Consider the following 41193-nt stretch of genomic DNA (forward strand, 5'->3'; position numbering starts at 1 on the left):
ATGGCTTCCGACCACGATCACGGTCTGCTTCCGCTGCGACGGGAGTTCGGCCAGGGATGGCATGGTTTCGACCGCAACCAGGTGGTGCAGTACCTCGATCACCTCGAGGTGCAGATACACCGGCTCATGACCGAGCGGGACACGGCGCTGGCGAGAGCCAACCAGGTCGCGCACGAGCTGGAAGGTGCGCACAAGGAGATCGCCGCGCTGCGGGATCGCGTGGAGGAGCTGAAGAAGCCGCCGGAGCGGATCGAGGACCTCGACGAGCGCATGCAACGCACCGTCGAGATCGCCGAGACCCAGGCGGCGGAGATCCTCGCCCGCGCCGAAACCGCCGCGGAGAAGAACTGGGCCGACAGCCGCGAGGTGTCGAAGAAGCTGCACGAGCGTTACATGAAGCTGTTGGCGACGCTCGACAGCCACGCCGAGGAGCTGAAGCGGGAGCACGAGGAGGCCCTGGCCGCCACCAAGGCCGAGGTGCAGCGGATGACCACGGAGGCGGCTCGGCGGCGTGAACAACTCGACGCCGAGGCCGAGCGCAAGCGCCGCAGGATCGAAAGCGACTTCCAGGCGCGGATGTCGGCGGAGAAGAGCGCGCTGGAAAAACACATCGCCGATCAGAAGACCGCCAGCAAGAACGCGGCCGAGCGGCGGGTCGCCGAGGCGTCGGCGGAGGCCAAGCGTTTGGTGGACGAAGCCACGGCCAAGGCGAAGAAACTCGTGGACGAAGCCACCGCCGAAGCCGACCGTCGCACCACGGAGGCCAACAACATCGTCGAGCGCCTCACGAAGATCCGCGAACAGGCCCGCGCCCGGCTCGCCGAGGCCGACAAGGTGTTGCGCCACGGCGAATCGGCATTGCAGCCCACACCGGACGAGGAAGCCACGCTCACCGAGGCGCCCAGCCGGTCGTGACGCGTCGGGGCAGGGCGCACGAGCACGCGTCCTGCCCCGGTCACGCCGGACTCACGTCACTTTTCGCGCCTTCTCCAGGTTCGCCGCGAGCCTGTCGATGGTCTTGGCCTGGGCGACGTAGTCCATGGAGCTGAACTCCCACGGGTACAGCTGCTTCGCCTTCGCGGCGGGAAGCTGCGCGAAGGTGGGCTGTTCGAGCATGGCGTCGCCGTCCATCGCGCGCAGCGAGTAGAGCACCACGTCGGTGCGGTGATCGGTGATGTTCTCCCAGCTCACCGAATGCCAGTAGTACTCGGAACCACCAGGGTCCGGGTAGGACATTCCCAGCTCGGTGTAGCTGCGCAGGGCGGGATCGTCCTCTGCCTTCGCGATGTGCACGCCTTCACCGGGGTAGGCGGCCACCGCCATCACCGTGAGTTCGGACGACACGGCGGCGCGCAGCCGTTCGCGAGCGGCCTCGTAGTCCTGCTTCGGCTTCGCGAGGTCCTGGTCGGTGACGCCGAGGGACTTGGCGAACTCGACGGTGCGGTCGACGACCTCGGTGGCGGACCCGGCCATGGCGATGGCCACGATGGGGGCGATCCGACCGACCAACTCCTGCTGTTCGAGGTCGTTGAAGCCGTACAGCGGCTTCTTCGGGTCGAGTGTGCCCGCGCTGTCCACAGGGTAGGCGTGCGTGACGATCACGTCCGGTTCCTGTGCCATGAGGGCTTCGATGTCGATCTGACCGTAGGTGGTGCCGACCTCGGTGACCTTCGAGGTGTCCTTGCCCTCGAAGTTGACATCGTCGGCGAGGGCGGTGTAGCCGAACGTGGCCACCGGCTCGATACCGTAGTTCCACAGCGAGGCGACGGCGTCGTTGAGCCCCGCGACGCGTGTGGGTCGTCGGTCGAGGTTGACGGTGTTGCCGGTATCGTCGGTGAACGACCAAGCTCCCGAGCCGCTTCCCGGATCGTTCGATTCGCCGCCGCACGCGGCGAGCAGGCTGGTCGCGCCGAGCGCGAGGCTGCCGCCGAGGAAGGCGCGGCGAGACAGTGGTCTGGCCATACCGGTTAGGTTAGCCGCGCCTAAGTTAGCCCGGAAGTGTGATATCGCCGGATCGATTTCCCCTGTGCTCGATTTGTCGATGCACCGTCGTCGCCCTCGTCATACGGTGCACAACAGCAGGAAGGGGACCTCATCGTGGCTGACCGGACCGTGGAGATGGCAGTCGACGCCGAGCCGGAGCTCGTACCGGTCGTGCGCAACGTCGCGGCCGATCTCGCCATCCGGATGGACCTTCAGATCGACACCATCGCCGATTTGAGACTCGCCGTGGACGAAGCCTGTGGACTGTTGCTAGCCCGTGCGGCGAAACCGACCACATTACGGACGCGCTTCACGCTTGGCGAGAACACCATCACCGCACGCACACAGATCGCTTGCCGGGAAGGCACCACGTTGCCGCAAAGCGGGTTCAACTGGCATGTGCTCACCGCGCTCGTGAAGTCAGTGCGCAGCTTCCACGCCCACGGCGCCGCCGGCGAGGACCTCGCCGTCATCGAACTGACCGTGAGCGACCGCTGACGCGTCCGGTCGACGGCAGGGACCCACCGGACGATGTGTCGGGCTCAGCCCGGCCAATGGCACATGAGCAGGCACACGTCGTCGTCGTGGTCGCTGTCGTCCAACATCTCCTTCAGGATGTACTCGGCCCTCTCGTCGAGGGCTTCGGCCTCACACGACAGGAAAGCCTCCACCAGCCGCGCCATACCCGCGTCCAGGTCACTGGTCCGCCGCTCGATCAACCCGTCGGTGAACAACGTGACCAACGACCCCGGCGACAGTTCGCGTTCGTGCTCGGGGAACTCCAGGTCCGGCGGAAGGTAGATGCCAAGCATCGGCGCGTGTTCTTCCTCCAGGTACTTCACCACGCCCTGTGATTCCTGCAACAGGGGCGGGGGATGGCCTGCACTCGCCCAGCGCAACAGTCCCGTCGCCGGGTCCACCTCGGCCACCACGGCCGTGGCGAACAACGGCGTGTCCAGTCCACGCAGCAGGTCGTGCACTAGGCGGAGCGAGGTCGCGGGGCTGTGGCCTTCCAGGGCGTAGGCGCGCAGGGCGTTCTGCAATTTCCCCATCACGACCGCGGCGTCGACACCGTGTCCGGTGACATCGCCCACCGTCAGTACCACCGTGCCGTCGCGCCGGGTCACCGAGTCGTACCAGTCACCGCCGACGTGGACTCCGCTGGTGGCCGATCGATAGCGGGCGACGAGGACGAGATCCTGCAGAGGGGCCAGTGTCGGCAGCATCGCCCGCTGCAGACGCTCGGCCAACTCGTGTTCCCGCTCGTACTCGTTGGCGTTACGCAGGCCCACGGCGGCACGGTCGGCGATGCCCTTCGCCAACGCCACGTCGTCGTCGGTGAACTCCGCGGATTCCCGGTGCAGATCGAACACCCCGAGCACATACGGCCCAGCCGTCAACGGCACGCTCAGGCGGCTCGCACCGTCCCGCACCGTCTCCCGCGTCCGCACGGCACTCCGGGTCGCTCGATCCGGCTGGATATCGGGCTCGTCCACGCAGCTCAGGCCGTAGTCGGTCAATGTCCACACGCGCATGGTGTCCGCGAAACCGTGCGCCTGAACCAGCGCGACGACCTCCTCCAACAGCTGCATGGGGTCCAACGAGGTCACCGACGCCCGCGACACTTCGTCGAGAAAGGACGTTCGCTGCCGCTGCCGGTCGATTTCGGCGTGGAGAGCCAGAAGTCCCGCATTAGTCTGATCCAACTCGGACTGATACCAGCGCAGTTCCCGATCCCGCTCGCCCACCAGATCGACCAGTGCACGCAACGCCGCGCCCAGAGGACTTTCCGCAGAACCGTCCGAAGTGTCCTGCTCTAGTCCGTTCGCCACTCGACGCCACACGTCCTCGGGTAGCTCTCGCCCGCGTAACGCCCTGCGCAACGCGGCGCGCAACTCCTCGGTCATGTGGTTCTCCCCCCGGAGACCACGACGACGCATGCGTCGTCCCGTCTCCTGCCGTATGCTCCGAGCAGCCATCCCGCGGCCGTGGCCGGATCGTGGTCGAGCACGTCGAGATTCTCCGCCGCGCTCCACCGCTCCGAGATACCGTCCGTGTGCATGACCAACCACCCGCGGCCATCCCACGGACGTGCCACCGAGGACACTCTCTTACCGCTTCGCTGCCTTCTCCCCACGATGCCGGGCGTGGACACCAACGCCTCGTAACTGCCGTCACCGGCGATCAACCGGACGGTGGAGTTGCCCACGCCACAGAACAACATCGTCGAACGCTGGACGTGGAACTGCGCCACAGCCACAGTCGCCCCACGTCTGGTGACCATGCCGGCATCCATCGACGCGAGCAGGTCAGCGGGGGACGCGGCCGGATCGGCCAGCACGTTCTCCATCACCGCCGCGCTGGCGTCCGCCGCATCGGGGCCGTGGCCGAGACCGTCGCTCAACACCACGGTGCTCACGCCCTCAGCGCGGGCGACGACCCAGTTGTCACCGCACAGAGTCTCGCCCGGCGCCGCGGCCAGAGCGGCACCGACGTTCACCTCGGCACTCGACGGCTCGACGGACTCGTCGTGCACCCAGCGCGCCAACACCGTCGTACCCTCGCCGTAGCGTGAATATATGTCGAACTCGCCGGCCATCCGCTGGACACCGCCGAGCCCGAGACCCAACGTTCCCGTGGTGGAGTACCCGTCCCGCAGACTGTCCTGCACCCGCGCGATACCCGGCCCGCGATCGGTGGCCAGGACATCGAGACCGCCCGTGCGCGGTACCACGACGAGCTGCCCACCCGTGGCGTACTTCATCAGGTTCGTGGCCAGCTCGGACGTCGCGAGCATGACCCGCTCCACAACCGAAGGGGGAAAACCCACTTGCCGTGCCGCCTGGCCGGCCATCTGGCGCGCCTGCATCACATGGGCCGGCCCCGTCACCGCAAGCGCCGTGCCGTTCATCCCGATGCCGACCTCGTCCGGAACGTGACGGTCACCGTCGTCCCCTCCCCCAGCTTCGTATCCAGCTCGAAAGTATCCGCCAGACGTCGCGCACCACTGAGCCCGAGGCCGAGCCCTCCGGCACTGCTGTACCCGTCGGCCAGGGCCTTTTCCACATCGGCGATACCGGGTCCCTCGTCCCGGAACACCAGCCGCAGCGCCGTGTGCTTCGCCGCACGTTCCAGTTCCACCGTGGCCACGCCGCCACCGCCGTGCTGCAACGTATTGCGGGCGAGCTCACTCGCCGCCGTTACCAGCTTGGTCTGCTCGACCAGGGAGAACCCCACGGAGACGGCCACCTCCCGCGCAGCTTGCCGGACATGCACGATGTCTACCTCTTCCCGGATGGGTACCTCGTGCACGATCGAAACACTCGTCATCGCGGCCCCGAGCTGCCCAGCAGAGACAGGCCCGCTGCCACGCTCAATGCGGTTTCGAGTCCGGTCAGGGTCAAACCGAGTTCGACGAGGGTGATGGCCACTTCCGGACGCATACCGACGACCACGGTCCGTGCAGCCAACAACGCACACGCCTCCGCGATGTCGTGCAGCGTCCTGGCGAGGAACGAATCGACGAGCTCCAGCCCGGAGACATCGATGAGGACACCGCGTGCGCCCGTGTCGGTCACCCGGGTGGTCAAGTCCTCCTGCAGTGTCAGCGCCTGGCGGTCACTCAGCTGGCCCTGCAGAGTGACGAGTAAAACGTCGCCGAGACCGACGATCGAGGTCGTGGTCATGACGTGTCACCTCGACTCGTCAGTCCGGACCACCGAGTATCCGATCCTGCGCAAAGAGTACGCGAAAGCATCGGCGAGCGAGGACCTGGTCGCGACCTCGCCGAGGTCGATGCCCAACTGCACCATCGTCTGCGCGATCTGCGGCCGAATACCGCTGATGATGCACTCGGCCCCCATCAACCGTGCCGCCATCGCCGTCTTGAGCAGGTGCTGCGCCACCAGCGTGTCGACGGCGGTGACCCCCGTGATGTCGAGGATCGCCACCTTGGCCTGTTGTTTCGCAATCTCCTCCAGCAGGCTTTCCGTGGCGGCTTGACTGCGCATGCTGTCGAGCGTGCCGATGAGCGGAATGGCGAGGATGCCATCCCACATCTTGACCACCGGCGTGGACAGCTCGGCCAGTTGCTCCTGCTGGGCGAGGATCGTGTCGGCGCCCGCGGAGAGCTCCATCTCCAACAACACGTTACGTAGCGTACTGAGCGCCGTGGACAGGACCATGGCCCCGTAGTGCGCGACCTCACGGGAGACGTCCTGCTCCGCCCACAGCCGCAGCAACGGCTCCTTCAGAGCACTCACGTCGGGCAGATTGCTACCCGACGGGCCGCCCGCCGACCGCGCCGCCAACGTGCCGAGCACGGTCCGGGCCGTCGAGAACCCCTCCGCCAACGAGTCCTCCTCGGCGCTGTCCCGGACGACCTCCTGCAACCCGGCGAGCAGCGCGGCAGCCTCTTCCCTCGCGGCATCCTGGTTGCGCGAAGCGAAAACGGGAGTCTCCGCCCACGCACGCTCGATCTCGTCCTGGTGGGTCTCCAAGAACTCGACGAGGCGGGCCCGATCGGGGGAGGTGGTGTCATCGGTCATGTGTTGACTCCCAAGCAAACACGGGTGAGAACTTTTCACACTGATGAATTCGGTGCTCCCTGGCAAACTTAAGGCGCAGCAGGACAAACCTCCAGACGAAGTACTGCTCGGTAGGGGTGTAGGTGACGGCAGGAACGGTAGAACGATGACGGAAGGCGACACTTCGCCCACCGCGGAATTCTCGAATCAGTCCGAAAACTCAGGACACTCGACAGTACATGCGAAACTAGTGAACGACGAGGGATTCGTCACGCTGTGCGGGGAGCTCGATCACAACGTCGTCCCACAACTCGATGACGCCCTCGCACGACTGTTGTCCGAGGGGGTCGACCGCTTGGTGGTGGACTTCGCACGGCTGTCGTTCTTCGACTCCGCCTGCATCGGTGCGCTCGTCCGAGCTCACGCGAGTGCAACGGAACGCGGGGGAACGGTGAAACTCGTCAACGTCGACCAGTACGCCTACCGGGTGCTTCAGATCGCGGGTTTACTACCGCTGTTCGAGGTCGAACAGATCGAACGGGAAGTGTAGATGGCGGAGCGGGCCGACGTCCCGTGCGCGACTCCCCTGGTGGATACGCAGCTCAGTGTGGACAGGAGCATGCCGGCACGATCCCGTCGTGTGGCCGAGGACGCACTCGGTGAGATCGACCCCACCACCCGATACAACTTCCTACTCATGATCTCGGAATTGGTGGCCAACGCCGTACTGCACTCACGCAGCCCGAAACGGCTACGTGTGCTGAGGATCGGCAACCGGCTCCGCGCGGAGGTCTACGACGGCAGCCCGGAACTTCCCGTGGTCCTGACACCGTCGCCGTACCGGGTGCACGGACGCGGGATGTTGCTCATCGACGCGTTCGCCAGCGACTGGGGCGTCAACAGCACACCGACCGGCAAGGTCGTGTGGGCGGAGATCTCCACCTCGACGGAATCCGCCGAGACCGCGAAGGCTGGGGGAAGAGCGAGGACCGGGCAGACTCGGGGGACTGGGGAAGCCGAGGAAAAAGGCGGGGAAACAGCGGAGACCGCGCTGTCTGAGGTAACAGCGGAGAGCGCGAAGACCGGGACCGCCGTGGAGAACACCGGTACCGAATCGGCCGAAGCCATCCGCGACCACGGGCGCACCTGAGCCCACGGGCACAGCTTCGGGCCGTGTCCGCAGCGCCCGTCGCCGTGTCCGCACTTCTCGTAGTGATGTTCGCATCCCGCGACGACAATCCGCCGACATCCCGTCGACATCTCGCGTGACGTCATGCGCTGACATCACGCGACAACGTCCTGGGAGGACGACATCACTACGCAACCTGCGGACACGGCTACGCGACCTGCGGACACGGCGCCACAGCCTGCGGACACGGCCCGAGGGCGGGGACTTCCCTAGTCGGTGACGGTCACTTGGCCGGCTGTGTCGCTTGAGTCTCCGTCACCTCCTGGAGGCTCACGCTCTTCTCGGCCGCTTCCTTCGCGGTCTCGGGTAACGTCAGGAACCGCGTGAGCACGGCGGCGACGACGTACAGCGCCGCGAAGATGATGACCACTCCGGCCGCGCCCGCGGGCCCCAGGAACAGGCTCACGATCGCGGGCCCCACGAACGTCGCCGCACCGGCACCGAAGTTCAACAGCGCCATCGCGCCACCCTTGTTCTCGGGCGCGAGGGACGGCAGCAACGCCGAGATCGGCACGAAGCCCGCCAACGTCGCGCCGTAGAGCGCGCCCACGAGCAGCGCGACCCAGTAGTAGTCCGCGCCGAGGTACACCGGCACGAAGTACAGCAGCAGGATCGACACGGCACAGCCGATGGCACCGAACCAGAAGATCGTCGTCTGCCAGCCGATCTTGTCGCTGAGCACCCCGAAGATGAGGTTGAAGAAGATGTTGGTCCCGTAGATGACGGATACCAACAGCAACCAGCGGCTCTCCCCGAAGCCGATCTGATGGCTGAAGATCGTCGGGAAGAACACCAACATGCCGAACTCGGGCGCAGTGTTGATGACCCGCACGATCATGCCGACCCCGACCCGCGGTTTCTTCCACGCGATGGACAGGCTCGACATCAGGCTCTGCACGGGCTTGACCTCGGGAGGAGCGAGCCGTTGGTAGCCGGTGCGCTCTCGCACGCCGAGCAGGCACACCAAGCCACCGAGGGCGAGAACGCCCACGGACAACCACAGGGTTCCGTACTGGCCGAGGATCGGGTTGGTGAAGCTGGCGACCAGCGAACCCAGGGTGGGCAGCCCACCGGTGAACGCGAAGTAGAACCAGCCGACGGCCGCGCCCAGCCTCGCCACGGGTGCCACGGCCGTGATCCACACGAGGAAACCGAAGGCGAACATGGGGTAGCCGAACCCGCGAAGGCCGTAGAACACCAGCATCAGCGCGTAGTTCTCCCCAGCCACGGCGACGGCGAGGAAGAGCACGTCGAAGACGAGCCAGACGGCGAGGCCGATGAACATGACCCGGCGCGGCCCCCACAGTTCGGACAACGCGCCTGACAGCCAGGACGCCAGCATCACCGCGACGCCGTACACGGTGATGACGTAGGACGCACGGACCTCGGTTCCCGCGCCGTTGTCGGCGATGAACGGTGCGATGAAGCCGGACTCGATGCCGTCGCCGATCATGAACAACAGCAGGCCGACGTAACCGAGGAACAGGGGCGCGGGAATGCCCCAACGGTCCAACAGTCGAATCAGAGAGCCACCGGACCTGCCTGACCGTGGTGTCGTCGTTGAAACCATGAATGCCTCCGTACTCCAGACGAAAGCATCATGATGTGCGTTAAGTTAACACGCAAGATGTTAATAAAGTTCAGGCGGCACTGAACCGTTTCAGCCCCCGCGGCTCGCTCCGGCAGGTCCGCCCCACCTCCCACTCACAGCGGAGCGACGTCCACGGGAATGCGCTCCCGCAACTCCTTGACCAGGCCCTCCTCCACCCCGGAATCCACGATCAACCGGTCGTAGTCGGTGATGGGCGCCAGCCTGTGCAGCGCCGACCGCGGCATCTTGCTGGAGTCCATGAGCAACACCTTCGTCTCCGCCGAAGCCAGCATCGCCCGCTTCACCAGCACGATCTCGGGCTCCTGGTGGAACGTCATGTCCGTGTTCATGGCCGAGGTGGAGAGGAAAGCCATGTCGACTGTGATGCTGTCCACCGCCTCCAGACAGGGCATGCCCAGAAACGAGTCGTGGGTACGGGAGTAGTCCCCGCCGATGCAGATGAGCCGCAAGTCGTCGACGTCTTTGAGCACTTCGACGGCACGCAGGTAGTTGGTCGCCACCGTCAGCGGCACGAATTCGGACAACAGCTTGGCCAGTGACAACGCGGTCGTCGAGTCGTCCAGCAGGATCGACATGCCGGGCTCGACGAGCGTCGCCGCCTGCCGTGCGATGGCGGCCTTGGCCTCGACGTGCGCCCCGAGCCGGTATTCGGCGTTGCTCTCGAACACGGTGGAGGGCAACGCGGATACGCCACCACGGAATTTGCGCAGGACCCCGCGTCGAGCGAGCTCGTCTATGTCGCGATGGACGGTCATGTGACTGACGCCGGTCAGCTCCACCAGATCAGCCACCGTCGCCGTGCCGCGGTCGATGACGAAGTCCGTGATGCGTTGCTGGCGAACCTGGCGACTACGAGTGGTGCCGGATGTATCACTGCTCATGGTGGAAGTCTGTCACCCCGAAAGACAGGACGGCCACGGAGTTGACGTGGTCCGACGGCGATGGGCCCGCAGGTCGCACAACCCGGACGAGCCGGATGCCCGGCACGGGTTCACAGCCGCCTTGGAGAAGTTCACGGCCGTATCGAGCACAGTGTCGCCAACCTAAGCGCCGACTTTACGCTGAGCACCGCCTCGGGTAGTTACATTTCCCGCCCTGCGGTGTTAACTTAACATTGGTTTCGTGAAAGGGGCTCTGATTCGATGACACTCGCCGCGGTTGTGTTCGATATGGACGGTGTCCTGGTGGACAGCGAACACCTGTGGGAAGAGAACTGGATCGCCTACGCGGCGAGGTACGGCGTCGAATGGACCTCCGAGGACACCTCGACGGTCCAGGGCATGAGCGCCCCCGAGTGGGCCGCCTACCTCGCGAAGCGCAGTGGCACCCCGGAAACCGCAGAGCAGGTCGAACGCGCCGTGGTGGACGGCATGATCGCGGCCATCGCGGACGGCAGGGCACCGCTGCTGCCGGGGGCCGACAAGATGGTCACCGACGTCAGCGCGAAGGCCCCCATCGCGTTGGCGTCTTCGGCGCCGCGCAAGGTGATCGACGCCGTCCTGGCCACCTACGGCCTGACCGACGAGTTCACCGCCACGGTATCCAGCGCGGAGGTACCTCGCGGCAAGCCAAGTCCCGACGTGTACTTGGAGGCGGCTTCCCGACTCGGCCGCAAGGGCGACGAGTGCCTGGGGGTCGAGGACTCCAGCAACGGGATCCGCGCGGCCGCGGCGGCCGGCCTCACGGTCATCGCGCTACCGAATCGTTTCTATCCCCCGAAACCCGACGCACTCGAACTCGCCGCAGTCGTGGTCGACAGCAACGACGCCGCACGGCGCGCGCTGCTCGACCACCTCGCCGACAACGTTGCCGGGAGGACCGCATGAGTACGACCGCACCACGACCGCCACGCACCCTGGGTCGGGCCGAGACGTTCAAACGTGACTGGCTGGACGGCTTCGTCGGCGCCTACGGCCGCACGGTGCGCAAAGTGTCCGACGCCTACGGAGTCATCGCACGACACGCGCCCGAACGGGGCAAGGTCGCCGTGCTCATCGGCGGGGGCTGCGGGCACTACCCGGCGTTCGCCGGTCTCGTCGGTCGCGGCCTGGCCACGGGTGCCGTCGTGGGCGACGTGTTCACCAGTCCCAGCGCAGAACAGGTGTATCGCACCGCGCGTGCCGCCGAGGGTGGTGCCGGAGTGTTGTTCTCCTACGGCAACTACCAGGGCGATGTGCTCCACTTCGGACTCGCCGCGCGGAGGTTGGCGGCCGAGGGGATCGAGTCGCGCACGGTGTTGGTGACCGACGACGTGGCCAGCGGGCCCGCGGACACGCCCGAACGCCGTCGGGGCGTCGCCGGTGACTTCATGGTGTTCAAGGTCGCGGGCGCGGCGGCCGAACGGGGCGACGACCTCGACACCGTGGCCACGCTCGCGGAACGCGCCAACGCCAACACGCGGACGTTCGGTGTCGCGTTCGACGGCTGCACGTTGCCCGGCGCGAGCGAGCCACTATTCACCGTGAACCCGCACGAGATGGAACTCGGCCTGGGGATCCACGGCGAGCCGGGGGTGCGAACGGTGCAGAGGCTCGACGCCGTCGGTGTCGCCGACGAGCTCGTGAACGGCCTGCTGCCCGAGTTGCCCACGGGTGGGGACGGCCGGGTCGCGGTGCTGCTCAACGGCCTCGGAAACACCAAGTACGAGGACATGTTCGTGCTCTACAAGCGGGTGCACGAGCGGTTGGCCGCCGAAGGACTCAACCCGCTGCACACCGAAGTGGGCGAGTTCGTCACGTCGCTGGACATGGCGGGCGTGTCGTTGACGGTGCTCGCGCTGGACGACGATCTCGCACCGCTGTACGCCGCACCGTGTGACACCCCGGCTTACCGCAGCTCCGGAGCGATGCTGGAACAGGTCGCCCCGGTATCCACAGTGGACGAGTCGCTGACGCGTCCGGACGATGCCCAGACGGTGGGCGTCGTCGACCGCCTGCTCACCGCGGGCATGGTGCGGATCGAACGGAACGAGGACGAGCTGGGCAGGCTCGACGCCGTGGCCGCCGACGGTGACCACGGGTTGGGCATGACCCGCGGCATCCGCGCGGCCGTCGCCGCCGCACGTCAGGCCGAGTCCGACGGCGAGAACGTCTCGGGCGCGCTGCTCGCGGCCGGCACCGCGTTCGCCGACGCGGCCGGCGGCGCCTCAGGCGCGCTGTACGGCGTGCTGTTGGCCGAAACCGGCGCGGGACTCGGCGCCGTCGCCGAGACGGGCGAGATCACCACCGCGACCGTGGCCGACGCCGTCGACCGCGCGACAACGGCCTTCGTCGAACTCGGCGGGGCACGGCCCGGCGACAAGACGATGCTCGACGCACTCGAACCGTTCTGCGCCGCGCTCCGTGAGGAAGCGAATACCAGCACGGACCTGGCGCAGGCGTGGAAGACGGCGGCGAAGCGCGCGACCCAGGCCGCGGCCGACACGGCCGACCTCGCGCCAACCAAGGGCAGGGCGGCTCGGCTCGCCCAGCGCAGCAAGGGTTACGCCGACCCCGGTGCCACGTCGTTCGCACTGCTGGTGTCGGCGATCGGGGACGAGTTGGAGAAGGAGAACCGATGCGCGTCGTAGTGGCGGCGGACAACGCCGGTGTCGAACTGAAGAACGCCGTGCGCGACCAACTGCGTGCCGACGAACGGGTGACCGAGGTGATCGACCTGGGCGCCGAGAGCGCGGACGACGACACGGCCTACCCGCACTTCGGGCTCACCGCCGCCGAGAAGATCGCGAACGGTGAGGCCGACCGGGGCATCCTCATCTGCGGAACGGGTATCGGCATGGCGATCTCGGCCAACAAGGTGGCCGGGATCCGGGCCACGGTCGCGCACGACTCCTACTCGGCGGAGCGTTCGATCAAGTCCAACAACTGCCAGATCATCACGTTCGGTGCGCGGGTCATCGGCCCCGAGTTGGCGAAGAAGATCACCGGCGAATGGATCGGCTACACCTTCGATCCCACGTCGGCCAGCGCGGCCAAGGTCGCGCGTATCACCGATTACGAGACCCAGGCCGCCTGCTGAAGGCACGTTCAAGGGAGGACGAGAGGTGCGAATTCTCAGCGCCGGTGACGAGTTCGTCGGCAACGACCTGTTGATGGCGGCGATACGGGCCGAGCTGGCCGGCACGGGGATCGAAGCGGACTTCCGGGAACTGTCACTGCCATGGCCCGTCGAGCCGTTCGGCCCGGTCGCGGAGGTCAACGAGGCCAGCGGCACCGAGGACCAGGTGCTCGAGGCGCTCGACGGCGCGGAGATCGCCGTCACCCAGATGGCGCCGTTCACGAGGAGGGTCTTCGCGCAGGCCCCGCAGTTGAAGCTCGTGTCGGTGTGCCGGGGTGGGCCCGTGAACGTCGACCTCGCCGCCGCCACCGAGGCCGGCGTGGCCGTCACGTTCACGCCGGGACGTAATGCCGCTGCCGCCGCCGAGTTCGCCGTGGGCCTGCTGCTGGCGGCCATGCGCCGCATCTCCACGTCGTCGGCCGAACTGCTGGCGGGCACGTGGCGGGGCGACTACTACACCTACGCCAAGGCGGGAACGGAGCTCGAAGGCACCACCGTGGGCCTCGTCGGTTACGGGGCCATCGGTGCCCGCGTGGCGAAGGTTCTGGTCGCCTTCGGGGCGAAGGTCCTGGTCTCCGACCCGTATGCCGACCGTGCCGTCGTCGAGGAGGTCGGTGCCGAACTCGTGGAGCTCGACGACCTGTTGCGGCGCAGCATGGCCGTCAGTCTGCACGCCCGGCTCACCGAGGAGACCCGCAACCTCATCAGCGCCGAGAAGCTCGCTCTGCTGCCGCACGGGGCGGTGCTGGTCAACTCGGCCCGCGGCGGTCTCCTCGACTACGCGCCGCTGCCGGACATGCTGCGCTCCGGTCGTCTCGGTGCCGTCGCACTCGACGTCTACGACGTGGAGCCGCCGCCCGCCGACTGGGCGCTGCGTGACGCGCCGAACGTCATCGCCACCCCGCACCTGGGGGGTGCCAGCAAGCAGACGGCCGACCGCGCAGCGAAGATCGTCGCCGCCGACGTCGGTCGCTACGTTCGTGGTGAGCCGCTCGCCCACGTGGCGAACCCGGATGTGTTGACGAGGTAACCATGCTGCGGATCATCGGCGTCGACATCGGCACTTCACTGACGAAGGCCGTGGTCTTCGACCAGGCCGGGATGTCCGTCGCGCAGGCGTCCGCACCCTCTCAGGTGCGGTATCTGCCCGGCGGAGCGGTGGAGCAGGACTTCGAGCAGGTTCTCGGGACAGTGGCGTCCGTGGTGCGGGAAGTGACCGCACAGCTCGACGGCCCTGTGGACGCTCTGGCTCTGACGGGCCAGGGCGACGGGGTGTGGTTGCGCGACGCCGACGGGTTCTGTGTCCGACCCGCGATCTCGTGGCTGGACGGCAGGGCGAACGCACTGCTGACCGAATGGCAGCGGACGGGAGTCACCCGCGAGGTGTTCCGCCGCACGGGTTCGGGCATGTTCCCGGGCTGCGCCGGGCCGATCTTGGCCTACCTCGACGAGCACGAACCGTGGTCGCTCGACCGTGCGGTGGTCGCGGGGTACTGCGTGGACGCGGTGTTGCAGCGGCTGACCGACGAGATCACCGTGGACGTCTCGAACGCGTCGCTGCCGTTTCTGGACCCGCGGACCCGCTCCTATGACGAGGAGGCCATCGCCGCGTGCGGGCTGACCCATCGGCGGTCGCTGCTCGCCGAACCGGCCAAGTCACATGATGTGTTCCGGCTGAATCGCGCCAGTGCGGAGCTGCTGGGGCTTCCGGAGGGGCTGCCCGTGACCGGTGGTCCGTTCGACCTGCCCGCGTGCGCGATCGGCGCCGGGGTCCGCGAGCCCGGTGACGGCATCCTCACCGCGGGCACCACGCTGGCGTGTCAGGTGCTCACCGACAGTCCCCGGTTCGACCCGGAAGGCGAACCGGCAGGTATGTTGCTGTGCACGCCGCAGGAGGACAGGTATCTGCGGGGCATGCCCGCGATGGTGGGCACGGCGGGGATCGACTGGGCCTGCCGCATGCTCGGCATCGAGGTCGAAAGCCTCGACGAGTTGTTGGCGGCCAGTGCGCCCGGCGCGAACGGGGTGCGTGCGCTGCCGTTTCTGTCAAGCTCGGGAGAACGGGCACCGTTCGTCGACGCCGCCGCCCGCGCACAGTTCACCGGCCTTTGCCTGGAGAACACACGCGCCGACCTGGTGCGGGCACTGTGCGAATCGATCGCGTACGCGGCCCGCCACTGCTTCGAGGCCGCCGGCCTCACCGGCACGTTGTACGCCAACGGCGGCGGTGTGCGGTCGGCGGAGTGGACCCAGATCTTCGCCGACGTGCTCGGCAGACCCATCGTCATCCCCGCCGAACCCGGCATCGGCGCCCGGGGAGCCGTCCTCACGGCCGCGGAGGCTCTGTCGGAGCCGTTCGACGTGGACGTCTGGGCCGCCAACTCCCGTACCGTGCAGATCCGACCGCAGGTCGCCGAGGTGTACGAGCACGGCTACGCCGCCTACCTCGACTCGCTCTCCTCGGCACGTCGACAGTGGAGCCGATAGATGCTGCTCGCCGAACATCGCGAAGCCGTGTGCGCCTACGCCCGCAGAATGGTCACCGACGGACTCGTCGTCGGTACCTCCGGGAACATCTCGGCGCGGGACGGGGACCTCGTGGCCGTCACACCGACCGGCGTGGACTACGAGTCGCTGCGCCCCGAGAACATCCCCGTGCTGCGGCTCGATGGCACTCCGGTGGAGGGCGACCTGAAACCAACCAGCGAGATGCCGATGCACCTGGCGATCTACCGTGACGCCAAGGACCCGGACGGCGCCGACATCAACGCCGTGGTGCACACCCACTCCACCCACGCCGTCGCTGTGTCCACAGTGGTCGAAGAGGTCCCGCCGGTGCATTACATGGTCGCAGCCATCGGCCCGAGCGTGCGGGTGGCGCCGTACGCCACGTACGGCACCCAGGAACTGGCCGACGTCATGCTCACCGCGTTGGACGGCCGCCGCGGTTGCCTGCTCGGCAACCACGGCACCGTCACCTACGGAGCCGACCTGGCAGCGGCGTACTCCCGTGCCCAGCAACTGGAATGGGTGTGCCAGGTGTGGCTGGCGGCTCGTTCGGTGGGCTCTCCACGCCTGCTTCCCCGCACCGAGATCGAGCACGTGGTCGAACGGTTGCGCGGCTACGGCCAGAAATAGCGGCCTCGCCGGGACATCCGGTCGACGAGATAACCGAAGGGGAACACCAGCGGCCACGACAACTCGGCCAACGTCGGGTCGACGAACACCAACGGCAGCGACGGGACGAATCCGACGATGACCGAGACCCCGCCCGCGAGGCTGCGTCGGACTTACTCGGGATCGGTGTCCTCGTGGGTCAACGGGCGGGCGTGGGCCCGAAACCGCGCCCGCCCCACGGCCGCGTACCACCACACCGCGGTGGAACTCACCCGGTGAGGATGATCGTGGCCGCATACAGCACCACCGCGGCCGTGGTGTCGCCGTGCTCGTCCAGCACGGCGGTGGGAAACGGCAGTAAAGTGAGGGCGATGGCGAACACGCCGTCGGACAGTGCGACGAGGCGCTCGATGCCACCCGTGTCGCCCATGCGACGTTTTTTCCGTATCCGTCGCCGTATCCGTTGCCTTCAGCTGTAGAGGATGCCTCCGTCGATCAGCACCGACTGTCCGGTCATGTAGTCGGAATCGCGGGAGGCCAGGTACGACACGAACGACGCCACGTCGTTCGGCTCCTCAACCCTGCCCAGCGCGATCATCTCGGAGAACCGCCGCAGAGCCGTGCCTCGCTCCTCGCCCGACTGTTCGGTCATCTTCTCGTCGATGAGGTCCCACATGGCCGTACCGACGATGCCGGGGCAGTAGGCGTTCACGGTGATGCCGTGCTTGGCCCACTCCTGCGCCGCCACCTGCGTCAATCCTCGAACTCCCCACTTGGTGACGGAGTAGCCGCCGAGCATCTCGAAGCCCTTGTGCGCGGCGATGGACGCGGCCCCGATGATCTTGCCGCCGGTGCCCTGTTCGATCATCTGGCGTGCCGCGGCCTGGTAGGAGTTGAACACCCCGTACAGGTTCACCCGCACGAGCCTGTCCAACTCGTCGAGCGTCGTGTCCAACAACGGGTTGACCGCCGCGATACCCGCGTTGGCGGCGAAAACGTCGAGCTTGCTGAACCGCTGTACGGTGTCCCTCACCAGGGCGTTGACCTGTTCCGGGTCGCTGACGTCCGCGGTGAGGGCGATGGACCGACCGCCGGATCGCTCGATGCCCTGCACGACACCGTCCAACTCCTCGCGCATGGAGTCCAGGTCGGCCACGGCGACGGCGAGTCCGTCCCGCGCCAACCGCTCGGCGATCTCTTTGCCGATTCCGCGAGCCGCCCCTGTCACGATGGCTGTGCGCTGGTCCGTGCTCGTCATGGGAGAGGCCTCCGAAGCGGGTCGTCGCGGTCGTGTCCCTTACTTCTCCTACCCGGTGACCGGACGTTCCACACCTGAGCGGAACACCCGCTAATCGACGCCGTTCACGCTCCGCGACCACGGAATCTAATGTGGTTTTTACTGCCTGACCAGCCGATTCGTGAATGGATGATCGTGCCGAAGCGAACGACCACTTCGGATATTCACCCTCGGTGAACGAACGCACCGAGTCAGGTCCCATTCACCCCGAGCATTCGCCGTGCACGAGCCTTTCGTACTACACGAGTAGCGTTCATCCATAAAGGATCAATCATTCCTACGGACACTTCGGCACGTGGATACCACAGACACATACCTATTGTCGACCCCCTGAAGCCGGTGATTTTTCGATTTTCCCCTGATAGCACCGGGTTCTCTGGTTTTCCCTCGACTCCCAACCCGGTACGTGCGTACTCGCGGACCGTCCGTCAAGGAACGTCATTTCGTGACAGTCCGGTGGGGGCCGAGCGCATCGCGATCGGATTCCCCTTCCCCACCAGGACGGGTGACGTTCCGCTGCGCTTTCCGCGCCGACCCGGTTCCCTGGTGGTGTGCTCCACGATGCGCACTCTTGGACACCGAGAAGATTCTCATTGCCGATCCGGCCCCACAGCCACGATCAGCGTTCAATTCCCAAGCAATGAGGCCGATGTCACGCTCATTGCTCCGTTCGAGGTAGTAAGGCGTTTTCACCTCCATCGGCATCCCCTTATTCCGGACATATCGCGCCAGACGGTAGCGGATGACTGGACCTTTGCGGAGACTGTCCGGACACAACTTGTCAGGTCGGGGAGGATTCATGGCGGCACAGAACACCACCCAAACGCCGCACGCTGACACCGCGCCCGAGCCGAAGGCCGTGCGCAAAGCCGTCGCCGGTTCGGCGATGGGGAACTGCATCGAGTGGTACGACTTCGGCGTCTTCGGCTTCATGCCGGCGATCCTCGGCCAGGCGTTCTTCAACGCTGGAAGCACGTCGGAGGGCGCGCTGGCCACCTTCGCCCTGTTGGCGGTGACCTTCGTGATCCGGCCGTTCGGCAGCTTCGTGCTCGGCCCGCTCGGCGACAAGCTCGGCAGGCAGCGAGTTCTGGCTCTGACGGTCCTGATCATGTCGGGTTCGACGTTCGCCATCGGGCTGCTGCCCACCTGGAACCAGATCGGCGTATGGGCAGCGATCCTGGTCATCCTGCTACGAGGCCTACAGGGCTTCTCCGCTGGTGGCGAGTACGGAGGCGCGGCCACCTTCATCGCCGAATACGCGCCGTCCAAACGTCGCGGCTTCTTCGGTAGCTGGCTGGAGTTCGGTACTCTCGCGGGCTTCTTCCTCGGTGCCAGCACGGTGACGTTGTGCACGATCATTCTCGGTGACGCGGCCATGCAGCAATGGGGCTGGCGGATCCCGTTCCTGATCGCGGGTCCGCTCGGCCTGGTCGGTCTCTGGCTGCGGACGAAGGTCGAGGACACTCCTTTGTTCAAGGACCTCGCCGTCGAGCACAAGGTGGCGAAGTCGCCACTCAAGGAGCTGATCACCACCAACTGGAAGTCGATCCTGCACCTGATCGGCCTGGTGATCCTGCTGAACGTCGGTGACTGGATCCTGCTCGGCTACATCGAGACGTACCTGAAGGACCAGCTCGGGCTCGAAGGCAACGTCCCACTGCTGATCATCATGGGCGTCATCCTGGCCATGATGATCGTGATCGTGCCGATCGGGGCGCTGTCCGACCGGATCGGCCGTAAGCCGCTCCTCGTCGCCTGTTGCGCCGGTTTCCTGGCCCTGCCGATCCCGGCGTTCTCGCTGATGGAGGGCAGCAAGACCGAGACCGGCGTCAACGCGCTGATGTTGGCGGGCGGGCTGGCGATGCTCGGCGGTTGTCTGGTGTTGTTCCTGGCCGTGGTGGCGTCCACGCTGCCGGCCATGTTCCCGACGCGGGTGCGTTACGGCGCCTTCTCGATCGGGTACAACGTCTCGACCGCGGCCTTCGCGGGCACCGCGCCGTACATCGTCGGCTCGCTGGTCAACGTCACCGGCAACACGATGTGGCCCGCGTTCTACTTGATGGGCGCGGCGGCGATCGCCGCCGTCCCGGTGCTGCTTTTGCCGGAGACGAACGGTCTGTCGCTGCGCGGTGTCGTGAATTCGCGTCAGCCCGTGCGGAAGCCCAGGGCGACACCGGCCCCGGTCACCGGGTGATGCCCCGGGGAACCCCACACCGCGAGGTTCGGTGTACCGAATTGACTCCCGAGTGGACACACTTGCTCCCCGTATGTCCACTCGGGAGCGGTTTCGGCTATGGGGAACCTCGCGAATTCGTCCACTCAGCGCGACTTCACACATTTCTAAGGAAGTTCGCGAAGGACCACCGAGGACACCGCCAACCAAGTCTATTAAGGACCAATGTGAACCGTGGACCGCCGAGAGCGGTCACTTCGCGGTCCGCATCGGCTTGCCACGCTCCCATGGAAATCCCACCACATGTCCGGTTGAATCAGCGGAGCTCGCATGGACACCGTGAACCAGAGCTGGTCCGCCCTCCCTTTTCCCGTCGAGGACTCAGGCCGGCTGCCCCTTGGCCCCGAGGCGTCCCCGAGCGACGGGACCGTCGTCGCCTTGGGGGTCGTCTGCGATGGCAGGACCCCGTGGGACGAGTCGAACGGCCAACTCAGTTTCGCGCTGAATGAGTACGTGGAGCTCGAGTCCGGGAAACGTGTGGTGTTGTGCAACGAACGGGGTGTCACCGTCGGTGTGCGCGGTGGCGCCTCCCCCGACTTCACAGCAAGCGAGCTGCATGAGCTCTTCTCGACGGCCCTTCTTCCGAACGAGGGTGAGGGGTCCGAGAAACCACTCCCGTACGAGTGGCTGGCTGAACTCGCGGCACGTCACAACGTCGACGTGACCCCGGAGGAACTCGAGGCCCTTCCGTACCACTTCGACTTCCGTCCCGCGGTCAACGCACTCGTCCGGCGGGACTGAGGCGACCGGCCGAGGTCAGGTGGCTCCACCGTGATCCGGGGCTCCCGCGTGGCGGAACACGATCCCGCACGTCGACGCCACGTGATCCGCTCGGAGTTCGACGGCCATCGGCTCCCGTCGCTGGGACGGGAACGGCCCTTCCCATGTCCGTGGATCTCGAACCGTGCGTCACCAATGAGATTCGCGGGGAAGGGTGTCCACTCCCAGGCGGGCCGATGGTGCCTGTTCCCCGGCCCGTCCGAACGACCCGCCCTGCCGTCCCCTGACGCGCAAGGCGACGAATCGGCATTGACGACCGGAGACTTGACCAAGTCGCCGACTCGGCTGGTCGCCGATCACCTGGCCACTCCCGGCCTTTCACCACGCAGGGCCCCTTGGTTCGGGGTACTTCGTCGCCGGGGCGGCAGCCGACTTGGAGGACATCAGAGTCGGCGGTTCATGAGGCGCATGTGGGGCTTTCGATCTTGAAGCCCCACACTCACGAACCTTCGACCAGAGCGTTTGGTGCCCCCGACGGGACTCGAACCCGCACTGAATCGATTTTAAGTCGACCGCCTCTGCCAATTGGGCTACGGGGGCATAAGAAAGCTTAAGCCCCCGCCTTCCGCTACGACTTCGACGCCCTCTCGAATTCTTCCTTCGGGTTGTTGATCTGCCCCAACGAGACGATCTCGCGGCGGAACAGGCCACTGAGTGCCCAGTCCAGCAGGATGCGCACCTTGCGGTTGAAGGTGGGCATCGCCTTGACGTGGTAGGCACGGTGGAACAGCCACGCCGGGTAGCCCTTGATCTTCAGGTTCATGGCGTCGGCCACACCCTTGTGCATACCGAGACCGGCCACCGCACCGAGGTTCTTGTGGTAGTAGTCGGCCGGCGTGCCACCGCGCAACGAGCGGATGATGTTCTTGGCCATGTGCCGCGCCTGCCGCACCGCGTGCTGGGCGTTGGGCGGGCACGTCGCCGTGGGGTCGTTCTCGGTGCGCGACAGGTCCGGCACGGCGGCCACGTCACCGGCGGTCCACACGTCGGGGTGGCCCAGCACCTGCAGAGTGGCCGTGGCCTGCAGGCGGCCGCGCTTGTCCGTGGGAAGGTCGGACTCGGCGACCACCGGGTTGGCCTTCACACCGGCGGTCCAGATGATGGTGTCGCTGTCGAACTCGGTGCCGTCGGACAGCACGACGTGGCCGTCCTCGAACGACTTCGCCGCCGTCGACAGGTACACCTCGATGCCGCGCTTCTCCAGCTGCTCGGCGGTCCAGACACCCAGCGTCTCGCGCACCTCGGGCAGAATGCGCCCCGCCGCCTCCACGAGCACCCACCGGATGTCCTCCGGCTTGATGTTGTCGTAGTAGCGGCAGGCGTCGCGAGTCATGTCCTCCAGCTCGGCGAGCGCCTCAATACCGGCGAACCCGCCGCCCACGACGGTGAACGTGAGCATCCTCCGGCGCAGCTCGGGGTCGAGCGTGCTGGACGCCTCGTCGAGCTTGGAGAGCACGTGGTTACGCAGGTAGATGGCCTCGCCGATGGTCTTGATGGCGATTCCCTGCTCGGCGAGCCCCGGGATCGGCAGCAGCCGGGCGACGGAGCCGAGCGCCACCACGAGCACGTCGTAGTTGAGCTGCTCGATGTGACCGTCCGGCGCCTCCACGGTGACGGTCTTGTTCTCGTGCTCGATCGCGGTCACCCGCGCGGTGAGAACATGGCAGCGTCGGAGCACCCTCCGCAATGGAACGACCACATGACGTGGCTCGATGGAGCCGGCAGCCGCCTCCGGAAGGAACGGCTGGTAGGTCATGTGCGGCTGCGGGTCGACAACGGTCACGGAGGCCTCGTTGGCTCGCAGCCTCTTCTGTAGCCCGAGGGCCGTGTACAAGCCGACGTATCCGCCACCGAGGATCAGGATCCGCGTCGGTTCCGACTTGACTGCCATAACTCTATGGTGGCACTGCCAAACAGTTGATGTTAGCTACCCCTCCTTGTCTGTGACCAGCGTCGCCACGCCACCCAAAACGATTCAGTTGAGGCGGCTCCTGTATCACCCCTTCGGATGGCCCTCCACCAGCCGTTCAGCCCTTGGTCAACCGCTCGTCCGCGGTCCGGGCGGGGACGCGGGCGCGAAGGAGCTCAGGCGAGGCCGGCCAGCGACGCGGCCTCGGACAGCACGGCGCGCAACATGGCAGGCGTCAACCGGCCGGTGAAGGTGTTCTGCTGCGACACGTGGTACGAGCCGAGCACGTGCAGCGGCGTGGGCCCGTCGAGCGTGACTCGCACGCCGTGCCCGAAACGGGGCCTCGGCCTCGGCACGCTCCACCCCGCCTCGGCCAATACGGGCAGCAACGCCTGCCAGCCGAACGCGCCGAGCACGACGACCGCTTTCAGCGTGGGCCGCAGCAACGCGAGCTCGTCGGCGAGCCAGTGCCTGCACGTGTCCCGCTCGGCGGGCGTCGGCTTGTTGGCGGGCGGCGCGCAGTGCACGGGTGCCGTGATGCGCGTGCCCCGCAGCGTGAGCCCGTCGTCACGGTGGGTCGATGTGGGTTGTGAGGCCAACCCCACGTCGTAAAGCGCCTGGAACAACACATCACCCGAGCGGTCGCCGGTGAACATGCGGCCCGTCCTGTTCCCGCCGTGCGCGGCGGGTGCGAGCCCCACGATCACGAGCGACGCGTCGTCCGGGCCGAAACCGGGCACCGGCCGACCCCAGTAGGTCTGATCCGCGTATGCGGCCCGTTTCGTTCGCGCCACCCGCTCCCGCCACTCCACCAGACGAGGGCAGGCGCGGCATTCGCTGACGGCGGCGTCCAACTGGGCCAACGATTCCCACGACGTACTCACTCAACCAGTGTGCCGTGACATAGGTTGGTCGTATGCCAGAGAAGAACACGGAGGCCACCGAGCAGACCGACTCCGCCGAGGGCGCCGACCTCGCCGAGAGCAAGGACGCCCAGGCACCCACCGAACCGCGAGACGACGTCGTGACCACCCGGCACACGCTGTCACTCGGCGATCGCGAACTCGTCTACACGGCGCGCACAGGCCGCATCGTGCTGCGCAAGGAAGTACTCAAGGACGGCGCCTTCGACGGGCACAAACCCAAGGCAGAGGTGTTCCTCACCTCGTACACCCTCGACGACGCCGACCCGAGCTCGCGGCCGGTGACGTTCGCGTTCAACGGCGGTCCGGGAGCGTCCAGCATCTGGCTGCACATGGGGCTGCTGGGGCCGCGCCGGGCGGTGTCGGGTGACGTCGACAACCCCGAACCGCCGCCGTACCGCCTGGTGGACAACGCGGAGACATTACTGGCCCACAGCGACCTCGTCTTCATCGACCCGGTGTCCACCGGCTACTCACGCGCCGTGGAAGGCGAAAAACCCAAGGATTACCACGGGTTCACGCCCGACGTGGAGACCGTCGGCGAGCTGATTCGGCTCTGGACGTCTCGTCACGAGCGGTGGTTGTCGCCGAAGTTCCTGGCGGGCGAGTCGTACGGCACGGTGCGTGCCTCCGCTCTCGCCGCGCACCTGCAGGACCGTCATGGTCTGTACCTCAACGGACTGCTGTTGATCTCGTCGGTGCTCGACCTGGGCACGGTGTTCTTCACCGAGGGCAACGACCTGCCGTACTCGCTGTACGTGCCGACGTACGCGGCCATCGCGCACTACCACGGAAAGCACGGCGACCGTCCACTTGAGGAAGTCGTGGCCGAGGCCGAGGAGTTCGCCTCGCGCGACCTGCCGTGGGCGCTGCAGCGCGGCGCCCGGTTGTCGGCGGAGGAACGCGCCGACGTCGTGGCGAAACTGGCGCGCCTCACCGGACTCTCCGAGTCCTATGTGGACCTTGTGAATCTGCGTATCGAGCACGTTCGGTTCTTCACCGAGCTCCTGCGCGACAAGGGCCTGACCACGGGCCGTATGGACGGCCGGTTCACCACATGGGAGCCGGACGGCGGGCGTGAGCACATGAGCGACGACGCCTCGATCTCCCGCATCATCGGCGCCTACTCGGCGGCGTTCAACCACTACGTGCGCAGTGAACTCGGTTACGCCAACGACCTGCCGTACGAGATCCTGTCGCTCGACGTCAACCGCGAATGGTCCTATTCGGACTTCGAGGGTCGGTCGGTGTCCGTGGTGAAGGACCTCAGCGCCGCGATGCGCGCCAACCCTCACCTGAAGGTGCACGTCGCCTGCGGCTACTACGACGGCGCCACACCGCACTTCGCAGCCGAGCACGTCCTCGCCCAACTGCAGATCCCGGACGAGCTGCGGGCGAACATCGAAACGGCCTACTACCCGGCCGGCCACATGATGTACGTCCACGAGCCGTCGCGCGTGCAGCAGTCACGCGATCTGGCGGAGTTCGTCGCGCGCAGCTCCAACCGCTGATCGCCCGTGTCCGCCCTCTGGATCCCCGGAGGGCGGACACGACGCGTCGGTCCGGTGTCGTGGCTCAGGCCAGCGACAGGGCGATGCCGTCGAGGATGTCGCGTTCGCTCACCACCAGCGGATCGGCGGGGCCGCCCCGCTGGGCGATCTGCTCGGCCAGCACGCGCACGATCAGTGCTCCCCCGCCGATGACGTCCACCCGCCCGGGGTGCATCACGGGGTTCGCGGCACGCGTGGCGCGGTCGGCGGCGAGCAGGTCACCGACGACCGTGTCCAGGTCGCCGCGGGAAAGCGTGGACAGGTGGATGCGCTCGGAGTCGTATTCGGGCAAGTTATGCGCGATTGCCGACAGGGTGGTGACCGTGCCCGCGAGACCGATCCACCGGCCGGCCTTCGACACGTCCACCGCCTCGAACGCGGGTTCCAGTGTGCGCACCGCGACCTGTTCGGCCTCGGCGAGCTCGTCGGCCGTGGGCGGATCCGATCGCAGGACGCGTTCGGTGAGGCGAACACACCCGATGTCCACCGAGTGCGAGGCCCACACGTCGGCTTCCCGGCCGTCCCAGGCGCCGAGCACGAGTTCGGTCGAGCCACCGCCGACGTCGACCACCAGAAACGGCCCGTCGTCGGGGTCTTGCTCACCGACCGCCCCGGAAAACGACAGCCTCGCTTCCTCCTCGCCCGTGATGACCTCGGCTTCCGTGCCGAGCAGTTCGCGTGTCATCGTGAAGAACTCGTCACGGTTGCTGGCATCACGTGTGGCCGACGTCGCCACCATGCGGAGCCGCTCCACGCCCTTGCGTCGGGCCGCGATCGCATACGCCTTCAAGGCCTCGCGCGTGCGCTCCAACGCCTCCGGCGCCAGCTTCCCGGTCGCGTCGACTCCTTGACCGAGCCGCACGATACGCATCTCGCGGTGCAGGTCCCGCAGGTCGACGCTCCCGTCGTGCCGGTGCGTGAGCTCCGCGACGAGCAGGCGGATGGAGTTGGTTCCGCAGTCGATGGCAGCTACCCGTGACATGCCGCCAACCCTAATCCTCGTCGGGGTCCGGTTCCCGCGTGGCCGAGGTACTCGACGTGGTGGTTCCCGATGTTGTGGTCTCGGTCGTGGTGCCGCCGGAGGTGGTGCCGGTCGTAGCAGTGCCCGAGGTGGTGGGCGAGGTGGTTGCCGAAGTGGCACCCGGCGTGGTGGTGTCCGGCTGTTCGTCGCCCGTTTCGTCGTCCGACTCGTCGTCGCACGGCGGTTCGGTCGGTTCGGCGGGATCATCCGACTCGCCCGGTTCGGTGGGCTCGTCCGTCGACGTTTCGTCGCCCGAGGATTCCTCCTCAGACTGTTCGTCCGTCGGTTCCGGGGACGAGGGGTCGTCCTCGGGCTCACACTCCCCCGGATCAGTCGGATCTTCACCGTCCGGCGGCGGGTCCTCGCCATCGCTCGGCGGCGGGTCCTCACCATCGGCGGGAGGTGGATCCTCACCATCCGACGGCGGCGGGTCCTCGCCGTCCGGTGGCGGTGGGTCCTCGGGAGACGGGTCGCTCGGTTCGTCCGGCTCGTCCGGCGTGGTGGGCACGGGCGAAGGAGCCTCGGACGGCGGGAGCGGCTCCGACGTCTCCTCGTGGTCCGGTTCGTTCGGCGCGTGCGCCAACACGGCCGTGGGAACGTCACTGTCGGGCAGTGTCGACACCCCACTGCGATACGCCTTGGCCCAGCGAATCACCGTGTTCACATACGACCACGAGTTGTTGTAGCGGTAGACGGCCGCGCGCAACTGCTCGGGATCGGACAGATCCACCCCGCCGGAGCACAGGTACCTACCGGCGGCGAGCGTGGCGTCGTAGAGGTTGTCGGGATCGGCGACCCCGTCGCCGTTGCCGTCGGCGGCATAGCGCTTCCACGTGGACGGGATGAACTGCATCGGCCCGACCGCACGGTCCCACCTCGTGTCACCGTCGTAGGCACCGCCGTCGGTGTCGGCGATGGCGGCGACATCGCCCGTCCCGTCGAGCACCGGCCCGAGAATGGATTCGAGCGAGTCCCCGTCGTCGTCGACGTAGCCGCCGCGCGCATGGTTCGACTCGATACGTCCGATACTGGCGAGCAACGCCCAGTCGATGTTGCAACCCGGGTATTCGGCGGCCACTCGTTCGGCGGCGCGTTTGTAGGCGTCGAGCGCGGACGAGGGGATGCCGAGCGAGCCCGTGACCGGTTCGGTGGGCACCCACAGTTCCTCGGGCGTGGGAGTCTCGGGGAGACTGCCGTTCACCGACACCGGCGCGTGCGGTTGGCCTCCCACCAGCGGGGCGGGCGCGCTCTGTTCCTGCTCCGGGATATCGAGCCACCGCACCGTCGCGTCACTGACGGCGATCATGGGCAGTACGGCCAACGAACCACTGAGGACCGCGATCGTGGTCTTGTTCCGAAACCCGGACCGTCTGGCCGCGCCTGCTCCTCGGTCAGCACGCACGCTCGTACCCTCCCGCCAACTGAGTCCGGGCTACTCGGCACAGCCTGCCGCAAACCCTCTCGACGTTTCACCCCCTTGAGCAGGAATCAAACGTCGATTACGCCGGAAGGACTAGCGTGATTCCGCACAATCACCGAACGGCCACCCTTCTTCTCGGACCAGGCGAAGGGTTTCATCACCGAAAGGATTCACGCCCTCACCGCACGCGAGCGTGTGTGCGAGGTGGACGTGCAGACACTTGACCCGGACGGGCATGCCGCCTGCGGTGACCTGGTGGCCGAGCGGCTCGATGGCGTCCCGCTGCGCGAGATACGACTCGTGCGCCTTGCGATAGGCCTCCGCGAGGTCGGCGTCCTCGGCGAGCCGATCCGTCATCTCGCGCATGATGCCGGACGCCTCCAACCGTCCCACCATGGACGTCAGCGTCGGGCACGTCAGGTAGTAGAGAGTGGGAAACGGCGTCCCGTCCTCCAACCGAGGATTGGTCTGAACTACGGACGGATGGCCGCTGGGACAGCGCGCCGCGACCGCACGAAGCGCGCGAGGTGGCCTGCCCAACTGGCGTGCGACGATCTCGCGGTCGATGTCGGTCACCGGCTCGAACTCGATGGGACTCATCCCTTCGTCACGTCTTCCCACATCATCTCGTACCACGGCTTGGGCTCCGCGGGACGATCCTCGTCACCGGAGCCGTCGAACGCCGTGTTCTTCGGGAACTGCACCATGTACGGCGTCTCGCCCGGCATCACGTACCGCAGCCGACGCCGCGCCTCGGCCTCCACCTGCGCGGGGTCGTGCAGCTCCTCGCGACGTTGTTCCAGACGGGAGACCTCGGCTTTCAACTCCGCGAGTCGCTGTTCCTGCTCGGCCACGTCCGCGCGTTGAGAAAGGTAGGTCCGCAGGGGAACGGCGATCGTGAACGCCAGCGCGCACACCACGATCGCGACCAGCGCCGCTCGTCGGGTGGTGGACAGTCCGAGCGCTTTGGCGGCGTCGGCGACCCGACCCGCCCCGAGCCGACGCAGCCGCGCGACCCGACGTTCCCGTCGCGCGCGGCGTGGGCGGCGGAGGACCGAGCTGGGCGCCTCGCCCGCCTTGCCTCCGCCGCGCCTGGTCCGGGACCTACCCCGCTCGGCCACGCTGTGCTCAGCCCTCCGGGTTGAACCTCGGGAAAGCGAGGTCACCCGCGTACCGTGCGGCGTCGGCCAGCGCCTCCTCGATCCGCAGCAGCTGGTTGTACTTCGCGACCCGTTCGCTGCGGGCCGGGGCACCCGTCTTGATCTGGCCGACACCGGTGGCTACGGCGAGATCGGCGATGGTGGTGTCCTCGGTCTCGCCCGAACGGTGGCTCATCATCGATTTGTAGCCGCACGAGGTCGCCAACGTCACGGCGTCCAGGGTCTCGGACAGCGTGCCGATCTGGTTGACCTTCACCAGCAGCGCGTTGGCGGCGCCGCGGGAGATGCCTTCCTCCAGCCGGTCGGGGTTGGTGACGAACAGGTCGTCACCGACCAGCTGCACCCGCTGACCGATCTGCGAGGTCAACCGCACCCAGCCGTCCCAGTCGTCCTCGGACAGCGGGTCCTCGAGCGACACCAGCGGGTAGGAGTCGAGCAGCTCGGTGTAGTACTCGGACATCTGCTCGGCGGTGCGCTTGTTGCCCTCAAAGGAGTAGGCGCCGTCGGAGAAGAACTCGGTGGCCGCCACATCGAGCGCCAGCGCGATGTCCTGGCCCGGCCGGTACCCGGCCTTCTCGATGGCCGTGACGATCAAATCGAGTGCTTCGCGGTTGTTGGGCAGGTTCGGCGCGAATCCGCCCTCGTCACCGAGGCCGGTGGCCAACCCCTTGCTCTTGAGCACCGACTTCAACGCGTGGTAGGTCTCCGTGCCCCAGCGCAGCGCTTCGCGGAACGACTCGGCGCCGATCGGGGCGATCATGAACTCCTGGATGTCCACATCGGTGTCGGCGTGCGCGCCACCGTTCAGGATGTTCATCATCGGCACCGGCAGCACGTGCGCGTTCGGCCCACCGAGGTAACGGAACAGCTCCAGTTCGGCGGAGTCGGCCGCCGCCTTCGCCACGGCGAGTGACACACCGAGGATCGCGTTGGCACCGAACCTGCTCTTGTCGGGCGTGCCGTCGAGGTCCAACAGCCTCTGGTCGACGACGCGCTGCTCGACGGCCTCCACACCGGCCAGGCCGGGGCCGATCTCGTCGCACACGGCGGCGACCGCGCGCTCGACACCCTTGCCGTTGTACCGCTTGGTGTCGCCGTCCCGAAGCTCCACGGCCTCGTGCTCACCCGTCGACGCGCCAGAGGGCACCGCCGCCCTCGCCAACGTGCCGTCATCGAGAGCAACCTCGACCTCGACCGTGGGGTTGCCTCGCGAGTCCAGGATCTCGCGCGCGCCTACCTGCTCGATAACCGCCACACTCAGCTCCTCATCCGGTTGTGCCACTTACATGGCCTGTCGCGGACACAACGCGCTGGGTCAGCGCGCCGACGGCATCAGCCTAACCGCAGACGACGTCACTCCCACGTCAGGCCGACGCGGCGAGTGACGGCGAATGCGCTCGCGTTCCTCACCCGAAACACCCGGCACTACTTCTGCGTCTTCTGTGTCTCGACATTCTGGGGCTCGGGCTCGACGTCGTCGGGGCGGATCTCCTGCCACCCCACGGGCAGGTCCACCACGTCGGAGACGTGCTGCCAGAACGTCCAACTGTTGCCGCCGACGTCCTGCACCGTGAACAGCCGCGCGCCGTAGGGTTGGTCCTGCGGCGTGGTGAGCTCCACCGACTCACCGACCGCTGCGCGGACCCGCTCGTACTGGGCGTCGACGTCGTCGACGTACACCACGTTGAGCTGGCCGACGGGTCCGCCGACACCCTTGGCCTCCCAATAGATCGAGTCGACGGCGGTCACCTGGATTTCCGCTTCGCCCGCCAGCAGCGTCGCCTGGAAAACCTCGCCCGCGGCGTCGACGTAACGCACCTTCTCTCGGAAGCCGAACACCCTCGTCAGCCACTCCACGGCCTCGGTGGCGTCGGTGTAGTACAGATACGGCGCGAGGCCGAGATACCTCGGGACTTCGTCGCTCATGACGTGCAAGTCCATCACATCAACCACAACCGGCACTCACTCACCCCGCCGATACCGGCCGCGATTACCGTTTCGCGGCCTCGGATCGCCGGGGGTGTCAAGCACTCGGGCACACCGTGTTCGCCGTGTTCACCGTCGGACGAACCGGGCGTGCGATCGGCTCGGCGCCGGCGCGGCGGACGACTCCTCACCGACGGCATTCAGTCGGTTATCGACGGTTTCGGCGACTTTCGACGGCCGTCGCCCTCGTCCTCGACTCTAGCCGAACCGAACGGGGAACCTCCCCGAACAGCACCGACGGCACCGACGCCATCGCGGGCCAAGCCGCTCGGGCCGCGCTCGGGATGCGGATGCGTACGACACGGAGGTTCGCCGAACACTCCCGCCACTTCCGTCACTTCGGCCACGTTCCACGCGGCCTTACCGACTCTGCCGAACTCACTCACCGACATATGTCTTTCATTCGGTGGAATCCACGCGGTGAAAGTGGCGCGCGTATATCGATTGGCCACCCTTGGTGCGGAAAAAAACAAACCCGAGGCGACTTATTTCGAAAAGGCACCGGAGTCGTTCAGCAGGTCGGCAGACCCGACGGCAACGGGTACCGTCGATAAATGATGGTTGACGAGTCACTTTCACCCCGACCGTCCGGACACACCTCCGGGCAGGGGCGGCTTGCGGCCTTCCGCAAAGCCGAGGAACTGGTGCGTCGACGACCACTCGACGCGCTCACGTTGCTCCGGCCGCTACTCGACTCCGACCCGGACAAGCCGAGCGTTCAGCTGCTCGCGGGGCGCGCGTACTTCCACTCGGCCCAGCTGAACCGCGCCGAACGTGCGTTCACCAAGGTCGTGGAACTCGACCCGTCCGATCATTACGCACGGTTCGTGCTCGGCAGGACGCTGCAACGGCTCGGCCGCCTGATCGAAGCACGGGCCCAGCTCCGCATGGCCACCGCGATGAACCCGGTGCCCGAATACCAGGACGCGCTCGGCCAGGTCACGGCCCGGGTGGCGTTGAACCGCGACGACTGACCGCGATCCGATAGTTCTCGACGCGGTATCAGTCCCGCGGCCAGAAACGACGCCAGCCGTCGGCGTCGAGTGTCGCCGGGTCGACTCCGTGGTCGCGAGCGGCGCGCTCGGCGGCGCGCACCTTCCTCGCGAATTCCTTCGCCGTCGTGCGCAACGCTCCCTCCGGGTCGACACCGGCCCGCCGGGCCGCGGCGGCGACGCGGAACAACTTCGCCCCCTCGTCGGATCCGGACGGAAACAGATCGAACGGCACACCACGACGCCCGGTGCGCTGCCCCAACTTGCCGGCGAGCGCCACCGCGGGTTGGCCCAGCGGAACACCGTCGACGATCGACTCGCGCTGCTTCTCGGCCTGCTTCAACTGTTCCCACCGCTGCTGCTGGTGCTCCGCCGTGTGCACGGTCTCGGCGTCGGCGAACACGTGCGGGTGCCGGTTCACGAGCTTGGTGACCAACTCGTCGGCGACCACGTCGATGTCGAAGGGGTCCGTGTCGTGCTCGGCGGCCACCCGCGCGTGGAACAACACCTGAAGCAGTACGTCACCGAGCTCCTCCCGCATCGCGGGCCGATCGCCCTCCTCGACGGCGTCGAGCAGCTCGTAGGTTTCCTCCACGAGGTATTGCAGCAACGACTCGTGGGTCTGCGCGGCGTCCCAGGGACACCCACCCGGCGACCGCAGCCGGTCCATCACCTCGACGGACCGCATGAGCGGCGGCACGGGAGTGTCGAGCACCGCCGCGCCGCGCTGCACGAGCGCCACCGCGCCGGGATCGTCCTCGCGGGTGGTCACGAGCACCACCCGCGAGGCGCGGAGAAGTTCGTCCGGGTGCGGTGCGTCCTTGGCTTCGAGCGCGGCCCTGGTCGCCTCGGGCAGTTCGGGAGTCGCGTAGACGGCTTCGGCCACCCTGAGCGCGGGCCACGCCGCAACGGGCAGTACTTCCGGCAGCGCCGATGACACCAGCACCACCGTGGCTGACACAGCCGGAAACGACGTCATGGCTGCACGGTACGTGACTCCCACTGGTACCCGGTCACCTCGTCATCGCTGGGGGCCGGGGCCAGTCCCGTATCGTCCCACACCCCGTAGCGGGGGTTGATCTGCACCCCGAGTTCGTCGGCGATCGGCTGCAACTGCCGCAGCCCGGCCCAGTAGAGCAGCCTGGGGTCGATCGGCTGGGCCTCCGCCTGATCATCGGCCTCCGGCCGCACCGTGCGGTCCTTGATGAGCGCGACCAGCCAGCCCACCTGCTGCTGGCTGGGCTGGATGACCACCACGGACCCCTCCTCGGCGCCGAAGACGGCACTGATCGCCAGTTCCGGGTCCTGGACCAACGCGTCGGCGAGGGTCACGGTCTGGTCGACCACCCGGTGACCCGAATCACGCAGAATGGCCTCGGCGTTCGCGGGATCGGCCGCGATACGTCGCCCGAGGTCACGAGCGACCTCGGAGTCTGTGGCCTGGACGTCGGACTGGGTGACCATCGCGCCGACGAAGTGCACCGACAACCGGTTCTGATAGTGCTGTCCGAGCTGTTCGAGCAACAGCTGGTCGCGGGCCACATCGCGGACCCGGGACGGCTCGACGGCGATGTTCCGGGCCGCCTCGTCCAGGCCCCCGCTCGCCTCGATCAACTCGTTGACCTGGGTCTCGTCGACACTCAGATTCTCGCGTTCCTCGGCGACCGCGAGCAGTTCGTGCACAACCCTGCTGCGCACGATCTCGCTGCTGACCTGGTCGATCCTGCCCTGTTGCTGAGCCTGCTGTGCCTGCGGCGCGTGGTCCAACAGCCACTTGATCTCGGCTTGGACGTCATCGAGTCGGACGACGTGGTCGCCGATGATGGCGGCGGATTGCACTTGGCTCGGCGCGGAACCGCAGGAAGCGAGCAGCAGCGCGGTCACCGCGGTCAGGATGAGACCGAACGAACGACGGAACGGGTGGCGACGGATGGTCCGAATCACAGCGCGTACTTTCTCACACACCCCACACCGTCCCGCAAGACCATGTAGTCGTGTCCGCAGGTTGCGTAGCCGTGTCCGCAGGCTGTGTAGTCGTGTCCGCAGCTCACGCGCTGACGGCGGAGGGCTCCCGCGTCAACGACCGGATGAGTGTGGTGCACCACTCCAGCAACGGCTCGTCCCGCAACACGGGCGCGCCGATGCGACCGCCCGCGGGCCCCTCGGTCGGACGAGGAACGGAGACCGTGCTGGTCACCGCCTTGAACACCGCCCTCGGGTACAGCCGCTTCAGCCGCACCAGCTGCGAATCGACCAACTTCAGCGGCGCGAAGCGGATGTTGTTGCCCTGCAACGCCACCTCGGTGACCCCCGCCTCGCGGCACACCTGCCGGAACGCGGCCACCGCGAGGAGTCGTTCGACCGGCGCGGGCAGCTTCCCGTAGCGGTCCACCAGCTCTTCCCGCACCGCGTCCAGCCCGTCGGTGTCGGGTGCCGCCGCGATCTTGCGGTACGCCTCCAGCCGTAGCCGCTCGCCCGGCACGTAGTCGTGCGGGATGTGCGCGTCCACGGGCAGGTCTACCCGCACCTCGGTGGGAGTGGACCCCTCCTCCACCTCGCCGGCGCCGGCGTGCTTGCGGAACGCCTCCACGGCTTCCCCGACGAGCCGCACATACAGATCGAAGCCGACGCCCGCGATGTGACCGGACTGCTCGGCGCCGAGGATGTTGCCCGCTCCTCGGATCTCCAGGTCCTTCATCGCCACGGCCATACCCGCGCCCAGTTCCGTGTTCTGGGCGATGGTGGCGAGCCGGTCGTGCGCGGTCTCGGTCAGCGGTTTGTCCGGCGGGTACAGGAAGTACGCGTAGCCACGCTCGCGGCCTCGGCCGACCCGACCCCGAAGCTGGTGCAGCTGCGCCAGCCCCAGCAGGTCGCCGCGCTCCACGATCAGCGTGTTGGCGTTCGAGATGTCGAGTCCCGTCTCGACGATCGTGGTGCACACCAGCACGTCGTACTCGCGTTCCCAGAAACCCTGGATGATCTGTTCGAGTCGGTGCTCGTTCATCTGGCCGTGCGCGGTGACCACCCGCGCCTCGGGCACCAGCTCCCGCAGCCGCCGCGCCGCCTTCTCGATCGACGACACCCGGTTGTGGACGTAGAACACCTGGCCGTCGCGCAGCAACTCCCGTCGGATGGCCGCCGCGACCTGCTTGTCGTCGTACGCGCCGACGTAGGTGAGCATCGGGTGCCGATCCTCCGGTGGCGTGAGGATGGTGGACATCTCCCTGATGCCCGCCATGCTCATCTCCAACGTCCTCGGGATCGGGGTCGCCGACATCGTGAGCACGTCCACGTGGGTGCGCAGCGCCTTGATGTGCTCCTTGTGCTCGACGCCGAACCGCTGTTCCTCGTCGACGATCACTAGGCCCAGGTCCTTGTACCGCACGTTCGACTGCAGCAGCCGGTGGGTGCCGATGACGATGTCCACCTCGCCGTCGGCCAGGCCGTTGGTCACCTGCTCGGCCTCGTGCGGATCGGTGAACCGCGACAGTCCCTTGATCGTGACCGGGAAGGAGCGCATGCGCTCGGAGAACGTCGCCAGGTGCTGCTGCGCCAGAATCGTGGTGGGCACCAGCACCGCGACCTGCTTGCCGTCCTGCACGGCCTTGAACGCCGCCCGCACGGCGATCTCGGTCTTGCCGTAGCCGACGTCCCCGCAGATCACCCTGTCCATCGGCACATTGCGCTCCATGTCGCGCTTGACCTCGTCGATGGCGGCGAGCTGGTCGGCGGTCTCGGTGAACGGGAACGCGTCCTCCAGTTCGCGCTGCCACGGCGTGTCCGGCCCGAACGCGTGCCCCGGCGAGGACTGGCGCGCCGCGTAGAGCTGCACGAGCTCGGCGGCGATCTCCTTGACGGCCTTGCGGGCCTTGGCCTTGGTCTTCTTCCAGTCCGAGCCGCCCATCTTGTTGAGCGTGGGCGTTTCCCCACCGACGTAGCGCGACACCTCGTCGAGCTGGTCGGTCGGCACGAACAGCCGGTCGCCGGGATGGCCGCGTTTCGACGGCGCGTACTCGATAACCAGGTACTCGCGCGTGGCGCCGCCGACCGTACGCCGCACCATCTCGACGAACCGGCCGATGCCGTGCTGGTCGTGCACCACGTAGTCGCCGGACTTCAGCGCGAGCGGGTCGACGGCGTTGCGGCGCCGCGACGGCATCTTGGTGTTTAGGTCCGCGCTCGACCGGCCCGCCGTGGCGCCGCGCCCGGTGATGTCGGCCTCGCTGAGCACGACCAGTGCGCTGCCGGGCGCCACGAAGCCGTCCGAGATGCCTCCGCAGGTCACCGTCACGACACCGGGTTTGGGCTCGTGGGCCAGCCCGTCGGTGGCCAGGGTGGCCGGGACCTCCACGCCGGTCAGCTGGTCGACGGCGCGCTTCGCCGTGCCCGCCCCGGCGACCACCACCACGGCCGCCCCACCGGAGGCGGTGTGGGCGCGCAGGTCCGTGGCCACCCGTTCCAGTTCACCCCGATAGGCGGGCGCGGCCTCGACGGCGACGTGGTGAGCGCCGCTCTCGCTGGTCAGCTGGGACAGCGTCCACCAGCACCTGTTCGTCTCCGTGGTGTGGGAGCGCACCTCGTCCAGGTCGCGGTAGGCGGAGGCGCCGAGGTCGAGCGGCGCTTCGCCCCCGGCGGCGGCGCTCATCCACGACGCCTCCAGGAACTCCTGCCCCGTGCGCAGCAGGTCCGCCGCCCTGGCTCGGCTCTTCTCGGGGTCGGTGAGCACCACGTGGGTGCCCTCCGGCATGGCGTCGGTGAGCAGCTGCAGCTCACCTTCGCAGAGCACGGGGATGAGTGCCTCCATGCCCTCGCACGGAACACCGTCGGCGAGTTTGGTGAGCATCTCCGCCAGCTGGGCGTCGTCGGCGTGGGCGCGCGCCAGCTCCGCCGCCCGTTCCTTGACGTCGGGGGTGAGAAGTATTTCCCGGCACGGGGGCGCGATCAGCTCGGTCACCTCACCGGGCAGCGACCGCTGATCGGACACGGAGAACGCGCGGATCTCGCTGACCTCGTCGCCCCAGAACTCGACCCGGTGTGGTTGCTCGGCGGTGGGGCCGAAAATGTCCAGGATGCCGCCACGCACGGCGAACTCACCGCGTTTCTCCACCATGTCGACCCGGGTGTAGGCCAGTTCGACGAGCTGGTCGAGCACGCCGTCGAAGTCGCTTTCCCGCCCCACCTCGAGTTCGACGGGACGCAGCTTGCCGAGGTCGGGCGCCATGGGCTGGATCAGGCTGCGCACGGTGGCCACCACGACCCGCAGTCCGCCGTACCCGGGCTGCGCCAGCCTGCGCAGCACCTCCAGCCGCTTGCCAACCGTGTCTGCCCTGGGCGACAACCGCTCGTGCGGCAAGGTCTCCCACGACGGGAAGTCGGCGACCAGGTCCGTGCCGAGCAGGCTGCGTAGCGCGGCGGTCAGCTCCTCGGCCTGCCTGCCGGTGGGGGTGACGGCCAGGACGGGACGGCCCGCGCCTTGATCGGCGGCGAGAGCCGCGACGACGAGCTGATGGGTGGCGGTGGCCCCGTCCAGATCCAACAGCGGAGCACCCGCGCGCTCCACCACTGCACGCAGCGCGGGATCGGACAGCAGCGTGGACAGCAAGCCGGACAGGGCCCCGGACGAACCGTTCGGTGAATCGGTCACGGACGTGTTCTTCCCCTCGACACGAGACACACCCCTGCCCGAGGCGATGAGGGCAAAAGGGCTTTCGGCCTCCCAGGGTACGTGTCGTCTCGAGCGGCGATCGAGAGTGCACCGGCGCACACTGGGGTCATGCGTGTGCCAGCACTCGGGATCGTCTGCCTCGCCTTACTCACGGTCCTCACGGCGTGTGGCGTGGATCCCGAGGGCAACGCCTCGAACACCCCGACCACCACCCGGTCGACGTCGGACGGGGTGACGATGCGGGTGGAACGCGTCGCCGACGGGCTGACACATCCGTGGGACGTCGGGGTCCTGCCCGACGGCGCGCTACTGGTGACCGAACGTCCCGGGCGGCTCACGCTCGTCGACGACGGCGAGGTGCACGGGGTCGAAGCCGACACCTCGTCCGTGCACGCCCGGGGAGAGGGCGGGTTGATGGGGCTGGTCGTCCATCCGGATTTCGCGTCCTCGCGCCTGTTCACGACATGTCAGACACACCGGCACGACGGCCGCGCTGTGGACGTGCGGCTGGTGACGTGGCGCCTGTCGGAGGATCGCCGCAACGCGACCCACGTGCGCGACCTGCTCACCGGACTGCCGGTCGCCGACAACGGGCGGCACTCCGGTTGCCGGCCCACACTCGCCGCCGACGGCAGCCTGCTCGTCGGCACCGGCGACACCGCGAGCGACCCCACCATCCCTCAGGACCGCACCAGTCTCGGCGGCAAGGTTCTGCGTATCGACCTCCGCACCGGGCAGGGGCCGCCCGACAACCCGTTCGCGTCGTCGTCCGACGGGAACGAGCGCCGCGTGTACAGCTACGGCCACCGCAACATCCAGGGCGTGGCGGTCCGGCTCGGCACGGGACAGGTGTACGCCACCGAACACGGGCCCACGGGATTCGACGAGGTCAACCTCGTCCGGCCGGGCGGTAACTACGGCTGGGACCCGTCGCGCGGAGGTTCCATCGACGACTACGACGAGGACGACGTCTCGATGACCGACCTGCAGCGGTTCCCCAACGCGGTGCCGCCGCTGTGGACGTCGGGTGAGTCGTCGACGGAGGCCCCCTCGGGTGCGGCGTTCGTGTCGGGGTCGGCGTGGGGCGCGTTGAACGGCGCACTCGCCGTGGGGGCGTTGCGGGGCCAGAAGTTGCTGTTGTTCCTCCTCGACGACACCGGCGACGAGGTCACCGAGGTTGTCCTGCCCCCGGAGTTCGACGATCGGTTCGGCCGGTTGCGCGGTGTGCGGTCCGCGCCTGACGGGGCCTTGTACGTCACCACCTCGGGCGGTGAGGACGACGCCGTGTTCCGGGTGACTCCCCAGCGCCGGTAGTCCCCGTGGACGTCCGGGAACACCACGACCCGGTCCGGTCCGCGATCACGGGTCGCGGATGTCGGTCACCGGTCACTGGTTACGGCGAAGACGCAGCTTCGGTTTGTGCTCCAGGTTGGACAAACCGTTCCACGCGAGGTTGACCAGGTGCGCGGCCACCTCGTCGCGCTTGGGTTTGCGCGCGTCGAGCCACCACTGCCCGGTGAGCGCCACCATGCCGACCAGCGCCTGCGCGTAGAGCGGCGCCAACTTGTCGTCGTAGCCCCGTGAGTCGAACTCGTGCGCCAGCACATACTCCACCTGGCTGGCGATGTCGTTGAGCAGGGTGGAGAACGTGCCCGTCGAACTCGCCACCGGCGAGTCGCGCACCAGGATGCGGAACCCGTCGTGGCAGTCCTCGACGTAACTCAGCAGCGCGACGGCCGCCTGTTCCAGTAACTCACGCGGGTGCCCACCATGCAGTGTGGACACCATGCGGTCGAGCAACAACCGGGTCTCCCGGTCCACCACGACGGCGTAGATGCCTTCCTTGCCGCCGAAGTGCTCGTACACCACGGGCTTGGAGACGTTCGCCCGATTGGCGATCTCCTCGATCGAGGTGCCGTCGAATCCCTTCTCGGCGAACAACGACCGTGCCACGTCGAGCAACTGCTGTCTGCGTTCCGCCCCCGTCATACGCACACGGAGCGCCGGCGCACTCGAACGCGCCCCAGCGCCCCCGTCACGTTTCGCTCGTCGTCTCGCCGCCACTCCAGCAGCCTAGCCCGGCGCCCACCCGGCACCCCAGGCGAGACAGCCCGGGGCGGATCGGGACAGGTGACGGCCCGTGCCGAACCTACTTGCGCGCCGCCGAGAGCTTCTGCAGTCGCGTCGGGGTCGGCCACCGCACGTTGTAGGCCCAGCCCAGCTTTTCGAAGAACCAGATGACGCGAGCGGAGATGTCGATCTGGCCGCGTTTGACGCCGTGTCGAGCCGAGGTCGGGTCGGCGTGGTGCAGGTTGTGCCAGGACTCGCCGAACGAGAAGATCGCCAGCGGCCAGAAGTTGGCCGACCGGTCGCGAGCGCGGAACGGCCGCTCACCGATCATGTGGCAGATCGAGTTCACCGACCACGTCACATGGTGCAGCACGCACGCCCGCACGAGCCCGGCCCAGAAGAACGCGGTCAGCGCTCCCCACCACGACCACGTGATGAGACCGCCGAGCAAGGCGGGCAACGCGAACGTCAGCAACGTCCACAACGGAAACAGGTCGCTGACCTTGCGGATGGCCGGGTCCTTGAGCAGGTCGGGCGCGAAGCGCTCGGCGTTGCTGCGGTCACGCTCGAACAGCCAGCCCATGTGGGCGTGCCAGAAACCCTTGGCGATGGCCAGCGGCGAGGTGCCGAACAGCCACGGCGAGTGCGGGTCGCCCTCCTTGTCGGAGAACGCGTGGTGCCGCCGGTGGTCGGCGACCCACGTGATGACCGGCCCCTGCAGGGCCATGCTGCCCGCGATGGCCATCGCCACCCGCAACCACGGCTTAGCCTTGAACGAGCCGTGGGTGAAGTGCCGGTGGTACGCGACGGTGATGCCGAGCCCCGTAACGGCGTAGAAGAAGAGGAACAGTCCGACGTCGACCCAGGTCAGCCCCCAGCCCCACGCGAACGGAACGGCCGCGACTAAGGCGACCAGCGGAGCGATGACGCCGAAGTACACCGAGAACTGCACACCCGGCGTCCGCTTTCCATCGAAGATCGGTTTGGGTCCTTTTGCGGGTTTGGCCGGGGAGTCGTCGAGGGTGGCCGTCATGCATCTCACTTCTTTCCACAGGGGTGGCAAGGTCGCCCTTACCTACGTTGCCGTAACTTACGGTACAGGAGGTTTTCCCCCACTGGGAGAGACAAAACTGCCCCTGTGTGAGTACCCGATTTCACAATGGTTATCCTGACCTGGCGCGATCCGCCGTAGTGTAATTGGCAGCACTTCAGATTTTGGTTCTGACAGTCCAGGTTCGAGTCCTGGCGGCGGAGCAGAGGTGCTCCTGACATGCCAGGAGAGCCCTGAAGGGGGTGTGGGGCGGCTGCACGGCGAAGACTTCGGCGATGAGCGACAACCGGCGTTGGGGGACATGTCCGATGCCTGGGTATTGGGTCGCGCTCGCGAGTTGATCGCCACCGTGCAGCACACGGACCGCGCCGAACAGCTTCGCGTCATCAAGTCCCTCGACGAACTCCTCGAAGAGACCCGTCGTCGTGGCGAGCCGGTGCTCGTCGCCCAGTTGTTGCGTGCCTCCGGGCTCGCGCGCCTGGTCACGCGGGGCCTGTCCGACGAGGCCGAGACCCTGCTCGACGAGATGCTCACCCACACCAAACGCCACGGCCTCACGTTGTTGCGCGCCGACGCTCACGCACTGCGCGGCCGGTTCCTGGTGCTCAAACAGCAGGAGGACGCGGCCATCTCGGAGATCGCCAAAGCGCTCG

The 41193-nt window shown here is 67.4% G+C and carries 38 protein-coding genes, 2 tRNA genes and 1 pseudogene; 17 read left to right on the forward strand and 24 right to left on the reverse strand.

Translation table 11 applies throughout. The annotated features are described in order from the left end of the window. Window positions 1-915, forward strand: a 915-nt coding sequence (locus M7H19_RS15615) for a cell division protein DivIVA (protein WP_298182081.1), incomplete at its 5' end; no start/stop codon positions are given. Between the two features lie 51 nt (window positions 916-966). Here the strand turns inward: M7H19_RS15615 and M7H19_RS15620 are convergent. Then, window positions 967-1962, reverse strand: coding sequence for an ABC transporter substrate-binding protein (locus tag M7H19_RS15620; RefSeq protein WP_298182083.1), 996 nt, complete (start codon window positions 1960-1962; stop codon window positions 967-969). Between the two features lie 135 nt (window positions 1963-2097). Between M7H19_RS15620 and M7H19_RS15625 the strand changes: the two genes are divergently transcribed. Further along, window positions 2098-2481 carry an ATP-binding protein gene (locus M7H19_RS15625; RefSeq protein WP_298182085.1) on the forward strand — a complete coding sequence of 128 codons (384 nt, stop codon included), beginning with the start codon at window positions 2098-2100 and terminating at the stop codon, window positions 2479-2481. Window positions 2482-2525: 44 nt separating this feature from the next. Here M7H19_RS15625 and M7H19_RS15630 read toward each other — a convergent pair whose 3' ends face one another. Genes M7H19_RS15630 through M7H19_RS15650 form a run of 5 tightly spaced genes read right to left on the reverse strand, consistent with a single transcriptional unit; the run spans window position 2526 to window position 6530 of the window. Further along, the gene (locus M7H19_RS15630; RefSeq protein ID WP_298182088.1) at window positions 2526-3890 is read right to left on the reverse strand and encodes a GAF domain-containing SpoIIE family protein phosphatase; all 1365 of its coding nucleotides are present in this window, start codon (window positions 3888-3890) and stop codon (window positions 2526-2528) included. Further along, entirely contained in the window at window positions 3887-4894 is a 1008-nt protein-coding gene (locus tag M7H19_RS15635) for an ATP-binding protein (RefSeq protein WP_298182090.1), read from the reverse strand. Before M7H19_RS15635 ends, M7H19_RS15630 begins: the two co-directional genes overlap by 4 nt. Then, window positions 4891-5313 (reverse strand): ATP-binding protein, encoded by a 423-nt coding sequence (locus M7H19_RS15640; protein ID WP_298182092.1) that lies wholly within the window; start codon window positions 5311-5313, stop codon window positions 4891-4893. Before M7H19_RS15640 ends, M7H19_RS15635 begins: the two co-directional genes overlap by 4 nt. Beyond that, a complete protein-coding gene (locus tag M7H19_RS15645) occupies window positions 5310-5669 on the reverse strand; it encodes an STAS domain-containing protein (RefSeq protein WP_298182094.1) in 360 nt (119 codons plus the stop codon). The genes M7H19_RS15640 and M7H19_RS15645 overlap by 4 nt, the downstream gene beginning before the upstream one ends. Before the next feature lie 6 nt (window positions 5670-5675). Further along, the gene (locus tag M7H19_RS15650; protein ID WP_298182097.1) at window positions 5676-6530 is read right to left on the reverse strand and encodes an STAS domain-containing protein; all 855 of its coding nucleotides are present in this window, start codon (window positions 6528-6530) and stop codon (window positions 5676-5678) included. A 145-nt stretch (window positions 6531-6675) separates the two neighbouring features. On the opposite strand from M7H19_RS15650, the gene M7H19_RS15655 reads away from it, so the two are divergent. Together M7H19_RS15655 and M7H19_RS15660 are read left to right on the forward strand one after the other, a co-directional pair. Beyond that, window positions 6676-7059, forward strand: coding sequence for an STAS domain-containing protein (locus tag M7H19_RS15655; RefSeq protein ID WP_298182099.1), 384 nt, complete (start codon window positions 6676-6678; stop codon window positions 7057-7059). A gap of 69 nt (window positions 7060-7128) precedes the next feature. After that, entirely contained in the window at window positions 7129-7659 is a 531-nt protein-coding gene (locus M7H19_RS15660) for an ATP-binding protein (protein ID WP_298182102.1), read from the forward strand. Window positions 7660-7921: 262 nt separating this feature from the next. Here M7H19_RS15660 and M7H19_RS15665 read toward each other — a convergent pair whose 3' ends face one another. Both M7H19_RS15665 and M7H19_RS15670 read right to left on the reverse strand, forming a co-directional pair. Continuing rightward, window positions 7922-9268 carry an MFS transporter gene (locus tag M7H19_RS15665; RefSeq protein WP_298182104.1) on the reverse strand — a complete coding sequence of 449 codons (1347 nt, stop codon included), beginning with the start codon at window positions 9266-9268 and terminating at the stop codon, window positions 7922-7924. A 134-nt stretch (window positions 9269-9402) separates the two neighbouring features. Continuing rightward, on the reverse strand, window positions 9403-10191 hold the full coding sequence (locus M7H19_RS15670) for a DeoR/GlpR family DNA-binding transcription regulator (RefSeq protein WP_298182106.1): 789 nt from the start codon (window positions 10189-10191) through the stop codon (window positions 9403-9405). Window positions 10192-10452: 261 nt separating this feature from the next. Here M7H19_RS15670 and M7H19_RS15675 point away from each other — a divergent pair, with 261 nt between their 5' ends. The 6 genes from M7H19_RS15675 to M7H19_RS15700 are packed head-to-tail and all read left to right on the forward strand — an operon-like array spanning window position 10453 to window position 16504. Then, complete coding sequence (locus tag M7H19_RS15675; RefSeq protein WP_298182108.1) at window positions 10453-11136, forward strand: HAD family phosphatase; 684 nt, start codon at window positions 10453-10455, stop codon at window positions 11134-11136. After that, window positions 11133-12878, forward strand: a complete 1746-nt coding sequence (locus M7H19_RS15680) for a dihydroxyacetone kinase family protein (RefSeq protein ID WP_298182110.1) — start codon at window positions 11133-11135, stop codon at window positions 12876-12878. The genes M7H19_RS15675 and M7H19_RS15680 overlap by 4 nt, the downstream gene beginning before the upstream one ends. Continuing rightward, entirely contained in the window at window positions 12866-13327 is a 462-nt protein-coding gene (locus tag M7H19_RS15685; RefSeq protein WP_298182112.1) for a ribose-5-phosphate isomerase, read from the forward strand. Before M7H19_RS15680 ends, M7H19_RS15685 begins: the two co-directional genes overlap by 13 nt. 25 nt (window positions 13328-13352) lie before the next feature. Continuing rightward, window positions 13353-14396 carry a 2-hydroxyacid dehydrogenase gene (locus M7H19_RS15690; RefSeq protein WP_298182114.1) on the forward strand — a complete coding sequence of 348 codons (1044 nt, stop codon included), beginning with the start codon at window positions 13353-13355 and terminating at the stop codon, window positions 14394-14396. Window positions 14397-14398: 2 nt separating this feature from the next. Next, complete coding sequence (locus M7H19_RS15695) at window positions 14399-15853, forward strand: FGGY-family carbohydrate kinase (protein WP_298182116.1); 1455 nt, start codon at window positions 14399-14401, stop codon at window positions 15851-15853. Then, entirely contained in the window at window positions 15854-16504 is a 651-nt protein-coding gene (locus M7H19_RS15700) for a class II aldolase/adducin family protein (protein ID WP_298182118.1), read from the forward strand. It begins immediately after the preceding gene. A 247-nt stretch (window positions 16505-16751) separates the two neighbouring features. On the opposite strand, the gene M7H19_RS15705 is transcribed toward M7H19_RS15700, so the two are convergent. Then, window positions 16752-16913: a hypothetical protein gene (locus tag M7H19_RS15705; protein WP_298182120.1), complete on the reverse strand. Its 162-nt coding sequence runs from the start codon at window positions 16911-16913 to the stop codon at window positions 16752-16754. A 39-nt stretch (window positions 16914-16952) separates the two neighbouring features. Then, a complete protein-coding gene (locus M7H19_RS15710) occupies window positions 16953-17741 on the reverse strand; it encodes an acetoin reductase (protein ID WP_298182122.1) in 789 nt (262 codons plus the stop codon). Window positions 17742-18579: 838 nt separating this feature from the next. Between M7H19_RS15710 and M7H19_RS15715 the strand changes: the two genes are divergently transcribed. Next, window positions 18580-19974: an MFS transporter gene (locus M7H19_RS15715; RefSeq protein WP_298182124.1), complete on the forward strand. Its 1395-nt coding sequence runs from the start codon at window positions 18580-18582 to the stop codon at window positions 19972-19974. A 309-nt stretch (window positions 19975-20283) separates the two neighbouring features. Continuing rightward, on the forward strand, window positions 20284-20754 hold the full coding sequence (locus tag M7H19_RS15720; protein ID WP_298182126.1) for a hypothetical protein: 471 nt from the start codon (window positions 20284-20286) through the stop codon (window positions 20752-20754). A 502-nt stretch (window positions 20755-21256) separates the two neighbouring features. Here M7H19_RS15720 and M7H19_RS15725 read toward each other — a convergent pair. The 3 genes from M7H19_RS15725 to M7H19_RS15735 form a co-directional block, all read right to left on the reverse strand. Further along, window positions 21257-21333 (reverse strand) — tRNA-Leu (locus tag M7H19_RS15725). 28 nt (window positions 21334-21361) lie between these two features. Further along, entirely contained in the window at window positions 21362-22684 is a 1323-nt protein-coding gene (locus M7H19_RS15730) for an NAD(P)/FAD-dependent oxidoreductase (protein WP_298182127.1), read from the reverse strand. Window positions 22685-22878: 194 nt separating this feature from the next. Next, window positions 22879-23586: a uracil-DNA glycosylase gene (locus tag M7H19_RS15735; RefSeq protein WP_298182129.1), complete on the reverse strand. Its 708-nt coding sequence runs from the start codon at window positions 23584-23586 to the stop codon at window positions 22879-22881. A 32-nt stretch (window positions 23587-23618) separates the two neighbouring features. Here M7H19_RS15735 and M7H19_RS15740 point away from each other — a divergent pair, with 32 nt between their 5' ends. Beyond that, the gene (locus M7H19_RS15740) at window positions 23619-25136 is read left to right on the forward strand and encodes a peptidase S10 (RefSeq protein WP_298182132.1); all 1518 of its coding nucleotides are present in this window, start codon (window positions 23619-23621) and stop codon (window positions 25134-25136) included. Window positions 25137-25200: 64 nt separating this feature from the next. Here the strand turns inward: M7H19_RS15740 and M7H19_RS15745 are convergent, their stop codons facing one another. The 6 genes from M7H19_RS15745 to M7H19_RS15770 all read right to left on the reverse strand — a co-directional run bounded on the left by M7H19_RS15745 (window position 25201) and on the right by M7H19_RS15770 (window position 30702). Beyond that, window positions 25201-26157: a Ppx/GppA phosphatase family protein gene (locus M7H19_RS15745; RefSeq protein WP_298182134.1), complete on the reverse strand. Its 957-nt coding sequence runs from the start codon at window positions 26155-26157 to the stop codon at window positions 25201-25203. A gap of 10 nt (window positions 26158-26167) precedes the next feature. After that, a complete protein-coding gene (locus tag M7H19_RS15750; RefSeq protein WP_298182136.1) occupies window positions 26168-27598 on the reverse strand; it encodes a lytic murein transglycosylase in 1431 nt (476 codons plus the stop codon). A 111-nt stretch (window positions 27599-27709) separates the two neighbouring features. Further along, a complete protein-coding gene (locus tag M7H19_RS15755; RefSeq protein ID WP_298182138.1) occupies window positions 27710-28216 on the reverse strand; it encodes a DUF501 domain-containing protein in 507 nt (168 codons plus the stop codon). Next, window positions 28213-28737, reverse strand: coding sequence for a septum formation initiator family protein (locus tag M7H19_RS15760; RefSeq protein WP_298182140.1), 525 nt, complete (start codon window positions 28735-28737; stop codon window positions 28213-28215). The genes M7H19_RS15755 and M7H19_RS15760 overlap by 4 nt, the downstream gene beginning before the upstream one ends. Window positions 28738-28744: 7 nt before the next feature. After that, window positions 28745-30031, reverse strand: coding sequence for a phosphopyruvate hydratase (gene eno / locus M7H19_RS15765; RefSeq protein ID WP_298182141.1), 1287 nt, complete (start codon window positions 30029-30031; stop codon window positions 28745-28747). A 170-nt stretch (window positions 30032-30201) separates the two neighbouring features. Continuing rightward, the gene (locus M7H19_RS15770; RefSeq protein WP_298182142.1) at window positions 30202-30702 is read right to left on the reverse strand and encodes a VOC family protein; all 501 of its coding nucleotides are present in this window, start codon (window positions 30700-30702) and stop codon (window positions 30202-30204) included. Window positions 30703-31319: 617 nt separating this feature from the next. Between M7H19_RS15770 and M7H19_RS15775 the strand changes: the two genes are divergently transcribed. After that, on the forward strand, window positions 31320-31736 hold the full coding sequence (locus tag M7H19_RS15775; RefSeq protein ID WP_298182157.1) for a tetratricopeptide repeat protein: 417 nt from the start codon (window positions 31320-31322) through the stop codon (window positions 31734-31736). A gap of 28 nt (window positions 31737-31764) precedes the next feature. On the opposite strand, the gene M7H19_RS15780 is transcribed toward M7H19_RS15775, so the two are convergent. The 3 genes from M7H19_RS15780 to mfd form a co-directional block, all read right to left on the reverse strand. Continuing rightward, on the reverse strand, window positions 31765-32733 hold the full coding sequence (locus M7H19_RS15780; protein ID WP_298182144.1) for a MazG family protein: 969 nt from the start codon (window positions 32731-32733) through the stop codon (window positions 31765-31767). Continuing rightward, complete coding sequence (locus M7H19_RS15785; RefSeq protein ID WP_298182146.1) at window positions 32730-33698, reverse strand: hypothetical protein; 969 nt, start codon at window positions 33696-33698, stop codon at window positions 32730-32732. The genes M7H19_RS15780 and M7H19_RS15785 overlap by 4 nt, the downstream gene beginning before the upstream one ends. Before the next feature lie 103 nt (window positions 33699-33801). Then, on the reverse strand, window positions 33802-37398 hold the full coding sequence (gene mfd / locus M7H19_RS15790; protein WP_298182148.1) for a transcription-repair coupling factor: 3597 nt from the start codon (window positions 37396-37398) through the stop codon (window positions 33802-33804). Window positions 37399-37527: 129 nt separating this feature from the next. Here mfd and M7H19_RS15795 point away from each other — a divergent pair, with 129 nt between their 5' ends. Continuing rightward, on the forward strand, window positions 37528-38733 hold the full coding sequence (locus M7H19_RS15795; RefSeq protein WP_298182151.1) for a PQQ-dependent sugar dehydrogenase: 1206 nt from the start codon (window positions 37528-37530) through the stop codon (window positions 38731-38733). Window positions 38734-38805: 72 nt separating this feature from the next. Here M7H19_RS15795 and M7H19_RS15800 read toward each other — a convergent pair whose 3' ends face one another. Both M7H19_RS15800 and M7H19_RS15805 read right to left on the reverse strand, forming a co-directional pair. Then, the gene (locus tag M7H19_RS15800; RefSeq protein WP_298182153.1) at window positions 38806-39408 is read right to left on the reverse strand and encodes a TetR/AcrR family transcriptional regulator; all 603 of its coding nucleotides are present in this window, start codon (window positions 39406-39408) and stop codon (window positions 38806-38808) included. A gap of 160 nt (window positions 39409-39568) precedes the next feature. Beyond that, entirely contained in the window at window positions 39569-40522 is a 954-nt protein-coding gene (locus M7H19_RS15805) for an acyl-CoA desaturase (protein ID WP_298182155.1), read from the reverse strand. Window positions 40523-40671: 149 nt separating this feature from the next. On the opposite strand from M7H19_RS15805, the gene M7H19_RS15810 reads away from it, so the two are divergent. Further along, window positions 40672-40743, forward strand: a tRNA-Gln gene (locus M7H19_RS15810). A gap of 98 nt (window positions 40744-40841) precedes the next feature. Beyond that, window positions 40842-41193, forward strand: a pseudogene (locus M7H19_RS15815) (GGDEF domain-containing protein); the annotation flags it as partial.

It is taken from the genome of Saccharomonospora sp. (genome assembly GCF_027317685.1).
Taxonomy (GTDB): domain Bacteria; phylum Actinomycetota; class Actinomycetes; order Mycobacteriales; family Pseudonocardiaceae; genus Saccharomonospora.

Coding starts and splice junctions, on each gene's coding strand:
- M7H19_RS15620 (WP_298182083.1), bottom strand. CDS start 1,962: ATGGCCAGACCACTGTCTCGCCGCGCCTTCCTCGGCGGCAGCCTCGCG.
- M7H19_RS15630 (WP_298182088.1), bottom strand. CDS start 3,890: ATGACCGAGGAGTTGCGCGCCGCGTTGCGCAGGGCGTTACGCGGGCGA.
- M7H19_RS15635 (WP_298182090.1), bottom strand. CDS start 4,894: ATGAACGGCACGGCGCTTGCGGTGACGGGGCCGGCCCATGTGATGCAG.
- M7H19_RS15640 (WP_298182092.1), bottom strand. CDS start 5,313: ATGACGAGTGTTTCGATCGTGCACGAGGTACCCATCCGGGAAGAGGTA.
- M7H19_RS15645 (WP_298182094.1), bottom strand. CDS start 5,669: ATGACCACGACCTCGATCGTCGGTCTCGGCGACGTTTTACTCGTCACT.
- M7H19_RS15650 (WP_298182097.1), bottom strand. CDS start 6,530: ATGACCGATGACACCACCTCCCCCGATCGGGCCCGCCTCGTCGAGTTC.
- M7H19_RS15655 (WP_298182099.1), top strand. CDS start 6,676: ATGACGGAAGGCGACACTTCGCCCACCGCGGAATTCTCGAATCAGTCC.
- M7H19_RS15660 (WP_298182102.1), top strand. CDS start 7,129: ATGCCGGCACGATCCCGTCGTGTGGCCGAGGACGCACTCGGTGAGATC.
- M7H19_RS15665 (WP_298182104.1), bottom strand. CDS start 9,268: ATGGTTTCAACGACGACACCACGGTCAGGCAGGTCCGGTGGCTCTCTG.
- M7H19_RS15670 (WP_298182106.1), bottom strand. CDS start 10,191: ATGAGCAGTGATACATCCGGCACCACTCGTAGTCGCCAGGTTCGCCAG.
- M7H19_RS15675 (WP_298182108.1), top strand. CDS start 10,453: ATGACACTCGCCGCGGTTGTGTTCGATATGGACGGTGTCCTGGTGGAC.
- M7H19_RS15680 (WP_298182110.1), top strand. CDS start 11,133: ATGAGTACGACCGCACCACGACCGCCACGCACCCTGGGTCGGGCCGAG.
- M7H19_RS15685 (WP_298182112.1), top strand. CDS start 12,866: ATGCGCGTCGTAGTGGCGGCGGACAACGCCGGTGTCGAACTGAAGAAC.
- M7H19_RS15695 (WP_298182116.1), top strand. CDS start 14,399: ATGCTGCGGATCATCGGCGTCGACATCGGCACTTCACTGACGAAGGCC.
- M7H19_RS15700 (WP_298182118.1), top strand. CDS start 15,854: ATGCTGCTCGCCGAACATCGCGAAGCCGTGTGCGCCTACGCCCGCAGA.
- M7H19_RS15705 (WP_298182120.1), bottom strand. CDS start 16,913: ATGGGCGACACGGGTGGCATCGAGCGCCTCGTCGCACTGTCCGACGGC.
- M7H19_RS15710 (WP_298182122.1), bottom strand. CDS start 17,741: ATGACGAGCACGGACCAGCGCACAGCCATCGTGACAGGGGCGGCTCGC.
- M7H19_RS15715 (WP_298182124.1), top strand. CDS start 18,580: ATGGCGGCACAGAACACCACCCAAACGCCGCACGCTGACACCGCGCCC.
- M7H19_RS15720 (WP_298182126.1), top strand. CDS start 20,284: ATGGACACCGTGAACCAGAGCTGGTCCGCCCTCCCTTTTCCCGTCGAG.
- M7H19_RS15730 (WP_298182127.1), bottom strand. CDS start 22,684: ATGGCAGTCAAGTCGGAACCGACGCGGATCCTGATCCTCGGTGGCGGA.
- M7H19_RS15740 (WP_298182132.1), top strand. CDS start 23,619: ATGCCAGAGAAGAACACGGAGGCCACCGAGCAGACCGACTCCGCCGAG.
- M7H19_RS15745 (WP_298182134.1), bottom strand. CDS start 26,157: ATGTCACGGGTAGCTGCCATCGACTGCGGAACCAACTCCATCCGCCTG.
- M7H19_RS15755 (WP_298182138.1), bottom strand. CDS start 28,216: ATGAGTCCCATCGAGTTCGAGCCGGTGACCGACATCGACCGCGAGATC.
- M7H19_RS15770 (WP_298182142.1), bottom strand. CDS start 30,702: ATGAGCGACGAAGTCCCGAGGTATCTCGGCCTCGCGCCGTATCTGTAC.
- M7H19_RS15775 (WP_298182157.1), top strand. CDS start 31,320: ATGGTTGACGAGTCACTTTCACCCCGACCGTCCGGACACACCTCCGGG.
- M7H19_RS15780 (WP_298182144.1), bottom strand. CDS start 32,733: ATGACGTCGTTTCCGGCTGTGTCAGCCACGGTGGTGCTGGTGTCATCG.
- M7H19_RS15795 (WP_298182151.1), top strand. CDS start 37,528: ATGCGTGTGCCAGCACTCGGGATCGTCTGCCTCGCCTTACTCACGGTC.
- M7H19_RS15800 (WP_298182153.1), bottom strand. CDS start 39,408: ATGACGGGGGCGGAACGCAGACAGCAGTTGCTCGACGTGGCACGGTCG.
- M7H19_RS15805 (WP_298182155.1), bottom strand. CDS start 40,522: ATGACGGCCACCCTCGACGACTCCCCGGCCAAACCCGCAAAAGGACCC.